Below are 57671 nucleotides of genomic sequence, written 5' to 3' on the forward strand. Positions count from 1 at the left end.
CTGAATAAGTATAAAATCTATCATCCCGATAAGCCTTCGAAGGAAAAATAATATTTATCTTTCCGGGTATTTACATCCTATGAATACCCTTTTTTGTTGATTAATAGATTTAGATTCACTATGAGCACTCAAACCCCTTCAATCGAAAATGTAGTTAAGGCTTACGAAATTGTAAAAAAGTATGCCAATCGTACACCAATTCATCAATCACATAGCGTTAATTCTATTCTTAATACAAACCTTTTCCTGAAATGCGAAAACTTTCAAAAGGTAGGTGCATTTAAGTTTCGTGGCGCATCAAATGCGGTTTTTAGTTTATCAGATGAGGAGGCAAAGTTTGGGGTAACAACTCATAGTTCGGGGAATCATGCGGCTGCATTAGCCTTGGCTGCTTCAATGCGTGGAATCCCATCATTTATTGTTATGCCCGAGAATGCACCATCCATTAAGAAAAAAGCAGTTGAAGGGTATGGCGCAAAAATTACCTTCTGTAAACCAACGCAGAAGGAGAGGGAGGATACCCAAGCTAGAATTCAAAAAGAGACAGGTGCAGCTTTCATTCATCCTTACAATAATTTTAATGTGATATGTGGGCAGGGAACTGCCTCGCTTGAGCTGCTCGAAGAATTTCCAAATTTAGATATAGTTATTGCTCCTGTCGGTGGTGGTGGATTATTAAGCGGAACGCTTACATATGTTAAAGGGTTTAACCCAAACATTAAAGTTTATGGTGCTGAACCTATCAATGCAGATGATGCATTTCGATCACTTCGCGATAAAACCATTTATCCATCTGTAAGCCCAAATACCATAGCCGATGGCCTATTAACCTCTCTTTGCGAATTAACCTATGAGATTATTTCTAAAAAATGTGATGGTATTTTAACAGTATCCGAAAGTGGAATCGTTGATGCCATGCGACTTGTTTGGGAAAGGATGAAGATAATTATTGAACCATCTTCGGCAGTGCCAATTGCAGCAATTATGGAGCATCCACAATATTTTACAGGGAAACGGGTTGGTGTTATTATATCTGGTGGAAATGTAGATTTGGATGGTTTGCCCTTTGGAAAAAGTGGCTCTTAATTAGCCACATTGTTTAGTTCAAAAGAACATAGAACCGGGTAGTGATCGGAGAAGTCGACCCTTGGGCTAGAGAAATTTATCGCTTTCAAATCTTTGCTATGTAAGATATAGTCGATTCTGTAAGGGAAAAATCGAACATAGGTGTTTGCAAATCCTTTTCCAACCTCTTTAAAAGCGTCAAGCATATTTTTGGTCATCTCGTGGTAGGTATAGGATATTGGGGAATCGTTAAAATCTCCACATATAATTACAAGATACGGACATTTCCTAACATCTTCCATTATCATATAAACCTGATCTGCTCGCTTTTTTAAGGCATCACGGAATTTAAAAGATATCTCTTTTATTTCAGCAATATTACTCTCGTTTTTATGGTTTTGATTAAGCAGAAAACTAAGATTCCTTTCCTTCAATTTTAGCGATTGCAAATGACAATTATAAACCCTTATAGTGTCCACACCTACACGAATATCGGTGTATATACAAGCGTTTGAAGTATTTTCGAAAGGGATTTCTCCTTTACCTACAATAGGAAATTTGCTATAGGTTGCTATACCATAGTTGGAGTTGCTCGATTTAATCACATACTCAATATGTGAGTTCATTTTAAGCTCTTTACTAATTGTTTCCTCGCTTAATTTTCCTTCCACCACAAAAAATTCTTGAAAACAGGCTATATCAACATTTTTCTCTTTAACAAACTCGGAGATGTCAGAAAACGATGGGGTTTGGTTTGACCATGAGTAAAGTCTAAACAGATTGATATTGTATGAAAGGATATTAAAACTTGGGTTTAGATTCTCAATTTTTTTTCCGAATGGTAATTGAATAAAGTTTAATAAATGACTAGTACCTAGAAGTATAGTAAAAATTGGAATTAGGAACAATCGTTTCCATCGAATAATCCAGTAAACTAAGAAAAACAGGTTAATTATTAATAGAAAAGGATATGCCAATCCTAATAATCCTGCTAGCCAGAATTTATCAGGGTTTATGTAAACTGAAAGGTAGGTGAAAAGAAGTCCAGTTGCAAATAGGATACAAATTGTTACTAATGTACGATGTAAAAACTTGCGCATTATCTAGTTTATCGAATTATCCTTAAACTTAAAAAGTATCTCTTTCTCCTCTTTGGAAAGACTATCATAGCCCGATTTGGCAATTTTATCCAATATTTTATCAAGGCCTACTTGATTTTCTACCTTGCGTCTATTGTATTCATAATCAATATCGGATTTTTGATAGCTCACTTTTAAATGCGAGCGTTGTTTTTTCTTTAAACTAAATAGATTTATCAACCAGCTGATTGGTTTAATAAGATCTACACCACTTTTACCCGCAACTATAAAAAGATATCCAAATAGCGCACCCCCTAAATGGGCAATATGACCCCCAGGATTTGAAACTGGAATGCTAATTATATCGAGCACAATCGAAAATAGGGCTAAATATTTAAGCTTAACAGGGCCAATAAACATTAGGTTGATGCTCATATTGGGCATCAATGTAGAAATTGCTATAACTACTGCAAGCACCGATGCTGATGCCCCTAAAGCAGCGGAAATTGGCAACATTTCTCTAAATACACCCAGAATATTATAAAGTAGAATGTAAAAAGCTGCTCCCGATAAACCACCCATTATATAAACCCCTACCAACTTCCTTTGTGACATGTACTCAAGGAAAATCATCCCAAACCAGTAAAACAATAGCATGTTGAATAAGATATGCAGGAACTCCTCGTGGAAGAACATGTAGGTAAAAATGGTCCAAGGTTTGGTTAAAAGTGCAGGAATATAGGCAGGAACGGCTAGGTATTGTGCTAGACTATCGCCTAAGGGTGAACCTCCAAGAAAGAAAATCACCCGAATTAAATTGTAAACAATAAAAACAGCAAGATTTACATAGATAATCTTTGTAAGGTTGCTCCCAAACTTGAATGAATCCTTTATTTCCTGTGCGATACTCATATTAAAGTTGATGATTTACTGTTATTCATTAACTTCCGATTATGTTGGTTAATTCTTTTTTTAAGGTGCTATCTTTTTAATTGATGACCCTTTTTATTCCATTCTTAAGTGTTGTGACATAAAAATTAAGTAATAAACCAAGTTTATAATTTCCTAATTTCAAATATGTTAACACTTGTGCTGTATGAACATCTGTAAAAGCCTCAACAGTTTTAATTTCTATAACAACCTTGTTATTAACTAGTAAATCTATTCTGTAGCCATGATCAAGTTTCACATCTTTATAAATAATTGGCATTGGTTTTTGGCTTCGCCGAACTCGTAAAGTGCACTCGGTTCTTTCTGAACATCTAATCCTGCCTTGGTTAGCTCGTAATATAAGCATTCTTGATATGCAGACTCTAATAGCCAGGGCCTAATTGTCTGTGAACTTCAATTGCACATCCGAGTATAATGTTTGAAAGTTCATTTTCACTTAATTGTTGCATATTACTTTGTGTGTTTTGTGACTACTTTGTGTTTTTTGTGGAATAGCTATTACACAAAGGTTCACAAAATATGACACAAAGTTACACAAAGATTTTTTTCAGCACCTCACAAAAAGAATTAACCATTATGTTCAGAATCATTCTTCTCTAATAAAATATATCCTTTCGCCTATTCCAGTACTTAATAAGAATAAAGCCGAAAAGCATTCCACCGAGATGTGCAAAGTGGGCAACATTATCGAATTTAAAATTACTTACACCCATAAACAGCTCTATTACACCATAACCAATAACAAAGTATTTTGCTTTAATTGGAATGGGTATAAACATTAGCATAAGCTCAGTATTTGGGAAAAGCATACCAAATGCCAATAAAACACCGAAAACTGCACCCGAAGCGCCAACTACTGGAATATCCATTTTAAGTTGGATAAGAGCCTTGGCCCATTCTCCTGCTTCTTCAATATAAGTTGGATTTCCTGGGCTATTAGACCAATGGCTAATAAATTTTTCATATATTTCGTTATAAGCACCGGGAAAATAATGAGTTACAAATGCCGAAAACGTTTCAGGTGATGGCGTATTAAGCATGGCAGTTGCAGCAGACTCTATGTTTGAAATTTGAATATAATTTACAAATGTATGTAGGGCAACCGCTCCAAAACCTGTAACGAAATAGTAAAGCAGAAAGCGTTTACTACCCCAAACCTGTTCAAGTACTCGGCCAAACATCCATAGGGCGAACATATTAAAGAATATGTGGGTTATTCCACCATGCATAAACATGTGAGTGATAATCTGGAATGGCCTAAAATGTTCAGATCCAAAGTAATATAAGCCTAAAATGCTATTTAAATCAATTCGAAGCACACTATCAACAACAAAAGTTGCTAAAAGCATAATAACATTGATAATAATCAGGTTTTTGACTATGGGTGGTGTGCTACCAAAATTGGGTCTTTCAAATGCGCTCATAAAAGAATTGTTAGTAGATATTCTAATTATTGATGTTTAAAACAAGTTTATTATTTCTTTTGTTTAAATACTCTATTCTAGTAACTATTCACCACGGAGACACGGAGATCACAGAGTTTCCTTTCAATAATTGTTTCACCAGTCACAGAAAAATAGCCTTGAAACAACTCGGCAAATTGTTTAATGGCATGCAACACCAATATATTTTTTTGAATAATCATCTCTGTGTCTCTCTATGTTCTCTATGTCTCCGTGGTTTTATTTTTATTTCGTCTAATGCTGAATAGTTATCTTTTCTATAAAAATTTAGACAAAAGTAGGAATAATATGAATTACTTAAATCTTTTTTCCAAATCATCAAGGCTAATAATGGTTAAGATACTCTTTCCTTCGGGTGAATAATTATGATTTTGACATGCAAAAAGTTTATCAACCAAATCCTGCATCTCAATTCTATTTAGAGATCGTACATACCCTATGGATGCCGCTTTAGCCATCGATACTGCAAGTTTTTGGTGAGCATCATCCTGCAGTTTACTTTGATTCTCCTTTAGCGATGCAAGAATATCCTCAATATATCTTATCGGATCACCAATCTTAATGCTAGCTGGCAGGCTATTAATTGCAACAGTATTTTGACCCAAACTACTTAGCTCAATACCAAGAAGTGCAAGATCCTCATGAGCATCCATTAGCAAATTATAATCCCCTGCATTTAGCTCCAGGGCTTGCGGAAAAAGCTCCTTTTGGGTTATATTTTGCCCGGTTGACAGGCTACCCAGATACTGCTCGTAAAGAATTCGCTCATGAGCATACTTTTGATCAATCACCATCAACCCCGATTTAACAGAAGTAAGAATATACCTATCCTTAAACTGAAAAAATCGAGGATTAGCGCTCTCTTCATTATCATCAAAACCTTTTGATTTAAATGTTTGAGTTACTGGACCTGTAGTATTAAAATCTTCTCCTTGATTATCTTGGTAAAGTTTTTCCCAACCTTTGGTCGACTGTTTATGATGTATCGCATTTTGCGATGGTATTCTTGGTACACCCTCATCAAACGGGTTAAAACTTGCGTTAGTCTCTATTTCAGGAGGGCTATAAGGTGAATTCTTCGGAAAAAATGGAATATCAATAACCTGCTGAGTATCAAAATCGATAGCAGGAACAACAGCAAACTTCCCAAGCGATTCCTTAACCGCAGCATGAACAATCTGCCAAAGAGTTCTTTCATCCTCAAACTTAATCTCCGTTTTTGTTGGATGAATATTAACATCAATCGTAGTAGGATCAACATCAAGGAAAATAAAGTAAGGAGGAATAGAATCGTTTGGTATAAGCCGATCGTACGAATTCATTACCGCTCTATGAAAATAGGGACTTTTAAAATACCTATTATTCACAAAAAAGAACTGCTCCCCTGCGCTCTTTCTGGCACTCTCAGGCCTTCCAATAAACCCTGATATATTAGCAACGGTAGTATTTGTTGAACAATCAAGTAATTGCTGATTAATTGTTCGCCCAAATAATCCTACAATTCGCTGCTTTATACCTGATGAAGAAAGGTTGTAAATATCTGCCCCATTGTTATTTAGCGACATTGCAATTTCGGGGTTTGCTAAAGCAACCCTTTGAAACTCTGCTATAATATGTTTAAGTTCTAAAGATGAACTTTTTAGGAATTTCCTACGAGCAGGAACATTAAAGAAAAGATTTTTAACGCTGAAATTACTTCCAGTTGGGCAAGCAATAGGCTTCTGTTCTTCAAGTTCAGAGCCACTTATACGAATACATGTGCCAACCTCATCCTCCAACCTACGTGTACGAAGTTCAACCTCCGCTATTGCGGCAATTGAGGCTAACGCCTCGCCTCTAAAACCCATAGTTCTGATTGAAAACAGATCCGCTGCCTCTCTAATTTTGGATGTTGCATGACGTTCAAAGCTTAGTCGTGCATCGGTTTCGGACATACCGCACCCATTATCAATCACTTGAATAAGGGCTTTCCCACCATCCTTAACGATAACTTGAATTTGATTACATCCAGCATCAACGGCGTTTTCCATTAACTCTTTAATAGCCGATGCAGGACGTTGAACAACCTCACCAGCTGCTATTTGATTTGCTACTGAATCGGGCAGTAATTGGATTATATCTGACATTCAAAGTTTTTTAATGAGAAGATATTGTATAAAATTTTCTTTCAAAAAACAAATTTGTTGAATTTTACTTTTACAGATTCGAAAATCACACGAAAAATCAACCTAATTTACCCCTATCCCTAAAGGGTGTAGGTTGATTTTTCTGTTTTCTCCCTTTAGGGCAAGGGGTAAAGAGCAGAAAAATCGTGCATAAACCTAATCTGTCAAAGTAAAATTAGGTACAAAATTAGGCAATTATGTTGAGCCAAACCAATTGCTTTTATCAATGTTGGCTAAATAGTGATAAACTTTAAAACTTTGATACAATAAATAAGGATATATAAATGTTTAATACTCAAATTACTGGTTTTAATCAATATTTTTAAGATTATTATAGAAATAGATTTTGAATCATATGTTTTATTTTTTAAAACTGGCTTATCTTTGAACTTGGGTATGGATACTAATTAACTATGCTAATTGTAAAAAATAACATTAAACCAACCATAGCCCTCCTTAAAAAAAGAGAGGAAATCACTGCGCTGCTCTGTTATAGCCCCTTCTTAAGGGGTTGGGGTTTATTTGTCATATTAAATTTAAAAAGTTAGAAACCTATGAGCATTAAAAGGGTAGTTTTTTACATATTTGTATTGGGTTCCTCCTTTTTAACATCCTGCTTTAGTGGAATAGAACCTCTACCAAATAAAATAAAGGATTTATCGATTTCATTATCAGTTCCCGTTGGAACTGGTGAATTTAGCATTAATAGTGCTTATTTTGTTGGCTTACCAAATATTAACTTACCCGAAAATGTTCCTGAATGGGCAAAGCACGACACAATCTTTTTTACCGATACTGTTCCTGTGGATCTTTCGAAAATTTACGAAAAATCCACAACAATTACTTATTTGGCTTTTAAAATTAATGTTTGGAATGAGTACCCCGCAGGTTGTGCTGTTCAAGTAAAATTCACTGATGCTGCTGGTGATATTCTTTACTCTTTTTGGGATAATAAACCATTAATGATTCCTAAGGGAGATATTTTTGCTTCTGGAAAAGTTTTTCGCCCCAGCTACAAAGGTAGTGTAGTAACGTTTGATCAATCTCAGATTGAAACACTCCGAACGGCTGAAAACCTAATATTCCTCATAAAAATTGGACTTAAGAATACACCTCTATGGAGTATTAGTTACTTTGATAATTACAAGTTTACCTGTCAGGTGGGTGCTAGAGTTGATTTTGTATTAAACAATCCATAATAATGAGGATTAAGAATTATAGATTTATATTAATTATTGTATTATTATCCATCTCATTTCGAGGGTTATCCCAACAGGATAACACCCTTTTTTTCCTACACAATATTCCCGAGGCGAATTTTGTTAACCCCGCTGTTCAAATTCGTTGCCAGCAGTATGTAGGACTTCCATTACTTACTACTTTACATTTTAATGTTAATTCAACGGGATTTTCATATAAATCATTCTCTCCCGGTGCTTCTGAGGTTGATATAGATAAAATTGTGGAAAAGATGCACTTTTGGGATTATCTATCGATGGAGTTTCATTATACACCCTTTGCCTTCGGATTCATGTACGATAACAAGAACTATTTTAATTTTGCATGGACTGAAAAGATTGAAGCAAAAGCATTTGTCTCAAAAAAGCTACTAATGCTACTTAAAGATGGTAACACTGAATATGTTGGCGAGAAATATTCTACTCGAAATCCTGGTCTAAACGCTATTTATTACCGAGAATTTTCATTTGGCTACTCAACTACTTATGGTCGATATTCAATAATTGGCGGTCATGCAAAAGTTTTGTTCGGTTTAGCTGGCGTTTTCACAAAACGCAAACCAATTAACTTATCTTCAAATATTTTAACCTATAATATTGATGCTAGCTGGAATCCTAAAATAAATACTTCAATACCTTTAAACATTACCTACGACTCCCAAGGGTATGTGAGTGGTGCTAGTCTTGGTTCTATTTCGCCTGTTGGTTTTTTGCTAAATTTTAAGAATCAAGGACTTGCTACCGATTTTGGTTTTATTTACAAAGAGGACAAGATAACATGGAGTGGGAGTGTCCTTGACCTTGGTTTGATATGGTGGCACGATCAAACTAATAAATTTGAGGATAAGGGACAATTCAATTTTAGAGGAGCGACCATTACTGATGGTATGACCTCGCAAGATTATGCCGCTAGCCTTCGCGATTCAATTCAAAATCAGTTTAGGTTCAAGAATACCAAAAAAGGGTTTATCACTTTCCTAAATCCACGAATTTACTTTGGTGGAACTTATCCAATACTAAAACAGGTTAAGGTTGGTGCTCTTATCCGTACTGAACTTTACCCCGGACGACCAATTGTTGGGTTAACCATATCGGCAACTGCTTTTAGCTTAAAAGGAACTACAATTAGTGCCAACTACTCAATAATGAATGGCTCTTTCAATAACCTTGGATTAGGTTTTGGTTTTGGAGGTGATAAGTCTCAATTTTTCCTATTAAGCGATAACATAATGGTATTTTTCTTCTCTCAATCGGCTAGGAATGCTAACCTAAGGTTTGGTTTTAATTTCTTTTTTGGTTGTAATGAGAAGAAAAAGGAGTATAAATTTCCTAAAGGTTCAGATTGTGGATGCAATTGGACTCCAAAATCTCCAAAGAATACAGAAAAAATGAAGGGTTTGAAGTAGAAGAGGACTAGGATTTTTGTAACTACTCAAATATATATTTTAACAAATATTTTTTTTGAAGATAAAGATAGCAATTTACTGTTGTCATTAGAACTTAATTTAGTTGAGCCTTGCTAGTTTCACGCAAAGGCGCAAAGTGCGGCAAGAAGAAAAAAACTATTAGTTTTTTCGCTTTGCGTACCAACTTTAGATTCAATTAGACACAATCTAATCGTAACATTACAGTCGATTGTAGTTGTGTTCCTTTTTATCTTCTTTGCGGCTTGGCGACTTTGCGTGAGATATTTTTATTACTGAATAGCTCAGATTTTTCCATTAAAATCAAATTTAACCTTCCTATCCAACTAATTTCGATCTACTTTTTCTAAGAATTGTAAAGTCATTGTTCGAAAATATATATCTTAGTTGTGATAATCTAAGCCCAAAATCGAACAATCTCTAAAAAATCAATCATGCTTGTTAAAACTTACGGTAGCGCGGTACATGGGATAAAAGCAACAACAATAACTATTGAGGTAAGTGTTGGTCAGGGTATTAATTTTTTTCTTGTGGGATTGCCCGATAGTGCTGTGAAGGAGAGCCAACAAAGGATTACAACTGCTTTGGAGACCCATCATCTCAAAATGCCCAAACGGAGAATTGTAATAAACATGGCACCTGCCGATATCCGAAAGGAGGGTTCTGCTTACGATTTACCCTTAGCAGTTGGGATCATGGCTGCATCGGAGCAGATAAAAAGCGATAAATTGGTTGATTTTATAATTATGGGAGAGCTATCGCTCGATGGTACTCTTCAACCCATTAAAGGAGTTCTTCCCATTGCAATTCAGGCTAGAGAAGAAGGATTTAAAGGATTTATTCTACCAAAGCAAAATGCACGCGAAGCGGCAGTGGTTAATAACCTTGAAGTTTATGGGGTTGATTCAATAAAGGATGTAATTGATTTTTTTAATGGAGATAAGGAATTAGAGCAAACCACTATTAATACCCGCGAAGAGTTTAATGTCAATGCCAATGCTTACGATGTTGATTTTAACGATGTAAAAGGGCAGGAGAATGTTAAGCGTGCCTTGGAAGTATCGGCTGCTGGCGGTCATAACATCATTATGATTGGCCCTCCTGGTGCCGGTAAAACAATGCTTGCCAAACGATTGCCAACCATTATTCCTCCTTTAACCCTTCGTGAAGCGTTAGAGACAACAAAGATTCACTCAGTTGCTGGCAAAATAGATAAGAATACATCCCTTATGACCCGCCGACCTTTCAGGTCACCTCACCATACAATATCCGATGTAGCCTTGGTAGGAGGGGGGCAATGGCCCCAACCCGGCGAAATATCATTATCGCATAATGGAGTTCTTTTCCTCGATGAATTGCCCGAATTTAAACGAACTGTACTTGAGGTAATGCGTCAACCATTAGAGGATAGAGTTATTACCATTTCACGTGCCAAATCAACGGTTGAGTATCCTGCTAGTTTTATGCTTGTTTCATCTATGAACCCTTGTCCTTGTGGATATTACAATCATCCTGAGAAGGAGTGCGTATGCTCACCGGGTGTAGTTCAAAAGTATTTGAATAAAATATCTGGACCACTGCTCGATAGGATTGATATTCATGTTGAGGTAGTTCCAGTTCCATTCGAGAAATTATCGGGTGCTCCACCAGCAGAATCGAGTGAGATAGTTCGGGCAAGAGTTGTAAAAGCCCGTCAGGTGCAGGAGGAAAGATTTATAGAATGGAAAGGTGTTCATTGCAACGCACAGATGAACTCTAAGTTAATCCGAAAATTCTGCCAGCTCGATGATGCCGGAACAGCCCTAGTAAAGAATGCAATGGAAAAATTAGGCCTTTCGGCACGTGCGTACGACAGAATTCTTAAGGTTTCCCGAACCATTGCCGATTTAGAGGCAAGCCCAAATATCAAAGCCGAACATATTGCCGAAGCCATCCAGTACCGTAGTTTGGATAGGGATAATTGGGCGGGGTAGATTTGCTTTTATTTTGATATTATTAATAAGACAAGACAGAGTGTCCTAAATTGCTATAGGACGGATTACACTTTGCTAACTGAACATTTTGCAAGTTCAACGAAATCAAATCTGCTGTACAAAGCACAGCTCACCTTTCGAATTATTATCGCAAATTGCGATTATTTTGCTTATAGTTTGCTTCATTGTGCTTAGGTAACCGCTTATCAGCGGGACAAGTTGTGCCTAATTCGGCTCTATCCTATTAGGCTGTAGCCTTTAAAGATATGTTCGACTAAAGTAGAACCTTAGCTGAACTTCTTCAAGTATTCTCGGCCTACCGGGGGGCTTTATTTTTTCACCAAACTTCTGTTAATAACAAATTATAAAAAGGACTTACCCATCTGTCAATCTATTTATTAATCTTGCGTAACCGTATATTAGTGTAAATAAAACCCATATCTCTATATTATTGTTGTTATTATCTCCTAAATATATATGTTAATATTAATTTTATTTGTTGCTAAAGAATCATTTTCAGAATCATTGTAATATATTTTCTATTAATGATTTAAAATTGGACTATTATTGTATTATATTGATATTTTATTTATTGATATGTATAAAATAAAAAATTAATTCAGAATCAGTACAATATATTTTTTGTTAATGATTAAAAAATTGATTTTTTTCGTATTAATTTGATATACAATTTATTACTATGTTCACAACTAAATTTTTATGTTAATATATCAACCCAAGTTTATAGCTTTAAAGTTTAGATTACAAAGTAAATTTGTATGGAAAAGAAAAAGGCTAGCTTTCGCTAACCGAGAGAAATAAAAAAATCTTTGTTTTATGGTGAATCAAAGATAGAATAAACCTCTTAGGTTTCGCAAATCAGAGCCTGACTTTTTCGAAAAAATTAAAATATGATGAAAGCAGATGAAAATCAATGAGTATGAATTAACAATTAAGAGGTTTAAAAGATTTATCAAAGAGAACCAAGAAATTTCAGGGGTGCTAATTGAATAACTGATTTTAGTGATAAGTTTTTTCTGAGAAAAAAGCTAGGATTATTTATAAAAATTAATAATAAGTATAGCAATATTAACAACAGATTAAATTTTTTATAATCAGTTAATTGTGATTATATATTCGAAAGTTAAAAAATAAATTTGCGAATATATTTATCCAAATTAACGTTAAAACAGACCCAAACAAATAAGTTGTTTATATTGAAAAATGGAGCAATGAGGGTTGAAATTATATTTTTAATTAAGAACACCAATTATGATACACATGTTGATAATTTATTTGTTTTTTATTAAAACAAGTACATTATTTGCTTATATTTGCATATAATTATATTAACATGCTTTACAATAAATGAAAATAGGGGAATAAAGAAAGCAGGATTCCATAAATTTGTAATTCTTTGGGAGGCGTAATAAAAAAGAGCCAACACTTGGCTAGCGTCGACTCTCGAAATGTGTTTTGGTTTGTTTTTTGGTAATACAAATTAAAACAATTTAGACAACCGACGCAAGTTTTTGGAGGGTTATTTTTGAATTATTGCTCCATTTAATGTTAAATAAAAAAAAACGATTTTCTAAAAATGAAGGAAATTATTGAAACCCTACAAACAGTGGGACTTTTTCCTGTGTTAATCGGCTTGTTTTCTTTGCTTGTGGTAGGTATATTCGTATACTTCGTATTCAGGCATCCAGCCGAAAAAGGAGTCAGACGCAGATTCAAATGGAGCGTTGAGTTTGAAGAAGAGTAACACCCCTCTTCAATATTTTGAAAAAAAGGAAGCCCTATTCTTAATAGGGCTTTTTCTTGCTCTTTAATTATGGTATGTGTTTTCTTGTTTGGAAGAGATTGCACCTCGTCCTTTTTATTCCTTAAGGTTTAATCTGCTAAAAATTAAACAACAGTAGTGCAACATCCAGATATTTATTTACTTACGACTTCGGCTTAACAAAGAGAATTTATTCTTTACTTTCTTTTTTCTGATTGTTTCTTATAATTAATCGAGCAATAAGTTTTCTATATTTATAAGTCTTTTACCCTGTTTTTTAAATCCATTTGTTCGTGGAGAATTCTTACTATTTCTATTTCGTTTTCTTCAATCTTGCGGTAAAAAATAATATGTCTACCTGCTTTAAACCCTAATAAACAGTCCATTATTCCAAAATAACTTTTGCCCAAATCAGGATTTGATGCAACCTCTTTGCAGTTCCCTAAAAGCATATGATAGTAAATATCTGCCCTATTCTCAGACCATTTATTTCGAGTGTAATTCCATATCTGAGTTAAATCATCAACTGCTTTATTTGTAAATCTATATCTAGCCATTCAAATTCTGTTTGGCTTTTAATTTTTCTAAATGTGCCTCAGGATTGAAATCACAAGCAATTCCACTGTCAATCCCTTCTTGAATGGCTTCTCTTAAAGCAATCATTTTATTTTCTTCCTCTTCTAAAAGCCTTAGACCTGCTCTAACTACCTCACTAGCATTTTTATATCTTCCAGCAGATATTTTGTTTTGAATAAAATTATCAAAATGGCTTCCCAATGATATTGAAGTGTTTCTATTCATAATCCATCAATTTTTCACAAAGTTACCAAAAATTGGTATAATTATCAAGATTGGCTCTTTTAATAATCCATGCTAGAACAAAGTTGCACCCCGTCCTTTTTATTCTTGTACTCTTAACCAGCTAAAAATAGGACGGCAGCGGTACATCGACAAACGAATATAATGATTTTCCCTTAAGCAATTCTAAATTCTTCGTCAAGGAGTTCAACGTTGAAATTTACTTTTGCTTTCAAAGCTTTGAACACACGTAAGATAGTCTCAATCGTTACGTTTTTTGCATTCCTCTCAATACGGGAGATTTGAGATTTTTGAACGCCAATCATTGCCCCAAGTTCCGATTGTGTCAAATGTCTCTCTTTGCGAGTACGTTTAATCATTTCACCCAATAGGTCAAGTCGAAGTTCGTATTCGTACTTGTCTCTTTTTGGGGTGCCAATTTTTCCAAGGTGTTTGTCTTTGGCTTGGTCTAATGTATATATTTTTAGTTTATTCGAATTATTCATGTTTACTATTATTTTTCTGTTCAAAATAAAGTTTCATAATTGCCCGCGCTTTTTCAATCTCTCCTTTAGGGACTTTATCCGTTTTCTTTATGATTCCATGTGTCGCAACTACCAATGTTTCTATTTGTTCTGTCTTATCCCAAAATGAAAAAATCCGATAATATGTTTTATTGTATTTAGTCCTGAACTCCCAAATATCATTGTCTAATTTTTTTAGCAACTCAGGATCATTGATATACTTTGATTTGTCAATATTATAAAAGATTTTTTCCTTTGCCTTATCATCAAGTGTGTCCAAAAATCCCCATACTTCTTCAAGTAGAATAACTTCAAATTTCTGCTTCATTAGTCAACTTTAAATCGTTACAAAAATATAAAAAAGTTCTAATATATGGAAACTTTTCTGTGTGAGTTTTTTCATTATGATTGCCAACTGCTCTTGTTAGAACAAGATTGCACCTCGTCCTTTTTATTCTTTCAAGCGTAACCTGCTAAAAATAGAACGGCAGCAGTTGTACTGCTACCGTCCGAGATAATCTTAATATTATTAATTTAGAAATGGCAATAACTTGGTTACTAAACTCAATCCCTAAAAAACCTTACGCTTAATCCTAATCCTTTATCACCTTTTTCAAGTTCCGCATGTCCGCTATATGCACTTATTTTGTAGTGCCATGCTTCCTTTTCTCCTTCGTCGGTACTGCTCCAGAAATGCCCACTTGCTCCAAGGCTGTTAAATGTACCACGGGTAAAGCGCCATCCACCATAAGTACCCTCAAAACCGCTGCTACCACCAACTTTTATCTGCTCAAAAACCGCTTTATCGTTTCCACCTAGGTCAGCGTGTAAAGTTTCCCATTCAGCTTTTGTAGGTAGATGCCAACCGCTGGGTGCTAATGCCTTGGCTGCCTCCCAATCGTATAGGTATCCATTTTTAACCACATTTTTCTCCTCGTTATCATAGGACCAACATTTTCCTATGTCGGCAATCTTAGCATAATTATCGGCCATGATAATCTGTTTGCCAATTTTTATTATTCTATAGGTAATTCCCTCTCTTTCATCGGTATATGTACCATGACCGCATATTTGGCAAATTCCATTTACAATTTGATGCTGATTTATTCGAGTCTCTTTGCAGTTTGAACATTTCTCGCAATCCTTCTTCCAAGAGTGTTCAACTGCACGAGTTTTACCACATTTATGACATTTTGTACAATCCTTCGACCAGTCGTGCTGGTTTTCGAATGTTGCACCACATTTTGAGCACTTTTCGCAATCGCTGGTTAGGATGTGTTGTTCGTCTCTGTTTTTACCACACTTGGAACATGTGCAATGATCCCATGTGTGTAACCCGATAATACATTTGAATGACATATTTTTATTTCTTTAAATGGTTGGCTATTTTAATCACAGTGAACTTCTAAAAATTCTACTCATAAATATATAAACACTATTTGTTTTAACAATACCTAACCTCGTTTTTAATGTTTTACACCTCTTTTATTAGATAATTTGCCAAGAAATGTTTTTAATATCTGGCTAAGATTTTTTCTATTGTAATACAAAATGAAATTGGCTAAAGGTACTAGTATATTATTTTTCTATATTTATAAATTTATGGTATTTATAATATTGTTTTAAAATGTATTAGTTGAGGTTGATTTCTTTAAGTTTTAGACTTAAAGACCTAACTTATTTAATGACTATAAAATATTTGTGGCATTTTCATATAATTATTAAGTGTATCGGAATCCATAATTATGTTGTTAATCATAAAATAGAATGTATTCCTAAAGTTATACCGTATATAAATTTTTTTATATTTAAAATGTGGGAAAAGTTGATTTTCTTAAATGTAATCCACTGATTTTTAACAAATAATAATAAAACAAATTATTAACTAAACTAAGAAAGGGAGAAAAATGATGCCATCAATATTTTGGTTGATTCCTGTCTGCTCTGCATTAGCATTAGGCTTTGCTTACTATTTCTTTAAAGAGATGATGAAGGCCGATGAAGGAACAGATACAATGAAAAAGATTGCACTTCACGTGCGTACAGGTGCAATGGCGTACCTAAGACAACAGTACAAAGTTGTGAGTATTGTGTTTGTTATTTTAACACTGATTTTTGTGCTTCTTGCCTATGTTCTTAAAATTCAGAATCCTTGGGTGCCTTTTGCGTTTATCACAGGAGGTTTCTTTAGCGGTTTATCTGGATATTTTGGGATGAAGACCGCTACATACGCTTCAGCTCGTGCGGCTAACGCAGCGCAAAAATCGCTGAACGATGGTCTTAAGATTGCCTTTCGTTCAGGTGCTGTAATGGGCTTGGTTGTAGTTGGTTTAGGTTTATTTGATATATCAATTTGGTTCTGGGCGTTAAATCATATAATAGGTGTTTTGGATAATACTACCAATGCAGCAATTGCAAGCGATCCTTCAATGAAACTAATTATCGTCACAACAACTACCCTTACTTTTGGAATGGGTGCTTCAACCCAGGCATTGTTTGCACGTGTTGGTGGTGGTATTTTTACAAAAGCTGCCGATGTTGGAGCTGACCTCGTAGGTAAAGTTGAGGCTGGTATTCCAGAAGATGATCCACGTAACCCAGCTACCATTGCCGATAACGTAGGCGATAACGTAGGTGACGTTGCTGGTATGGGTGCTGACCTTTACGAATCGTATTGTGGAGCTATTCTTTCAACCGCAGCTCTTGGTGCTTCTGGTTTTACCGCTGCCGCTCTTACGGGTGCTGGTTTTGCAAGCAGAGCAACAGATCCGAACATTCAGTTTAATGCTGTTATTGCTCCTATGCTTATTGCTGCAATTGGTATCATTTTATCAATTCTTGGAATCTTCATGGTTCGTACTAAAGAGGGTGCTTCGCAGAAACAACTTTTGGCTGCTTTGGGCCGTGGGGTAAATATTAGTTCTTTCTTTATTGCTGTTTTCTCTTTCTTGATTCTTTGGTATTTAGATCTTCCAAACTACACTGGGATTTGGGGTTCAATGGTAATAGGATTAGTTGCGGGTATAGGTATTGGAAAATCAACAGAATACTATACCTCATCAGCATACAAACCAACTCAAAGAATTGCTGCATCATCACAAACAGGACCTGCTACTGTTATTATTAATGGTATTGGTATTGGAATGATATCTGTAGCTATTCCCGTACTTATTGTAAGCGTTGCAATTATTTTTGCATTCCTTTTTGCAGCTGGTTTCCATTTTGAAAATATTAACATGGGTCTTTATGGTATTGCTATTGCTGCTGTTGGTATGCTTTCAACATTAGGTATCACTCTTGCTACCGATGCTTACGGTCCAATCGCCGATAACGCTGGTGGTAATGCTGAGATGAGTCACTTAGGCCCTGAGGTTCGTCAACGTACCGATGCTTTAGATGCACTGGGTAATACAACCGCTGCAACTGGTAAAGGATTTGCTATTGGTTCTGCTGCTTTAACAGCATTGGCTCTATTAGCTGCTTATATTGAGGAGATAAAAGTTGGAGTTGCTCGTATTCCCGAGAAAGCTCTTGCTTTTGCCGATACGGTTGGTCATAAAATTCAGGATGCATCTATTACAGAAATTATGCATTACTATAACATCGACCTAATGAATCCACGCGTACTTGTAGGTGCTTTTTTAGGTTCAATGGCTGCATTCCTTTTCTGCGGTTTAACTATGACTGCTGTTGGTCGTGCTGCACAAAAAATGGTTGAGGAAGTTCGTCGTCAGTTCAGAGAGATTAAAGGTATTCTTGAAGGTACTGCTGAACCTGATTATGCTCGTTGTGTTGAGATATCAACCAAAGGTGCACAAAAAGAAATGTTATTCCCTTCACTACTAGCAATTATTATACCTGTTGCAACTGGTATTTTATTTGGAGTTGCTGGCGTTATGGGACTACTACTTGGTAGTACTGCTACTGGATTTATCCTTGCTATTTTTATGGCAAATGCTGGCGGTGCATGGGATAATGCTAAGAAATATATCGAGGAAGGTAACTATGGTGGAAAAGGTTCTGACGCACATCATGCTGCAGTAACCGGCGATACCGTTGGTGATCCATTCAAAGATACATCTGGCCCAAGTTTAAACATCCTAATCAAACTTATGAGTATGGTATCAATCGTTGTGGTTGGTGTTACATTAGCTTATGCATTGATGTAGAGAAAAAATCTATATAAATAAAAAGAGCCGAATATTCTTCGGCTCTTTTTATTTATATCATATTGGAATTTAGAGTGGAACAACCTGTCCCTGAACAATTTTGAATACTTGCCATACATCACCAGTAATATTTGAAGGAATATAAAAAGTATTAAGCAACTTATTGTTCCCATTAATGTTTCCGAAAACCCATACAGTAGCTTTTGAGCTATTAATAGATTGTGCTGAAGGGTTTATCTCAGCAGAATAATTCTTAACGAAGAAAAGGTAATTTGCATTAGGATTTAGCTGGTCAACCGTAATTGTTTCGGGGCCGTAACCATCCATATCATCCCTATCGAGTTGACCGGTACCATCATTAAGTACTCGTGTGTTTCTATAGCTAATGTGGTAGGAGTTTTCCTTTACAAAATGTGCATCCAAATCCTCGGGCTGTTGATCCCATGAGAGTACAACCCTAAATTGATCGATATTCAACATAGGAGAAACATAGTATCTGTTTCTAAGAATAGTTTCGGCAGCAACATCTATCTCTGCAAGCGCGCTGATATATCCTTTTTTCTTAAAAATGGCTTTTAAAAGACCATCGGGTTGCCTAGGAAACATTGCTCTACCCGCAGAATCAGTTGTGAAGGTTCCTATATTTGCTATCATGATTTCAGCCCCTTCCACTGGATCACCAGTAACTGCATCAAAGAAACGGATAGTGAAGATATTGTTATCCCTTTCCTGAAATACATCCTCCATTATTTGATCCATCTTTTTGTGCTGGGCAAATATTGGGAGAATACTAATTATTAGTATTGCTACCAGAAAATGAAATTTGAAGTTTTTCATGAGAATAATTTTATATTATACGATTGATTTATAGTAAGATGAAAATGTCAAAGTAACCGTTTATAAATTATAATCATGGAACACCCATATTTTATTTATCACCTTTAGTTTTAGTCTACAACATGAGTGTTTCATTCGAATAATATTTGGTTAAACTGCTGTTATATTGAATATTATTAATAATAGTAACATAATTTATGTGTTACCATTGTGTGCGCCTATAGTATGTTTATCGCATTTTGCGATAATATGCTGTATTGGAATTTCACAAACTGTTGTATAATAAAATGATAATAACCTTTGGTGTTGCTTTATGGTAATTATCTCAAATGTGCATAATTAGCTTAAAAAATCTCAAAAAGTGTAAACCTTACTATTTACCATCAACACAAAAGGAAACTAATCTTATAAAGTCTTGCTCTTTTGAGATATCTATTTTGTTATCACTTATATAAGCCTTTATTGAATCCTTTTTAGTAGGAAATATCTTCATAAGATCTCGCACTTTATAAATTCCGGTAAGTTTATCGTTATAAAGAATATAGTAATACTTATTAAGAGTGATATCAACGTTTATTTTATCCTGCTTATTATAGTTATCGCCTAGGGTAGTACCTTTTCCATAAGACTCTGATACTGAGGAGTATGATGAGGTTGACGAAGTTTCTAGCGATATTCCATAAGGACCTTTTGCTTCATCGTTATTTTTTATTACCGATTTTCGCTTTAGTAGTAAAAAGTAATTCTGTGAAGTATACAGCCTTTCGTAGAATTCATTATTAATGACGTGGAAAAATCGCTTTGAATAGCTGATGCTTTTTATCTTATCTAGCCCCACCATCTTTAGCAATTTCTTCTCTTTATCAAGAAAATAGATGCCATTGTCCAATAGGCTATAGTTCATCTGAGCAACACTGGATTTTCCATCGGTAAAGTATACACGACCAGAATAAAATAACGTATCGAGAAATTGAGATTTTAATGATAAGGTTTCAATTAAATTGATTTTGGTTTTATCGGAAACAACAGTATTAATTTTTTCTTGCCCTAAGCAGGCAATAGTAAATTGAATTAATAGTAGTAAAACGGTTATTTTTTTCATAAAAAATCTTTTTGATAGGAATTCTCTTAAATATTTGATTTCAGCAGATTATTAAGGTTGACTATGTTTACTTTTCTCGAAAAAACGCCAATACTTTTTGGATTTTTATCAAGTACGTCTCTTGATCTCATCACGAATTTTTGATGCTTTTTCGTAATCCTCATTATTAACAGCCTCGTCAAGTATTGATTTTAGTTCAGATAAAGACATCTTACTAAACAGCGTTGAATCTATGTTCTCCTTCTTTTCAATAGGAGTTGCTGTTTTTTCAGGTTCATCATCGGTACCATCAAATTCAAGAATTATGCCAGCTTTCTCGATAATATCCTCCGTAGTATATATAGGGCATTTAAAACGAAGGGCAAGTGCAATGGCATCAGATGTTCGAGCATCAATATAAACTTCCTTTTTACCATTATCGCAGTGAAGTTTGGAAAAGAACACGCCCTCTTCGAGTTTGTAAATTTGAACTTCGAGTATTTCGATGCTGAAGGATTTTGAAAAGTTTAGGAAAAGATCGTGTGTGAGCGGTCGGGGAGGGGTAAGCCCTTCAATTTGAATTGCAATGGATTGTGCTTCAAAGCCACCAATAATAATAGGGATACGTCTTTTTCCCTCTTCTTCGCTGAGAACCAGTGCGTAAGCTCCAGATTGTGTTTGGCTGTATGATATACCCAGCACATTCAGCTTAACTTTACCCATAACTAATATTCTTTAATCTGTATTTCAATAATACAAACCTAATCGAATTTAGTTTAAAATACAAGGGTATTTTCTTCAAAATAGATATTTCATGAGATTGATATTTTAATAGTTTATCATTCAAGATAGTTTCTATGTTCTCTATTTTATTACCTTTGTGCCTCCATAAATAGGGCATTCCATTAAAAGATAAAAAATTGCTTGATAATTCTTTGTGAATTATCATAACTTTTATACTTTTGCAAGCCCAAAAGTGTTGAACAAACATAACGAATTAAGATGTACGCAATTGTAGATATAGCTGGTCAACAATTCAAAGTTGAAAAAGACCAGAAGGTTTTTGTTCACCGTCAAGAAGGTGAAGCCGGAGCTGAATTAAGTTTCGAGAAAGTACTGCTTGTTGATAAAGATGGTAAAGTAACTATAGGTGCGCCCGAAGTTAAAAATGCAAAGGTAACTGCAAAGATACTTGCGCATGTAAAAGGCGATAAAGTTATCATTTTTAAGAAAAACAGGCGCAAAGGGTATAAACTGAAAAAAGGACATCGTCAACAGTTTACCCAAATTCAGATTGAAGAAATCGTTGCATAATCATTCAAAAATATTGAGCAATGGCACACAAAAAAGGAGCCGGTAGTACAAGAAACGGTAGAGAGTCGCATAGTAAACGACTTGGCGTGAAACTCTTTGGTGGTCAAACTGCCAAAGCTGGTAGCATACTTGTTCGTCAGCGCGGAACAGTTCACAATCCAGGTGTAAATGTTGGTATTGGTAAAGACCATACTCTTTATGCACTTGTAGATGGTGTTGTTTCTTTCCGTAAAAAAGCTGATTCTAAATCATTTGTATCAGTTCTTCCAGTGGAAGAATAGGGATATAATTTTTTTACCTAATTTTAGTCTCCTGTTCAAGTCGATAAATCGGCGATGTTCAGGAGATTATTTTTTGTTAAAAATAATTTAAGAACAAGGATTGCCTTCGGCGAACTCATAAACTCGGTTAACGATTTATAATTTTTGATGTTCATGCAATGAATAAATCTGAATTAGAAGAGCGTTTAGTTACCTTTTCAGTTTTAATTATTGATCTGGTAAATGAAATGCCGAATACTAAAGCAGGTAATCTCCGGTCAAATAGTTCGATCAGGAACTTCGGTTTCTCTTAACTATGGAGAGGCTCAAAGTGGGGAATCGAGAAGAGACTTTGTTCATAAAATTAAGGTTGTACTTAAAGAATTAAGAGAAACCTATATCTGTTTGAAAATTTTTAATAGAACTAAACTTTACAAAACAGAAGAAATTATTCAAACCGCATTGAAAGAAAACAATGAACTTATTTCGATATTTGTAAAAAGTGTAGAAACGGCTCAGAAGAATATGGAGAACTAGAATAGTATTGTTTGGTGAATAATCGAAAATCACAATTCGTTAATCCTTGTTCTTAAATCAAATTAAAAATAAATATCAATTAACGATAATAATTATATGCTTACCCTAAAAGTAATTCGCGAAAATAAAGAAGAAGTAATTAAACGATTGGCGGTTAAGAACTTCGATGGAAAAGAGATAATTGAAAATGTAATTACACTTGACGACGAGCGTAAGGCAATTCAACTCCAGCTTGATGGGAATCTTGCTGAGCAGAATAATATTGCAAAGCAGATTGGTAAATTATTTTCGGAAGGAAAAGTTGATGAGGCGAACTCTGCAAAGCAAAGAACGGCTGATCTTAAGGAGCAGTCAAAACTTTTATCACAGAAATTATCTGATGCTGAGAAAGAGTTAAACCAAACACTTGTAAAAATTCCTAACCTTCCTCATGCATCTGTACCTCTGGGACATGGTGCAAAAGATAATGTTGAAGTTCGTTCTGGCGGAACAATTCCTAAACTGCACGAGGGTGCTCAACCTCATTGGGAGCTTACTAAAAAGTACGATATTATTGATTTTGAACTTGGTGTTAAGTTAACTGGGGCAGGATTTCCTGTTTATAAGGGTAAAGGTGCAAAGTTACAGCGTGCTCTTATTAACTTTTTTCTTGATGAGAACACATCCGCAGGGTATCAGGAGATACAGCCGCCGTTAATGGTTAATGAGGATTCAGGATATGGTACAGGTCAGCTGCCCGATAAGGATAGCCAGATGTATCATGTTGGGTTAGATAATTTTTATCTGATTCCAACAGCAGAGGTTCCGGTAACGAATATTTATCGTGATGTTGTTCTAAATGCAACACAATTTCCAATAAAGATGACAGCATATACGCCTTGTTTCCGTCGTGAAGCAGGTTCTTACGGAAAAGATGTTCGTGGATTAAACCGATTACATCAATTCGATAAAGTTGAAATTGTTCAACTCCAACATCCCGAAAAGTCTTATGATACGCTTGAGGAAATGGTATTGCACGTTGAGAATATTCTGAAGAAATTAGAGTTACCATACAGAATATTGAGACTTTGCGGTGGCGATATGAGTTTCACCTCAGCTCTCACCTACGATTTCGAAGTTTTTTCTGCTGGGCAGGATAAATGGCTTGAGGTTAGTTCAACATCTAACTTTGAATCTTTCCAAGCAAACCGAATGATGCTAAGATTTAAAGAGGAGGGTGATAAGAAAACCCAAATTGCACATACATTAAATGGTAGTTCACTTGCATTACCACGTATAGTTGCTTCAATCCTAGAGAATAACCAAACACCAGAGGGAATTAGAATTCCAAAGGCTCTTCAAAAGTTCTGTGGGTTTGAAATGATTGACTAATTATTGGTATGAATAGTTGTTAACCCTGTTAGAGCCTTAAACTCTAACAGGGTTTTCTCATTTTAGTTTCTCAATATGTTTACTTGTCCAACATCTCGCTTAGCTCAACCATTTTAATAAAATCCGCTCTATAACCAAACTCATCTAACCCTGCAGAATTTTTTGCTCGTTTTAGAACAGTAGCATACGATGAGGTTCCTTTAAATTCAGATTCACGAAGAAGCATTCCAAATTCTGCAACTGCCGATGCGAATTTGATGTTATTGGAATTCTTTGTTTTACCTGTTTCTACCTTTTCAACAATCAGTTTGCTAATATCCTCATCGGGTTTTTTGTAACGAACCTTAACGGTCATCATATTCTTGCTGTCTGAAACTACCGATTGTTTTTGGTATTCAAGGGGATCTACATTTGAAATGGTTTCTTCGGAATCAGATGGGATAATTTCGTAGAGGGCAGTAACGGTGTGACCACACCCTATTTCTCCTGCATCCTTTTTATCGTCATTGAAATCTTCCTTATTAAGTAATCTGTTTTCGTAACCTATCAGCCTGTATGCCTTAACCTTACTTGGATTGAATTCGATTTGTATTTTAACATCCTTTGCAATAGTGTAAAGGGTTCCCCAAAGTTCAGTTCCAAATACTTTCTTGGCTTCCAGTAGATTGTCAATGTAGGAGTAGTTGCCGTTGCCAGCATCGGCTATTTTTTCCATCTTCGAATCTTTATAGTTGCCCATTCCAACTCCAAGTATCGAGAGGAAAATACCATCTTTTCTCTTCTCCTCAATTAATCTTACCATCTCAGCATCGCTGCTGGCTCCAATATTGAAATCGCCATCGGTTGCAAGAATAACACGGTTATTTCCTCCTTTAATGAAGTTTTGTTTTGCAATTGCATAAGCAAGATTAATGCCCTCGCCACCTGCCGTTGAGCCACCTGCTTGGAGTTTATCTATAGATGCGATAATAGTTTCTTTCATGTTCCCTGAGGTTGATTCGAGCACAACACCTGCTGCACCTGCGTATACAACAATTGCAACTTTATCGACCGAGCGAAGATTCTCAACCAAATATTTGAAAGATCTTTTTATTAACGGTAGTTTATTGGGTTGATCCATGGAACCTGAAACATCGAGTAGGAAAACAAGATTGCTTGGAGGAATCTGCTTATCATTAAGATTTTCCCCTTTTAAGCCAACTAAAACAAGGTTGTGTTTCTCGTTCCAAGGGCATTTTTCGCCTTCAATGGTAATAGAGAATGGATGTCCATTGGTGGGTTGTGGGTATTCATAATCGAAATAGTTAATCATCTCCTCAATTCTTACAGCGTCTTTTACTGGTTTTTGATTCTGGGTCAGAAATCTACGGATATTTGAGTAGGAAGCTTTATCAACATCAATAGAAAATGTGGAAAGGGGATTATTGATCACATCCTTGAAACCATTCTCGCTGATTACATCGTACGATTCGGTGTTGAATTCCTGTGGTTGATAACATACAACACTCGGAGATGCATAGTTGGCATAACCCTCACTTTTTGCTCTGGAAGACATTGCCATGCCTGTTGTGAACATCTCCTTTTTTGTTTCAACAACAATCTCATCACTAGCCGTTAAACTATCTACAATAGTTGATGACTTTAGACTTATTTTTAGATTTGTGGTTGTTCCCGAAGTAATGTTCACCTTTTTGTTTACATAGATATCGTAACCTTGAGCGGTTACTTTAACTGAGTATGTTCCTTGACTAAGACTAAACGAAAATACACCGTTATTTCCAGTTGAATTACTAGAGATATTTTTTCCGTTTTGGAATACCTCTACAAGTGCGTTTGGAATAGCCGTTCCCGTACTCCTATCTGTAACTATTCCTGAAAGAATCCCTGTTTGTAGATTTAGAGTCATTGATGTGCATAGCACCATCATTCCGATTAAAGAAATTAAAGCTTTCATAATTTTAGTATTTAAGTTTAACATTTGCTTGTTTTACTAAATGGATACAAAGAGGAAGGGAATTCCATAAAATGATGATGGATTTTTTTAATTTTACCAAAAGTGAGTTTAAAATATTTGTGTCAAAATATTAATAACACAGAGGACACAGAGGATTTCACAGAGTTACACGGAGAATGCAAATTAAAACTAACATATCTGCTTTAAATGATGTTGAACTTATCGACCTTTATAAAGAAAAGGGAGATAAAGGGATTGTTGGTGAGTTATATAAAAGGTATACCCGTTTTGCATTTTCAATCTGCATGAAATATATTAAGGATGAGGAGGGTAGCAAAGATGCTGTGATGCAGGTTTTTGAAAAGTTATTTGTTGATTTAAAGAGGCATCAGGTAACAAACTTTAAATCGTGGTTACACTCGGTACTCAAAAATCATTGTTTGCATATCATCAGGGATAACCAGTATAAATTGACCAAGGAGAAGGAAGCGATAAATTCTTATGAAAATCTTGTGGAAAATCAGTTCCATTTGTATCAAGATAATGACGATGGTTTTGAGGAGAAGGTTGATAATTTGGAGATGGAACTATGCAACCTCTCGCATGAGCAAAGGGTTTGCGTTGAACTTTTCTACCTGAAAGATAAGTGCTACCAAGAGGTTGCAGAAATAACAGGCTATACAATGAATCAGGTGAAAAGCCATATACAGAACGGGAAGCGAAACCTGAAAATCAGTTTGCAACAAAATGAAGACAAAAGATAATATATCGAATGGTAATGAGGCGTGTGTAGGCTCTGATATGCTTTTAAAGTATGTTAAGGGAGAACTTTCGGGGCAGGAGAGAAATATGGTAGAAAAGCACCTTTCAATATGCGAGATGTGTAGCGATGAGCTGGAGGGGCTGTTGTTATTAGATGATCATAATAAGGTGGATAGTATTGTCAACGAGCTTAATATTAGAGTTGATAAGTTAGTTGACGGGAAGAGTAAAGTAATTCCTGCATGGAGTTTTTATCTTAGGATTGCAGCCTCCATTACTTTAATACTTGGAATATCAACAATAGTGTATTTTACTGCTATTAGGAAAGCCCCAACAACCATTATATCTGATAATGTGGTGAGTGAAAAACCGAAACCTGCTACATCTCAAAATGCCGAAAAGATTGAAGCACCGAAGGAAATTGAGAAGATCAAGAGGATGGAGAAGCAGGAATTTACCCAAAGTGAAGCATCGAAAAGAAGTGAAAAAACTATTGAATTTGAAGGTAAACCGAAAGAGGCTGAATTTAAGTATGTTGCTCCAGTTGTGGTGGATAGTTTAAACGAGATTATTGCAGATGAAAAGGTAATGGATGATGTGAAATTGGCGACAACCGATTCATTATTACCAACTAGCGAATCAATTGTAACTGGTCAGGTAACAGCAGAAGCATATATACCTGCTAAATCAGAAAGTGTTGAAAGAAAAAAATTATCCTCGAATAAGGAGGTTTCAATGATGGATGCGGCATCGGGAGTGGCTGCATCTAGAGAATTTGGTGCGATGGAGACATATAATTTCAAGAAGGAATCGGCTATTAATCTGTACCTTAAAGGAAAATATCAAGATGCACTTCCTATTTTTAGTGGGTTGAATGATGATTTTCCTGCCAGTGACACTATTCAATTTTACATGTTGATGAGTTACTATCATCTAAATCGAATAGAGAGGGCAATTTCTATATTCGAAAAATTAATAATTCAACGACAAAGTATTTTCTATAATGAAGCAAAATGGTATTATGCGTTGTCGCTAATTAAATATAATAGGAAAGAGAAGGCAATTGGCGTGCTTAATGAAATATTATCAGAGGAATCGTCCTTTAAAGATCTGGCAAAAGAGGAACTGAAAAAGTTAAATGGAAATAAATAAGACCTACACAATAGATTCCTTTTTGTATATTTCACCATTCTTTATAAAACATGAAAAACCAAAAAATTGCCTATACTTTTGCAGGGTTTGTTATCCTTTTCTGGGGGACTTCAGCCACTGCATTTAAAATAGGACTTCAGTATTTTAACTTTATTCAACTACTTTTTTGGGCATCGCTTTTTGCCACTATTATTTTATTTTTTGTATTAATCTTTCAGGGAAAATTCTTACAAGTTTTTAAGATGGGTAAGACCCAGCTTAAGTGGTCAATCTTTCTTGGTTTCCTGAATCCTTTCCTATACTATTTTGTACTCTTTAAGGCATATGATCTACTTCCGGCACAGGTAGCCCAACCACTCAACTATATTTGGCCAATTATCCTTGTACTACTATCAATTCCAATTCTTGGACAGAAGTTGACGGCAAAGAATATTATAGCATTGATTATAAGTTTTGTAGGTGTAGTCTTTATTTCATCGCAGGGGAATATCGATATCTTCTCTAAAAGTAATCCTCTAGGCGTTTTTCTTGCCCTATTTAGTTCAACTATATGGGCACTGTTTTGGCTTTATAATGTTCGCGATAAGAATAGGGATGAGGCTGTGAAGCTTTTCCTTAATTTTTTCTTTGCTTCAATATTCACACTATTTGTTGGAGTTTTTACAAAAGATTTTTGGATTATCTCCGCTAATGGATTATTTGCTTCAGCCTATATTGGTGCTTTTGAAATGGGAATTACCTTTGTACTTTGGTTAAAGGCTTTGAACTATGCCGATAATACAGCACGGTTAAGTAACATTATATATTTAGTGCCATTTGTGGCTCTGCTATTCATTAAACTAATACTTGGAGAAACTATTTACTGGACTACTATTGTTGGTCTAGTGCTTATTATTAGCGGGATTATATATCAGCAATTACGCTCTAAAGCGATTCAAAACATTTAAAAATATAAAAATGAATACAAGTATTTTAAAAAAGATTTTATCCATTATGTTTTTTGGAATTGCTATTTATGCACTCCAGAATTGTAAAAAAGAAGAAACTAATTGGGATAAACTGGCAAACAAAGAGTTGCTTAGCGTAATGAAAGATTACTACTATTGGTATGATAAGTTACCAACAGTAGATCCTAATAGCTATAAAGATCCCAGTACGCTGATTGAGACATTACGAGTTAATCCTCCCGATAGGTGGAGTTATGTTACAACAAAGCAAGAACTTGAAGCTTACTACAATTCGGGAGCATATTATGGATTTGGGTTTGGTAGTTCTTTCGATCAGAATGGAAAATTATGGATTATTTATGTTTATAAAAGTTCCCCATTTACTGAAAAAGGAATTAATAGAGGGTGGCAGATTAGTTCAATTGATGGGGTAACCCCAACGCCCGAAAACTATAATCAAATTATTGGGGAAAGTGCTGCGGGTGTTTCCAAAACCATAGTATTTATTTCACCTGATGGAAACAGTTTTACTTACACATTTACCAAATTTGAAGTAGCGGTTAATTCTGTGTTGTTTGATTCGGTATATACCATTAGTTCTAAAAAAATAGCCTATATGGTTCTTAACACCTTTATTACGCCAACCATTAGGGAAGTAAATACTTGTTTTGCGAAATTTAAGAGCGAAAATGTTGATGAACTAATTGTTGATTTAAGATACAATGGTGGTGGTTCTATCAGCGTTTCCGATACCGTTGCAAGTTTAATTGGAGGTAATGCTGCAAATGGAGGAGTTTATACAAACTATGTTTATAATGACAAACATTCAGACTCAAATAAATCAATCTTTTTCAGGTCACTTTCAAACACTCTTACGCTTAACCGTGTAGTATTTATAACTGACAGGGGAACAGCCTCGGCAAGTGAGTTAGTAATTAATGGGTTGAAACCTTTTATGCCTGTGTGTTTAATTGGTTCGAAAACTCATGGAAAACCAGTAGGTATGCGTTCTTTCACTTATAATGAGGTTGACTGGGCTTTTTTACCCGTTTGCTTTTCATTGAAAAACGCGAATAATGAAGGTGATTATTTTGATGGTTTAGCGGTAAATGTTGATGCAGCCGATGATGTTTCAAAACCATTTGGGGATTTCCGAGAGGCAAGTTTTGCTGCTGCGCTTACATATCTGGGTGTTTCAACAGGAAAGGGTGAAATGATTAAAACATCATTGCGAGCAAAGAGGATGACTGGTAAAGGGCTGTACGAAGAGATAGGAGCGTGGTAATTAATTTTTTGTAGTTGTAAAGTGAATGACTATTGTTAGCGAAAGAATAATTCTAGGTATTGATCCTGGCACAAATGTGCTTGGCTATGCAATTATTAAGTGCGAAGGAAAGAATAAAATTGAACTTATAGTTCTTGGGGTAATTGAGCTTAAAAAGTATAGCGATCACTACCTAAAACTTAAAGCTATTTACGAACGAATTCAACAGCTGGTTGATGAGTACCATCCCGATGAGGTTGCCATAGAGGCTCCATTCTTTGGTAAAAACGTGCAGAGTATGCTTAAACTTGGTAGAGCGCAAGGGGTTGCAATGGCAGCAGCGCTTTCGCGCTCAGTTCCAATATTTGAGTATGCGCCAAGAAAAATCAAACAGTCCATTACAGGGCAAGGTGCTGCCTCAAAAGAGCAGGTTGCTGCAATGCTATGCTCAATACTTAAAGTGAAGGACTTTCCTGGCGCAAAACTCGATGCTACTGATGCACTTGGAGCAGCCGTTTGTCACTTCTATCAAGGCTCGGCAGTATCAGGTGGAAAAGGAAAGGCTTCCAGCTGGGAGTCATTTGTTAAAAATAATCCGGATAGGGTGAAGGGGAATAGTTGATAACCGTATAAGGTTAAATGAAAAATCCCTTCCAGTTAAGAGGGGATGATTAAATCTGATGCATAGCATTTTATATCTTAGATCAATACCCCTATTAAACAAATTCTTTCGAAATCTTTTCTGCAATCTCCTTTAGCCTTTCAGGGGTAAGTTTGAGTTTTGGTTTAAAGAAATTAATATCCGATTCATTAACTAGGGGTACAAGATGAATATGGGCGTGAGGAACTTCTAACCCAAGAACCGCTAAACCAATACGCTTGCAAGCGATTGTTTTCTCAATTGCTTTTGCAACCCTTTTAGAGAATAGGGTTAGGCCAGCAAGAGTTTCATCATCTACGTCAAATAAGTAGTCTACTTCTTGCTTAGGGATAACGAGGGTATGACCTTCTACCAAGGGGTTAATGTCGAGAAATGCGAAATACCTTTCATCCTCGGCAATCTTATAAGAGGGAATTTCGCCCTTAGCGATTCTTGAGAAGATGGTAGCCATAGTTTATATTATTTATGGTTTAACGTGATATTTCAACGATTTGGAACTGAACTGTTCCCGAGGGTATTTGAACATCAACAATATCCCCAACTTTTTTGCCCATAAGGGCTTTGGCAATTGGAGTCCCAACCGAAAGTTTACCAATTTTTAGATTAGCTTCGGATTCGGCAACCAGAACATACTCCACCATTGCCTTGGTTTTCAGATTTTTAAGTTTAATTTTATTGAGAATCTGAACCTTTGAAATATCAATACGCGATTCATCAATTATTCTTGAGTTGGCAACCGTATCCTCCAACTTTGATATTTTAAGTTCAAGCATACCTTGGGCTTCTTTAGCGGCATCATACTCTGCATTTTCAGATAGATCGCCTTTGTCGCGTGCTTCCGCAATCATTTTCGAAATTGCGGGTCTCTCAACGCTTTTAAGATGATTAAGCTCCGCCTGAAGTTTATGTAAACCTTCTTCGGTTAAATAAACAACTTTTGACATTTTAACCTCCTGATTCATTATAAATAGGGTAAATAAAAAAGAATTCCGACTCCTCGGAACTCTTCAATTATTGCAAATATATCGATTTTTTTTAATTTACATCAAATTCAAAATTTGGTATTTTTCATTATAGTTTTTTTTCTTTATTTATATTTTTTCTCCAGAACATTATTTTCCCCCAGAATGTCTTATGCCTCCTCAATTTCTTTGACTCTTCGAGTGATTTTTTCATTCTTTCTTGGATTTCGGGGCTTTGCTTTTTAATATGTTCTTGTCTTCCAATTTCTTGCGCCTTTAGAGCTTTGCGCTTATTTCTTTCTGATTTTCTATTTCTTTTTTTTTCGATTCTATTAAGGGTTCTCTTTTTTGTGTTCTCAGTTTTTTTTACATCATAAGGATGGAATTGCTTTGAAGGAGAGTACTGTTCTAATCTTTTACGGTGAAATAATGGAAAATTTTTTTTATGGCATCCTTCATTTGTGACCATAAAAGATGTAATGAGCAAAAACAATAAAACCTTTTTGTAAATTTGCATTTCTAAATAGTTAAAACAATCAACCTTGAAGACAAAAATAAAACTTCTTTTTCAGCTATTTATTTTATCAGGGCTAATGTTCGGATGTATTAATGATCAGCAACAGATTGTACCCAACGTTAATGTTGATGTTTATATTAACCTAGATTTACCACAGTTTAGTTTTCTTGGTTCAATAAATAATGCAATAATTTATCCGAATGCAGGGTACAATCGTAATGGAGTTATCATTTATCGTAATTCAACTGATGAATTTTCAGCTTACGATGCCACTTGCCCTCAGCATATTGAAACAAAAACTGCAGTTAAACTTGATGATAACGGAGCTGGAGGTCAGGCAACCTGTCCTCACTGTAAAACAATTTACTATTTTTACGATTATGGTCGAGCATCTAAAGGTTATCCGTTAAAAAGATATAACGTTAACAAATCGGGAAATACAGTATATGTCTATAATTAAATTGGACAATCTGTTACTTTTCAACAGTTAGCTTATCACCAATCATCCTATTATTGTATTGCTGGATTATGGCTTTAAGTTTAGCCTCCATCTTTGTTTCAATATCAGGGAATTGCCCAATTTTATTATCTACCAATAGAGGGTCGCTTTTAAAGCTGAATAGCCCTATCTCATTAGTTCCATTATGTAGATAAAGATAATCGCCCATAAGCAATTGATAAGTTGATGAGGTGTATGTGATTACAAATGGCTCGTTGTTTGACTCAAAGATATTCCGACCAAATGCAACGTAGGGTTTATCGTAGTTAAGGTAACCCAATATAGAGGGCATAATATCTATTTGCTCAACAAGATCATTTGAGCTACCCTTTAAACTGCCATCGGGTTTGTACATGATGAACGGCCCAGTAAAAACACCTAGGTTTGTTTTGAACTCAGGATAATAGGCTTGATTAGCATGATCATTTGTAATAACAAAAAGAGTACTATCGTACCAAGGCATTTTGGAAGCCGTTTCAAAGAATCTTTTTAAAGAGTAATCGGTGTAGCCTATACATTGATGTATTGGTAATGTACCCTTTTTAAATTTGCCATCATACCTCTCTGGAACCTTAAATGGGTGATGTGATGATACCGAAAATATGGCGACACAGAATGGTTGTTTAAATTCGTTTAGTTTGCTTGCAAAGTATTGGAAAAACTCTTCGTCCCAAACACCCCACATTCCATCAAAATCATTGCTATTTGGGTATTCACTCATGCCATAATATTCCTTAAAACCGGCAACATTAGCAAAGGCCTGAAAACCCATTGAGCCATTGGGGGCTCCATGGAAAAATGCTGTTCGGTAGCCTTCTTTTCGAAGAACAGATGCAATGCTGTTGATTTTATTACCAGAGTATCCTGTTAGAAAATACGGTTCAACCATCATAGGGATACTTGCTAGCACGGACGGCATAGCATCAATCGATTTTCGACCATTACAGAATGAGTATTTGTACATCAAACTATGCTGAATTAATGAATCGAGGAAAGGGGTGTACCCTTCGTATGTTCCATTTTCAAGTTCGGGATTGTAACTTTTAAGATATTCGCGACCAAAACTTTCTAGTATGAAAATTACTACATTCTGTTTTTTAAACTTCGATTCTGTTGATGGGGTATGAACGAGGGTGTAGATTTTATCTAATTCCTCGTCACTTTTGTAATATGTTGCTTTTATTAGTGCTTTCTTTTGAAGGGTTCGATATATTGCAAATGGGGTATTTAGTACAATTGTTGCTTCTAGGGGTTCATTAATATACTGACCAGCATTACTCAATGTAATGGGACGAGTGCTATGCCTAAATCCGCCTCGGATACCGCCAATCATAAGAGTTGCCAATAGGAGTAATAATATTGTTCCATTGATAAAGTACACTAGATGACCTTTCCAACTTTTAACCACTATAGTTTTTTTGATTTTACCATAGGCAAGAACAAGGATAGCAATCATAGCAATCCATATAATAACAACATACCAGTAGTCGACAATAAATTTAGGAATTAACGAGCCAAAATTGGTTTCATGTTTGAATTCACTGAATATCGTTGCAGTTGTTCTTCGAAGCGTAAATTGAAAATAAACAAAATCGCAGCAGTTCGCCAAAAGTGCTATGCCATTGGTAATGTAAAACAAATATTTTAAAAATGTCTGGTAGATGTTATTGTATCTGAAAGTAAAGGGAAGCAGGTATAGGACGAAATAAAGCATGTTAGTGTATAGAATTGCTGTTGTATCAAAGGCAAGCCCACCCTTCATTATCTTCATCATGCCTACAAATGTCATATTTGGGAAGTAGCTTGAATTGATAAGGTAAAATACAATTCGGCAAACCGAAAAAAGGAGCATTACAAGTATGAAACGCCAAATTAAAGTAAGATAAAGGTTGTTTTTAACCCTTATATCAAGGAAATACTGTTTCCAGGTTTGTAGCATAGCGATATGAATTTGAAAGGGTAAAATTATCTAAAAAAGTGAACGAAAATAAATATCGATTTTATTATAGTGCCTGTATAATTATTTACACGGCAATAAATATGTTCAAGTGGATTAATGTGGTATTAATCAGGCGTTTAATTGCGATATGACTATTTTTTTATTATAGGTGTGATATCTGTTAAATCTCTTTCACCAAAACATTCTCTTTTATACCCTCTACATTCGATGAAATTGCCTTAGAAATACCTATAATCGTTTGCATTTCTGGAGAATCTGGTTCAAAAGAAGCACCTAAATTATCGAGCGCATAAATTACAGAAGCCACCGAGAAATTGTCGATATGCTGTGCTGGTTGGTATGCAATATTCTTTGATTCGCTTATGGTTTCAACAATAATTCTGCACTGGATTAGGTTATTTAGCATAGCTTTCATTAATCTGACAGGAATTTTCAGATCTTGAGAGAGTTCAAGGACAGTTTGAGCTTTCTCTCCATTAACGAATCGTTTAACAATGTGATTTAGAATTAATAGTGATAAATTACGCTTCGAATTCGGACAGATATGCTCTGTTTCGCTTTCGAATTCATACATATCAATATTTTGGTTTGCAAACGATATTTCAGCTCCAAAAAGTACAATCATCCAGCTAACTTGCAACCAGATTAGTAATAGGGGTAACGCAGCGAAGCTACCATAAATGGCATTATACTGTGATACTCCTATTTGAAAATCAATATAAATCCATTGGGTTACAACGAATGCTGAACCAGCAATTATACCAGCAATAATTCCTGATTGAGGGGAAACTTTAGTATTTGGCATTACGATGTATACCACACTAAATAGTATCCAAATTAAGAAAAGTGGTATGAAATTTAAGGTAAACATCAAATACTTGCTAACATATCCAATTAGTTCAATTTGTTTTCCAATTGTATTAAGTTGTGTGGCGAGGAAAACAGATATACTACTCGAAGCTATTAGAAGTATTGGAGCAATAAGCATCATCGATAGGTAGTCGGTGAACTTACGAACTATGGATCGAGGTTTGTCAATCTTCCATATATCGTTAAAAGATGTTTCGATGCTACTAAATATTTTAGAAACAGAGTAGAATAGAAAAATAACACCAATTCCAGCAATTAATCCTCCTCCAGTATTCTCAAGGAGTGAGTTTGAGAAGGTTACCAGTTTGTCTGCTATTTCTCCTTGTCCTTTGAGGCCTTCTTTTAGTTCTTGTTCTAAATATTTGTCAGCTCCAAACCCTTTGGCAATTCCAAAAGCCATTGCAAGGACTGGTACAATGGACATTAGCGTGTAGTAGGTTAAAGCAGATGCTCTTACTGTTACCTTATTTTCAATCAACCCACGGAGCGAAAGAACTATAATCCTTAAATATTTGAATAGGAATTTCATTTTTGGTGGGTACTCCTCCAACCGTACACTCCAGAGATCCCTGAGTAAGAATTGCTGAACCTTCATAAAATAATTAAGAGTCCTTTTGAATAAACCTTCTTTCTTTGCCATGGCGTTGAGGTTTTAAACAGAATACTAATGTAAGTAAAAATGTGATTAAATTGTCATACAAAAAACAAACTCATTCTCTCATTTCTGTGAAATGGTGAATCCATATGTGTTTAATAAATGAATACCCGCAAAAGCGGGTATCTACTTATTAATGCTAAAAAAGCTGCCGAAGCAGCTTTTTCTATTAGTATCTGTAATGTTCAGGCTTGTATGGACCATCGGGGCTAACCCCAATATAATCGGCTTGTTTCTTTGTTAACTTGGTTAGTTTAACACCAATTTGCTCAAGATGTAAACGAGCAACCTCTTCATCAAGATGCTTTGGTAGACGGTAAACATCAATTGCAAGGTTCTTTGTCCAAAGTTCTATTTGTGCAAGAGTTTGATTGGTAAAACTATTGCTCATTACAAAACTTGGATGACCTGTTGCACAACCAAGGTTAACTAAACGACCTTCGGCTAAAACAAAAATAGAACGACCATCTGGGAAGAAATATTGATCAACCTGTGGTTTAACGTTGACCTTTTTAACATTTGGTGCAACATTTAACCTATCGATGTGAATCTCATTATCAAAGTGACCAATGTTACATACAATGGTTTGATCCTTCATTGCAAGCATATGTTCAAGGGTAATGATATCACAGTTACCAGTTGTGGTTACATAGATATTGCCTTCAGTAAGAGTTTCTTCAATAGGTTTTACCTCGAATCCTTCCATTGCAGCTTGTAATGCACAGATTGGATCAATTTCGGTTATTATTACCCTTGCACCGTATGAACGCATGCTATGAGCACAACCTTTACCAACATCGCCGTATCCGCAAACAACAACTACTTTGCCTGCAATCATAACATCAGTTGCACGTTTGATACCATCGGCAAGTGATTCGCGACATCCATAAAGATTGTCAAATTTACTTTTTGTGACTGAATCATTTACATTGATAGCAGGAATAAGAAGTTCGCCCTTCTCCTTCATCTGATATAGACGGTGAACACCTGTGGTAGTTTCTTCTGAAACACCTTTTAAATCTTTAACTAGAGTATGCCATTTCTGGTTATCCTCTGATAATACTTTCTTTAAAAGATTAAGAATGACTTGCTCTTCATGATTTTCAGCCTTTTTGTTAAGAACGCTTGCATCTTTTTCTGCCTTATAGCCAAGATGAACGAAAAGGGTAGCGTCACCACCATCATCTACAATAAGGGTTGGCCCCTTACCATTCGGAAATGATAGTGCCTGAGCAGTACACCACCAGTATTCTTCAAGGGTTTCACCTTTCCATGCAAAAACTGGGATTCCTGCTTTTGCAATTGCTGCGGCAGCATGATCTTGGGTCGAAAATATATTACAACTAGCCCATCTAACATCAGCACCCAATGCTTTAAGTGTTTCAATTAACACGGCTGTTTGAATAGTCATGTGTAAAGAGCCAGTAATTCTTGAACCTTTTAATGGTTTAGAAGTTGAATATCTAGCACGAATTGCCATTAATCCTGGCATTTCTTTTTCGGCAATGCTAATTTCTTTACGTCCCCATTCTGCAAGTGAAATATCATTCACTTTGTAGGGTAGCGATTCTACAAGTACTTGTTCCATTTATTTAATCTGATTAGTTATAACTCTTTTATAAGTTACAAAGTTATAAAATAATTTTTATAATAATTTTGATTATAGGAGTCAAGAATATTTGATACATTTTTTCTATCAAATTCGAGTTGAATTTTGAGTTGTTCAATATTTGAAAATTTCTTTTCATTTCTGATACGTTCAATAATAGCGACATCAATTTTTTGATTGTAAATATCTTCATTGAAGTTGAGAATATGTACTTCAATGGTAATATTTCGATTATTATCGATTGTTGGTCGAGTCCCGATATTCATCATTCCCTTTTCGAACCTACCATTTAGATTTAATAGAACGGCATAAACTCCTTCGGCAGGTATTAGTTTAAGGGGATCAATTGGTCTAATGTTAGCTGTTGGAAATCCAATTTTACGACCTACTTGGGAGCCTGTTTCAATTGTACCAGTGAGAAGATATGGATAACCAAGCATTTCGTTTGCTTTTTTGAGTTCCCCATTACTTAGAGCTTCCCTTATTTTAGTTGAGCTAATATTTGTATCGTATTCTTCAATTATTTCAACTTTCTCAAAGGTGTAGTGAAGTTTAGTTGAAAAATTCTTTATTGTAGCAATATTTCCTTCAGCTTTTTTACCAAATCGATGATCTTTCCCGATTATAATATGTTTAACATTGTAAGATTCAACAAGAAATTGTATAAAATCATCGGCGGACATACTAGCTATCGATGGAGTGAATTCTTGAATAATAAAGAAATCAAAGCCAAGTTTTGAGAAGATTTTTGATTTTTCGTTAAGCGTGGTCAAAAATCTTAACTTATGAGGATCCTTGTTTAGAACCAAACGAGGATGCGGCCAAAAAGTAAGTACAGCTGAGTTAAGATTTAATTCTTTAGAGCGTTGAAGAACCAAATTTGTAAGTGCTTTATGACCTCGATGAACACCGTCAAAAAAGCCCATGGTAAGCACAATGTTTTTGCCCTCAAGCTGATCTGGTTTCTGAACAATTATCATCTTTTGTATTAAGAAAGTAAACAAAGATGCAAATTTTGATTCTTTAATAAAAGAAAAAATTGCACAAAGTGCTTAATTGTTGATAATTGACTCAGAATAGATGATAGTTGGGGCTTGATTGGTGTTAAGCTTTGGAAATTTATATAGGAGAAGAATAAAGAATTTGATAAATAATGCATACAGTGATTTGTAACAATTAGAAAACTATGAAAGTATATTTCGATGTCTTCGACTTGAGATTATTTAAATGGTTAACCAATTTGACAAACCTTTTAAATTCGTGAGAATCGAAAAAATTAACGGTAAAGCCCCTAAATCAAAGACATCGAATTATTCATAGTTTACACCCACCTGACCAAGCAAAAATCCATTCTATGGGGTAATTCAGCGTGTTTAGCGTATATCCGAATTCCGCAATCAAAAGCTCCTGGATCAACAGGTACAATGCTTAACTTAAAAGTAGCCCTTGCACCCTCGATAGATTCCATAATGAATTCGTGTACCCTTTTTATTTGAACTTCGTTGCTTTCAATAAGATCTGCTACAACAAGCTCTACACCAATATCCTCAATGCCAAGTTCTCCTAAATCGAGAACTAATTCTGATGTATATTCTTTCCCTAAGATAATAGCCTCAGAAGCAGTATTGAACTGCTTAACTTGGATTACTTCAAGGGTGTCCCAGCTTCTCGTCATTCTTTTTTTCCAGTTAGAGATTTTCTTGGCAAGATCAAAATCATTTGCTTTAATCCTTCTTGACCGATCGTAAAGTTTATTATAGAATCGATTCTCGTAATCCCTCATCATCCTTGTTGTGGTGAAGTTAGATGCAATCTGGGAAATGGATTTTTTAATGTATGACACCCATTTTTCGGGGATATCATCAGAGTCCCTATTGTAATACATTGGAACTATTTCATTTTCGAGGAGAGAATAAATTAGTTCGGCATCCAGCTCGTCCTGATAATCCTGCTCTTGATATAAATTTTCTTGAGGGATTGCCCAACCAGCTCCTTGTCGATAACCTTCAACCCACCAGCCATCTAGTACGCTGAAATGAAGTACCCCATTCATTGCCGCTTTTTCGCCACTTGTTCCCGAAGCCTCAAGTGGTCGGGTAGGTGTATTTAACCAAATATCAACTCCTTGCACCATTTTGCGTGCAAGTTCCATATCATAATTTTGAAGGAAAAGTATTTTACCCACAAATTCTGGCATCTTTGATATTTCGACTATTCGTTTAATTAGGTCTTGCCCCATTTTATCGTTTGGGTGGGCTTTACCTGCGAATAGTAATTGTACGGGCATCTCTTGATTGTTGATAATGCCATTTAACCGTTTAAGATCTTTAAATAGTAAATGAGCTCGCTTGTAAGTGGCAAATCGGCGTGCAAAACCAATTGTTAATGCTCTATTATTAAGACCTTCCTGAATATCAACAACATGCCGAGGGCTTTCAAATCTAATAATATCAGGATTGTTTAATCGAGTTCTTATATAGTCGATTAGTTTTTTTCGTTGATTATTTCGAATGCTCCATATTTTTGAGTCAGAAATATTAAATATCTGCTCCCATGCTGGCTTTGGATAATCGCTATCTTTTTCAGTGGAACCAGATTCAAAAAGATTACGCCATTCTTTAGCAGTCCATGTTGGGTAGTGAACACCATTTGTAACGTAGCTAACATGAAGTTCATCGTAATAGTATCCTGGCCATAAGCCAGCAAGCATTTTTTTACTAACCTCTCCATGCAACCAGCTTACACCATTGACTTCCTGAGAGAGATTTGCTGCTAAATGACTCATGGAGAACTTCTCTGTTATGTTGCCAAGATTCATTCGTCCTAGATCCAAAAACTGCTCCCATGATATTTTAAGCCTATCAGGATAGTGAGACATATACGCACGGAGTAAATCTTCAGTGAATGAGTCATGTCCTGCAGGAACTGGGGTATGTGTTGTGAATAAACTTGTTGAGCGAACAACCTCAAGGGCATCGGAGAATGAAAGTTTTTCGTCATGAATATAGTTACGCAATTGTTCGAGACCTATAAAGGCAGCATGGCCCTCGTTTATGTGGAATATATTCGGCTCAATTCCAAGTGCTTTTAAGGTGCGAATTCCTCCAATTCCTAGAAGCATTTCCTGCTTGAATCTATTTTCGATATCACCTCCGTATAGGTGATGTGTTATTGTACGATCTTGAACGATATTTTCTTCAAAATCGGTATCCATAAGATACAAATCAGTTCTTCCAACTTCTACTTTCCAAATTCTAGCGTAAAGATTACGACCCGGCATGGCAATGCTGATAGTCTTCCATTTCCCATTCTCATCACGTACAGGGGTGGCTAAGGTTTGGGTAAAATTCTGTTGATCATAGGTAACAATTTGTTGACCAGTAGAGGAGAGTTGCTGTGTGAAATAACCGTAACGATAAAGTAGCCCAATACCAACAATATCTGTATTACGATCTGATGCCTCTTTTAGATAATCACCGGCAAGTACACCTAAGCCCCCTGAGTATATTTTAAGCGATGTGTGCAAGCCGAACTCCATGCTGAAATATGCAATTTTAGGTTCTTTTCGCTTGTACTTGTTCATCATGTAGCTGGTGAACTTAAGGTAGAGCGAGTGAAGTTTCTCTACGAAATTCGAATCATTTTCAAGCTCCTGATAACGTGTAAATGATATTTTTTCGAGGAAGAGAATTGGATTTTGCTCACACTTAACCCATAGTTCAGGATCTATTGATTCAAAAAGGTCAACAGATTCGGGATTCCATGACCACCATAGGTTACGGGAAAGTTCATCTAGAGCACTAAGTTTTTCGGGGATATTTTTCTGTACAAGCAATCGAACCCAATTAGGCTTATTCAACCTATATTTTCTCTCAATGGTTGGGAGCTTCTCTTTCCTGTCTCGATCCATGAATTGTTGCGTCCGATCTTCAACCCTTTTAAGTGCAATATTATAAGCTTTGTAATAGTAGTTGATTAGGTTATTCCAAAGGGCTGTTTTTGATACCTCATAGGCATTCTTTTTGGCAAAACTTCTTGCTTGATTATCAAATACTACAAACTGTTTTAGCATTTCAGCAATTTGCCTAACAACCTCTTGATCATTATCATCGGTTCTAGGTATTACCGTTATTCCAGGATGTGATTCTTCAAAATGGCTATTTACCCAGTTTCCAAAACCTGCAAGAGTTGTAGTTATTGTTGGAACATGAAATGCAAGACTTTCGAGAGGTGTATAACCCCATGGTTCATAGTATGAAGGAAACACTGTGATATCTAATCCGATGAGTAAATCGTAATAGTGCTTGTCGAAAATACCATCATCACCATTGAGGTAACAGGGTACAAAGAAAATTTTCACCCTATCATTAACGGAGTTATTTAAACCTACCTCTTTGATCTTTTTGAGAGTTGGATCGAACTCGGGATCGATAAGATAATGCGTTAAATATGAGTTGCTTAATACGAGAGTATTATCAGAATCTTTATCTTGAAGATTTCGAAATACATCTTTTCTGGGGCCATGATGATTTGCGGGGATAAGAATAAATGCTAATACCTCTTTCCCCAAACCTTCTATCTTATTTAGTTTTCCAAGCGCATCAATAAAAACATCTATACCTTTATTCTTAAATTCATATCTGCCACTGATTCCAACAAGAAAAGCATCTTTTGAAACATCATGTGCAAGTAAAGCCTCTGCTACCTCATAAAATTTGATTTTAGCCTCTATTCTTCTTAACTTAAACTCTTCACTAACTGGAACAATTGTATCATCGAATCCGTTTGGAGTAACAAGGTCAACAGGTTTACCATGGAATTGAATACACTCTTTTGCAGTAATATCACTCACAGTAGTATAGCAATCAGCCTGAGCGGCAGATATTTTTTCTAACGATTGTTTTGAGGCAACATTAAATTCTAGTGCTTTACTTTCGGGGTTGTATTTTTCAAGTTTGCTGTAAAGAGGGATATTATTTCCAGCGATACAACGACCAAGAACAGTTGCATGAGTTGTGAAAATTGTGCCTACTTGAGGCATCTTGCTCTTGAGGTAGAGGAGACCCGTACCAGTCATCCATTCATGGAATTGTGCTACTATTCGATGTCTAGAGCTTAAATGGAATAGGGTGAAACTTTCGATGACCTTGCCTGCTGCATAACCGAATAGTGCAGGTTCAATATAATCCCATTGTCCAGTAATAGAGTCGAGTTTAAATTCCTCCCAAAAAACTTTAAAAATTTCGTCTTTTTGGGGAATTAACTTTGTAAAGTCGACTATGATTGCAATAGGTTTACATGGAATATTCCAATGCCCTATTCGTACATTTAGACCTTCCTCAAAAGCTTTATTTTTCCAAGAAGAGAACAGTTGACAGTCCTCAATGAATTCCGGGTTATGCTCGGTATCCCGCCAAACATCAGGACCAATGAGTATATAGTTGTTTTTTAATTCGTTTACTAACGATAATGCTTTTGTAGCTATGACCGTATGGATACCTCCAACTTTATTACAAACCTCCCAGCTGGTTTCGAATAGATAGTCTGGTTTTAATGGTTTTTCCTTCATTTTTGGATTATGTTTTTATACCAAATTATTACTTTTTCTTTGGACTTGTAGTTTTCGTTTTTTTATTGCTAACAGTTTCTTTTTTAGTACTAACAGATTTTGCTTTTGCAATCTCTTTAATTTTCTTGGTTTTAGAAACAGTTACATTTTTACTCTTCCCTGAACTAACCTTTTTTTCAACCTGTTTGTTCACTACCTTATCTTTATTGAGATTTTTTTGTTGCAATTTTTTTAATTCTTCTACCCTATCTAAAAGAATTTTAAGCATACTATCGATCTCTTCAGGTTTAACATTCGAAATTGGGGCTAGCTCCTTAATTTTATTGTCAATCCTGAGAGTAAAATCACTTAGTATATTCATAAAATTGATGAACGCTTCGTAGGGTGTATCGTAAGGGTTGAAATACTTATGAACATCACCATCGCTAAACCACTTGGTGCACATGTAATAGAAATGATCGCTGGTTTGGAGGTATTTCCAATCACGATGAATATTTTCATCGTTTATTAGATTTATTTTTTTAGCAAGGGAATATAGGTTGTTGAATGCTTCATCCTGAAGATCGTTTCCAAGCCATGCTGTTAAATCTCTCTCTTCATCAGCCCATGAGATGGGATGGGGAACATGAAGTGCTGAAACGGGTTGATGCTTTTCGGCTGCCTCCGTTGGAGTTAAAAACTCAAAGTTACTCTGACTAAACACCATACGTGGCAGAGAGCGCATAAAATCGAAAATACCTGTTTCTGCCCATTGGTGTTCCCCAAAGGTTTCATAATCCATGAAAAGGTTTACAATCTCTTCACGAGGCTCAATGTTTTTTAGCCACGAAACATATTTCTCGGCGGTTAATGGCCATTCACTCCAACCTTGGTTTGAGAATCGGAAAGCAATATCATCACTTAATCTAAAGTTTTTAAGTAGAAGTTTTAATTTAGGGTTAATTGCATTTGTATATAAATAGTTTGAACTTTTCCAGCCAAGTATATGTTTTGCCCCTTCGGTGAGCATAGCTTTGTAACCCATATCTGCTACAATGGAACCAATCTCATCGGAGTAGATAAGCTCAGTGTTTCGGAATGATTTTGGTTTTTGTCCGAACAGCTCCTCAATCCTTTTACTTTGAGCTGAAACCTGTTTTTCAAACTCGTTGCGATTTTTAAGTGAAGATAGCGAGTGTGAGTATGTCTCTGCCAGAAACTCAACACAACCTGTTTCTGCCAATCTTTGGAAACTTTTTAGAATTTCTGGTGCATACATTTCGAACTGATCTAATGCTGTACCTGAAATAGAGTAAGAAATTTTAAATCGCGATCCAAATTCATTAATTAGATCGAGCATTAGATTGTTTGTAGGCAGATAGCATTTTTCTGCAACCTTTTTCATAATTGAACGATTTGAAAAATCGTCGAAATAGTTATGATCTTCCCCAATATCGAAGAAGCGATATCTGCGGAGTCTAAATGGTTGATGAACCTGAAAGTAGAAACAGATTGTCTTCATTATGTTTTAAATTATTGAATTACAAATTTTATAAAATAGAATCGTAGACTTCTTTAACCCCTTCGGCGGCATTTTCCCATTTTAGGTTATTTACCTCTTCTTGACCGTACTTAATAAAGAAATCGGATAAGGCTTTATAGTTGAGAAGGCCATAAATACTATCGGCCATGGCATCGATATCCCAGAAATCGATTTTTAAAGCATACTTGAGGATTTCAGAAACCCCTGATTGTTTTGAAATTATAACAGGTACGTTCGATCTCATTGCTTCAAGAGGACTAATCCCAAATGGCTCAGATACTGATGGCATTACGTAAACATCACTCATTTGAAACATCCTGTTTACATCTGGACCCTTGAGAAATCCAGTAAAATGGAATTTGTGAGATATTCCAAGTTCAGCCACACGTCGAATCATGCGATTAAGCATATCGCCGCTACCAGCCATAACGAAACGTACATTATCATTTTTCTTGAGAACTTTATTTGCAGCTTCAACAAAATAGTCGGGTCCTTTTTGGAATGTTACCCTACCTAAAAAAGTAACAATTTTTTCTGGCAGCACTTTGTTACTATTAACGATGTTATAATCAGCAATGAAATCTACAGCATTATGAATGGTAACAACTTTTTCTTCTGGGATCCCATACCTAGTAATTACGATGTTTCGAGTGAGGTTACTAACAGTGATAACTTTGTCAGCTACCTCCATTCCACGTCGTTCAATCTCATAAACGTTTTGGTTCACATTTTCTCCACTTCTGTCGAATTCAGTGGCATGAACATGCACTATGAGCGGCTTACCCGAGACCATTTTTGCTACAATTCCAGCAGGGTAAGTTAGCCAGTCGTGAGCGTGAATGACATCAAAATTTTTTAATAGAGCAAGATTAGAGGCTATTAGCGCATATCGTGTTACCTCTTCCATGAGGTTAATACTATATTTTCCTGAGAACCTGAATTTTCTGGTTGTTGTAGATTCTTTAGTTAGCGTTTTTTCACGTTCAGATTGCTCCAAAAGTTTTTGGAATTCCTCTGGATCAATATAAGGAACAATGTTAGAGCTTATTTCGAGGTATTGAACCTTTTTCCAAAACTCCTCCATCTCAATATTTGTATGGCTAACATCAATATCTTCAGCAGCAACTAAACGGATGGATGATTTATCCTCATCTCCGAATGCTTTTGGTACAACAAAAATCACTTCAACATTCTTCTTTGCCAAACCTCGTGTTAGTCCGAAGCAGGCCGTACCTAATCCACCCGTAATATGTGGTGGAAACTCCCACCCAAACATCAAAACTTTCATGCAATAATTTTATTTGCTATACTTTTCTATCATTCTTATAATTCTAATAATCTCAGCAACGCTCCATGCTTGCGATATCGCACCGTTAGGACGTTGTGGAGGATCACCATCGTAAACCTCTGCTATGGAGCATATTCCGTAATGGGAAATTTCCTCTTTCATGGATTCTACAAGTTTCTTGGCTAATGGTAATGCCGATTTTTCATCTATTTTGAAATATGCTTCCATGAAATGACCGAGTAGCCATGGCCATGCAGTTCCTTGATGGTATGCCAAATCCCTATTTACATGATTTCCTTCATACCTACCTTTGTAAGCGGGATTTTTGGGTGCTAGAGTACGTAAACCTTTCGGCGTTAAAAGCTCACGTTCAATAACTTTTATAACAGCCCGTTTCATTTCTTCGGTGATTGGGCTATATGGGAGTGATGCAGCAAAGACTTGATTTGGTCTAACAAATAGGTTTTGACCTCCCTCATCTACATAATCTGCCAAATAGTTCTTTTGTTCATTCCAAAACACTTCGCAGAATGATTTTTTCGATAGTTCAGCAATAGGCAACCATTCCTTAACAAATTTGTTATCCTTATTGGCGATTGCAAGTTCAATAGTAAACATAATTGCATTATACCAAAGAGCATTAATATCAACTGCATAGCCTGTGCGTGGAGTTACCGGTTTCCCATCTACAATTGCATCCATCCATGTTAGGGCAAAACCTTTATCTCCAAGCCAAATTAGCCCATTATCATGCATCTTAATATTAAAGGGAAGTCCATTTTTATAGCCTAAAAGGATGGCCTTCATTTTCTTCCCATAGTCCTTCCAAATTTCGCTTGTTTTACCAGTGTATTCTGAATACTTCTGCAGCGACCAAAAAAACCATAATGGTGCATCAACTGAATTAAAAGCTGCCGCTTTTGCTCTTCCAACATTGGGAAATAGTCCATTCTTCATTTCTGATGACATAGAATCGAGTACTGCTTTACACGATTTTGGATCATCTATACCAAGAGTTAATCCAGGAAGTGATATGAAAGTATCGCGTCCCCAACGTCCAAACCAAGGATAACCAGCAATAATATGAGTACTTTTTTCTTGTTGAACGGTAAACTGCTCTGCTGCATTCTTCAAACAGTTCTCGAAGCTATTTTTGGGTGGTCTTTTTGATAGTTCGGTGTTGAATTTTTTAGTGAGCGAACTAGGAACTACTTCTGATGTAGACGCAGAGAAGATAATGCTCTCGCCCTTCTTTATGGTCACTTCAAAATAGCCGGGAACAAAGAGATCTTCATGACCTTCATATCCTCTCTTTAACTCTTCTAGGTATTCAATATTATAATACCAATCAGGGGAAGGGACATAATCGCTTTTTTTGTTTATCTGCATATGAAGGTACGGAAATCCTGCATATAATCGGCATCGGATTCCGTTTGGAATCTCCTTGTATTTTGTATCAGCCCCCATGTTTGCCTTGCTTAGACTATGGGCATTTCTAAAAGCAAGGAAAGGTTTAATCCTTATTTTAGTGGGACTATGAGCATCAACAAGTGTGTAACGAATAATAAACTGTTCTTCGTTGTGAACAAAAAGAAGTTCCTTTTTAAGTATTACGCCACCAACCCTATAAGTAAGCGTGGGGGTTGGTTCATAATCGAAATCGATTATGTATTTATGCCCTCTTGGTTCGTATATTCCTGGGTAACGATGAATACCTAAATTAAAGGATTGTCCTCTTTGAATTATCGTATCATCAACACATGAGAGGAGAACATGTGGTTCTCTGTCGAATTGTTCTAATGGGAGAACCATTAAACCATGATACTTTCGAGTATTACATAGCACAATGGTTGTACTAAAAAATCCCCCAGCACGATTTGTACTAAGAATTTCACGATTTAGTGAATATTCAAGATTTACTAATTCGTTTTTATCGAATAATAAATACTTCATATCTTTTAATCTTTAGAGTAAATATTATATAATAACCTATATGTTATGAAGAAGTTCAGTTCCCAATTAACAGTAATCAGAAGAATAAAGGAGAAAAATTAATTATTTGAATCACAAATTATTAAAATGCCTCCCATGAATCTTATAAAAAACGACAAAATAAGATGCCCACTTCGACCTCGTAAAAGGGATTTTTTAACAAAACAAGTTAGGCTTTTTTATGATTATGATTATCGAAATTCCTTTTAAATTTTGGTTAACTTTGCGTTAAACGTTGTTAATATTTTTGCGTTTTTAAGAATGCTATACTATGTAATTGTAAATAAGATTGATGTGTGTTAAACATTATATATGATCTCATATGAAATGGAGTTCAAAAAAAGATAAAATCTTATTTTTTCTCATCCTAATCTCTCAATTTATTTTTCAAAGCTGCATTGATCGAATTGATAGGGTTAGCGTGGATGGATTTCTTACTGGTAATCCCAAAACCTATATTTATGTAAATAGATTTGAAGGTGATAGCCTATCTCTAATCGATTCAATTAAAACAAACTCAAAAGGTCATTTCAAAATTAAACTTAAAGTTGAAAACCCTTATTTTGTTACAATAGGAAAGGACAGACTATTGCAACCAATTATGCTTTTAGTTCAACCAGGCGATGAGGTCAAAATTAAAGCGAGTGAGGCCGATTTATCCGATTACAGTGTTCTTGGTTCGAATGGATCTGTACAGATATGGGAACTTAACCTAAGGCTTAATTCTACAAAATTGAAGATTGATTCCTTGAAAAGCATTTATAATTCCAACACAAACAATCCCAAAATTGATTCTGTAAAACATTTATTGGATAGTTTGTATAACTTGAGTATTGATAGACATTGCGATTACACACACGATTTTATAAAGAATAATCCATTCTCACCAGTATCAATTTTGGCTCTTTTCCAAACTTACGACAATTCTCATCCAGTGCTTGACTATGCTAAGGACAGGAAACTCTTTAGGATGGTTGATTCATCTCTCATGTCAGTATATTCATCAAACAGTATTGTTAAGGCATACCATTCAAAGATTCAAAAACTTGATTCACTTTACGAATTAAGGCATAAAAGGGCACTTATGTTTAAGGATGGTGAAACTTTGCCAGATGTTGGTTATCCACTTATAAATGGAGATTATTTATTTATCAGTAATATTTGGTTTAGATATATTTTAGTAGATTTTTGGGGTGATTGGTGTAGCGTGTGTGCAAGTAATAATGAAATTTTACGTCAGATTTACAAGGAGTATGCTCCAAAAGGACTTGTTGTTATTCAAGTTTCGCTTGGAACAAATCCGGATACTTTAATATTAAGGGCTGTAAGGGATAGTTTACCTTGGTATCATTCATATGTTGATGATTTTTATAACTCAAGATTGTTAGATACACTTAAAATATCCAGCCTACCATCGAACTATATAACAGATAGGAGGGGAGTGATAAAAGGTGTTAATCTTAACGGGGAGAAGTTAAAATCGAAACTTACAGAGCTTTTGCCTTAGTGGAAGTTGAAAAAAGATTTTTATTTCGATTTGAATGATTAATTTTGTTTAGTATTGAAGAGTAAGAATTAACGGGTAATATGTTTTTGTTGAATTAAAATTTTTTAGATGATGATAAATTTTTTAAGATCAAAATATCATGCAATTTGGATGCTGTTAGTATTAGTTCTTTTGAACTCGTGCAATGATAAGAATTCAGTATTGATACATGTTAAAATTACAAGTTCAAAAGATTCTAAAGTTTTTTTAGATAAATTAGACTTCTCCAAATCAACCTATATAGATTCAGTTGATATTTCAAAGGGCGAAAATAGTTTTAGTTTTAGGGCTAAATCCATAATGGAACCAACATTCTTTGTGCTTCGAGTTAAGGACAAAGGCGCAATTACACTACTTTCAGATCCAGGAGAAAAGATGGATCTTATTATTAATGCTGATAAACTCAATGATTATTCTGTTTTGGGTTCAAAAGGATCCTTAAAGACGAAGCAACTTACAAATAAGTTGAGCGAAACCAAAAGCAAACTCTACTCACTAAGATTAAAGTATAATTTGGCTCAAGAACCAGTGGTAAAGTCAATGATTGAACAGGAATACAATGCGGCAATTGACTCTCAACGTGCTTATAACTCCCGATTCATTTGGGCAAATGCAATGTCACGGGCAAGTGTAATGGCTGTATACCAAAAGTACGATGATAATACATATGTTCTTGATCGTGCTGAAGATCTTGTGCTATTCAAGACCGTTGCTTCAACATTAAAAGCACTTTACCCTAATTCGGATTATACAAAAGGAATGATTGCAGAAATCCATAAAATAGAGGGAATTATTCGAGGTAGTAGTATTAATAGCATAATAAACCAAGCGGTTACAACCATTCCGGATATAGCATTACCTAACCCTCAAGGAGATATAGTTAAACTTTCGACGCTTAAAGGGAAAGTAATTCTTCTTGGCTTTTGGGGATCGTGGGATCAAACAAGTCTTTTAGATAACAGGGAATTACTTAATATATATGCTCAATTTAAAAACAAGGGTTTTGAAATTTATCAAGTTTCTCTTGATACTAATCGCAGCGAATGGCTAAATGCAATTGAATCAGCAAGTTTGCCTTGGGCGAATGTATGTGAGTTAAATCCCAAAGGTTCATCGTATGCCTTAACCTATAATATTACACAAATACCTGCTAATTACCTTATTGATAGAAATCATACTATTATAGGGAAAAATCTTTTTGGGGATAATTTAATAAAAGAACTTCGCAAAGTACTATAAATACTATGCAGGGCAAGAAAATATATTTTGCTTCAGATTTGCATCTTGGTTTACCTACCCACGAGGAAAGTCTTCCTCGTGAAAAATTATTCATACAATGGCTAGATCGTATTAAACCTGATACTGCTGAACTTTACTTGCTTGGAGATATTTTTGATTTTTGGTTTGAATATAGTCGCGTAGTACCAAGGGGTTACAATCGTTTTATTGGAAAAATCGCTGAATTCACTGATTCTGGTATCCCTGTCTATTTTTTCAGTGGAAACCATGATGTTTGGATGTTCGACTACTTTCAGAAGGAACTCGGGGTTGAGGTACATCATAAACCGCTTATTAAGGAAATACTCAATAAACGATTTTTTCTTGCCCATGGAGATGGACTTGGCGCAGGAGACAGAGGTTACAAACTATTAAAATCAATTTTTACAAATCCCGCTCTCCAATGGCTGTTCGCTAGGTTGCATCCGAATTTTTCGTTATGGTTTGGCAACCAATGGTCGGTTAGCAGTAGATATTCAAAAGAAATTACACATACCTTCAAGGGAGAAGATGAATTAATAACAAAATTCACCCGCTCAGTTCTGGAAAAAGAACATTTCGATTATTTTATTTTTGGTCATTGGCATTCACCCATAATTTTCCCCTTAAATAGTTCATCAAATCTAATAATTCTGGGTGATTGGTTGGTTAGTAATACCTATTCAGTTTGGGATGGTGAGCAATTTAAACTCATGAAATTCAACAATACGGGTGAAGATGTTGTTTTAAGTGTAGCCAGATAGTTGGTAATTACACATTAAAAAACAAGATCCCATAAATGAACTTCTTAGCACACCTATACCTTTCTGGATCGGATGTTGAAGTTCGGTTAGGTAATTTTATTGGTGATTACGTTAAAGGGAAGAGTTACAGTCAATACCCTGAAGGCGTTCAAAAGGGAATAACCTTGCATCGTGATATTGATTCCTTTACTGATAAACATCTCTCAACCCAAGAATGTATACATTTACTTCGCCCCGGGTATGGTAAGTATGCTGGGGTTGTTGTAGATGTTCTGTTCGATTATGTGTTAGCGAATGAGTGGTATCGATACTCTGAGTCTAATCTTAAATCGTATACTCGGAGGTTTTACTTACAAATGGTTCTAAAATATACCCTTCTCCCTGTTCGAGTTAGAGAATTCCTTCCATTTATGATTCAAAGTAATAGACTATACAGTTATCGAACCAAAGAGGGTTTGGGTAAAGCAATTGAGATAATGAGTTCTGTAACCTCATTGCCCAGCAAACCGGGATATGCAATTGAAACTCTGAATTTAAACTACGAAAAGATATTCTTTAATTTCAATACACTTTTCCCCGAAATGATTGCATTTGTTGGTGACAAATATGATATCAAATTCTAATTCGTTTTGGTTTATCCTAATCGTGAGGAATCCAATTTAATAAAAATAAAGAGTAGAATAGTAAAAGCCCAAAGCGAGGAGCCTCCGTAGCTAAAAAATGGAAGCGGAATCCCAATCACAGGAAACAAACCAATGGTCATACCAATATTTACAAAAACGTGGAAGAAAATTATCGATACCACTCCATACCCATAAATTCTTGAAAATGCTTCTCGTTGCCTTTCAGCAATCATTATTAACCTTAGTAGTAGAATCATAAAAAGCGATATTACTACCAATGAACCTATAAAGCCCCACTCTTCACCTACAGTACAAAATATAAAATCGGTACTTTGTTCGGGAACGAAATTATACTTGGTTTGTGTTCCTTGTAGATAACCCTTTCCCAAGAATCCGCCAGAACCAATTGCAATTTTAGATTGATTAACATTATACCCCCAGCCTTGCGTATCATCTTCGATTCCTAATAAATCGTTAATTCGTTTTTGTTGATGGGTGGCAAGTACATTATGGTAAATATGATCAACAGAAAGAGTAAAGGCTGTATTTATTATAAGGAATAGTGAGAGGTAGTAGATTAAACGAACACGACGAAAAAATGCATAAATCAATGCTACTGGAATGCCAATAGTTATTGCAATTAAGACGATATAGGTTGAAGATAAACTGTATCCAGTGTATCTGATTGAATAGTATAATATTACCCCAATAATAGTTGATGCTATTGTGTAAATAAGCATCTCCTTTATTCTGTTTCCAATAATTGCAAAAAGGATCATTGTTAATCCAAATACTAAAATTAGAACAGTAGTGTTGCTAAAAATAATAACTAGGATGAATAACACTACTATTAAAACAAAATACAACATAATCCAATTAGGAAGACCTTCTCGATAAAGTACAAGGATCAGTGCGGCATATACCATTGCAGAACCTGTATCGTTTTGGAGAAGAATTATTACAGCAGGCAGAAATAGGATAAAGCCAATTTGTAGTAGAGATTTTGGTTGTAGAATTTTAAAGTTATAAACATTTGTAAGCTTTGCTATAGCTAATGCAGTGGCAATTTTTGCAAATTCAGCTGGTTGTATTCCAACGGATCCAATTTGAATCCAAGAATGTGCACCATTTATAACCTTTCCAAAAAGCAATGCGACTATGAGAAGAACGATTGCTAAGGCATAGAAGAGATAAGCGAATACAAAATAAACTCTACGGTCGATAAGCAAAACAAATAAAGCTAATACGAGCGCAAAAATTATCCAAATCAGCTGCATTCCATATCTCTGAGTAAAATCTAGTATGCTGCTATGTGCATCACTATATACGGCTGCATATATATTTAGCCAGCCCATAAATACTAATGCGAGATAAATGAATATGGTAGTCCAATCGAAACCTCTCCAGGAACTATTTCTTGTTTGCATGGCGGTCAAGGAGTTTACTTTCGAACATTAATTTTTCCAAATCGGGTCGAGCAATTGAATCAGTTAAATACTTCTCAATCATTAAACTTGCAATAGGGGCAGCCCATGTTCCCCCAAAACCAGCATTTTCAACATATACAGCAATAGCAATTTTAGGATCATCCTTAGGTGCAAAAGCAATAAAAACGGAATGATCTGCCCCATGGGGATTTTGTGCAGTACCAGTTTTACCACAAACCCTAATTTTGGGCAGTGCGGCAATTAAACCAGTACCCCCCGCCCCTCCATTAACGGACATGTCCATTCCTTCAACAACATAGTTAAACCAAGTAGAATCAATAGTAGTATAATGTTTTTCAGTAAATTTTGGATCAATACCATTAGTCCCTTTTACCTCCTTAACAACATGCGGTGAATAATAGTAACCCCTATTAGCAATTACAGTAGCAAGATTTGACATTTGTAGAGGAGTTGTGCCAAGTTCCCCCTGACCTATTGCTAACGAAATAATAGTTAATGAATTCCATCCACCTTTCCTAAAGTATCGGTCATAAAAACTAACGGATGGAACAATTCCTCTAAGTTCATTTGGTAGATCAATTCCTAATTTTTTGCCAAAGCCAAATGATTCAACATGCTTTTTCCAATCCGAAAAACCATTCTCAACAGAACCAAATATAGATTTGTCGATAATACTCCTAAAGACATAGCAAAAATAAGTATTACATGACATCTGGATTGCCTGCGTAAACGATAGTGGGGATGGGTGGATGTGGCAACCAACACCTCTTCCTATTGGGAACCCACCTGCACAACCATAACGTGTTGTCGGGTAAACTACTTCTTCTTGCATTCCAATTAACCCATTAACTATCTTAAAAGTAGAACCCGGAGGATAAAGTGCCATTAAAGCCCTGTTGAATATTGGCTTTAGTGTATCATTTTGTAGAAATCTGTAATTTGTTGTTCTATCTCTACCAACAAGGAGTTCTGGATCATAGGAAGGGCTCGATACCATAGCAAGAACTTCTCCTGTTTTTGGTTCAATTGCAACGATGCTTCCTATCTTATTGGTCATTAACTTCTCGCCATATTCTTGCAGATTAGCATCAATTGTGCATATAATATCGTTTCCAACAACTGCCGCGGAATCATACAAGCCGTTTTCATAGGATCCTTTAATCCGGTTATGCACATCTACCATATAAATGCTAACCCCCTTACTGCCCCTTAATTCTTTCTCGTAAGATTTCTCTAAACCATTGATTCCAATATAATCACCAAGTTGATAGTACGGGTTTTTGTTAATTACATCATCATCAACTTCACCCACATAACCTAGCAGATGACCAGCCATTTTGTGGGGATAACTTCTAAGCGTACGTGGGTGTACCTCAAAACCCGGGAATTGGTAAAGCTTTTCTTGAAGTACGGCGTAGGTTTTAGCCGAGATTTGTTTGAGAAATACTGATGGTTTATAAGGGGAATATCCTTTAACTCTTTTAATTTGGGTAAATCCATCTTTTACTTGCTCATAGGAGATCTCAAGGATTTTTGCTAACTCTGTTGTATCAAATGCTTTAACCTGATTTTTCACAACCATTAAGTCGTAAGCCGCTTGGTTGTAAACAATTAGACTCCCTTTGCGATCGTAAATAAGTCCCCTTGCAGGATATTGTGGGATATATCTTAATACATTATTACTTGCAGAAAGTTTATAGGATTGTTCAACTATTTGCAACATGAATAGTTTTATTATTAGCACTATACAAAATATTAGGATAATACCTGATATTATGTACTTTTTGTCGGTCGTTATATTTAATTGCACCTAGCTTTGTTTGAATAAAATTACTTATTGAAAAAAAATAATTGGCTAAGAAGAATGAATATTGAAGTTATTATTGTGCTAAGAATAATTCTGAAAAGGGTGAAGAAGAAGTGTACAAATGTGAAAGTTTCGAGGTAAAAAAGTATAAAATGATGGATTAACACTATTATTAGAGTGTATTTTATAAACCATCCTATATCGTTAATTACCAAGGAAGGACTTCCTTTTCTGTCCACAGAATCGTGAGTTGATATATTTGATAATATGGTAGGCCTAATGAATGCAATAAATAAAGTTGCTGATGAGTGCAAACCTAGTGTTCCTGAAAAAGCATCAATTATTAGGCCAGTCAAGAAACCAAAAATAAGAAGAATCCAACCCGGGATCTCGAAGGGTAGGAGCATAATGAATAAAATGTAAATATATGGGTTGATATAGCCCCCAAGGTTGATATTATTTAATACCAAAAGTTGAAGTGCCATTAACACAGCAAACATTATCGCATATCGAGATAGTAGTTTACTCATTTTTCTTGATTTTCGAGAAGATTCCTTTCGATTGCTTGGTGCGATTTAATCACATAAACATAATCGAGTCTTTTAAAATCGGAAAGCAACTTAACGTTAACGATGTAAAAATTACCACCCTTAAACTCAAAATCCTCAATGGTTCCTAGTGGAATGTCGGGTGGAAAAATAGTAGAATAACCACTAGTTACGATAGTATCTCCTTCAGCAAGGTTCACATGTTGGGGTATTTCTGAAAGAATTACTTTGCGATAATTTAATCCATCCCAGTATAATGAACCGTAAACTCCAGAGCGTTTATGCTTTGCCGATAATTTCCAGTTGGTATTAAGCAAAGATATTACTGTGGAGAAATTACTTGATACCGATGCCACAACCCCAACAACACCATCTTTTGTTATAACCCCCATTTCCCGCTGAATACCATCATTCGTTCCAACATTGAGCGTTATATAGTTATTCTGTTTATTGATTGAATTATTGACTATTCTAGCAGGCGAATATGTATACTTAACTCCTCCAATAGAATCAGTTAGAGAATTCTTATTTGCTTCAAGTTTATTTTTAAGACGGGCTAATTCATTTCGAAGGGCTACATTATCAACAACCAATTCAATATTGTTTTGCCTAAGCCTAAAATATTGTTCGATATTATGCTTCTGATTATCTACAACGCTTAAAATGCTGCGGCTAAGATTTCCGAAACTTGCTTTTTGGTAATAGTTATGATCTGCAAGTAACCAAATTGAGAAGCCTTCAAGTACGATGAATAGAATAAGGAAGTAATACTTTTCTAGAAATCGAAGAAGGCTATTCATTTTTGGTTAGTTGGTTAATGTTCAACAGGATGTTACAATTATCGCATTAGGAATGGAAATCTATCAACATTCTTTAAAGCAATACCAGTTCCTCTAGCAACAGCATGTAAAGGATCATCGGCAACGCTAAACTTGATATTAATCTTATCGGTTAATCTCTTGTCCAAACCCTTAAGTAATGCACCACCACCAGCAAGGTAGATACCCTTTTTAACAATATCTGCATAAAGTTCCGGGGGAGTTTGTTCAAGTACTCCCAGAATTGCTGCTTCAACTTTAGATATCGATTTATCAAGGCAATGCGCGATTTCTTGATACGAAATAGGTACTTCAATGGGCAATGCCGTCATCAAGTTTGGTCCACGAACAATAAAATCGGCGGGTGGATTCTCTAAATCAGGTAAAGCTGATCCCACAGCAATTTTAATATCCTCAGCGGTACGTTCTCCAATTTTAATATTATGCTGATGGCGCATATATGCTTGAATATCGGCAGTAAACCCATCACCAGCTATTCTTATAGATTTATTACAAACAATGCCACCAAGTGCAATAACAGCAATCTCGGTAGTTCCACCTCCTATATCAACAACCATATTGCCTTCAGGCGCTTCAACGTCCAAGCCAATTCCTAAGGCAGCTGCCATCGGTTCATAAATCATA

Annotated in this window: 48 protein-coding genes and 2 pseudogenes (2 of these 50 only partly in view); 20 read left to right on the plus strand and 30 right to left on the minus strand. The window is 35.5% G+C overall.

Translation table 11 applies throughout. The features are described from left to right. Window positions 1–51: the end of a hypothetical protein gene (locus tag HOO91_03060; GenBank protein NOU16523.1), read on the plus strand. 723 nt of this gene lie to the left of the window's left edge; 51 of the gene's 774 nt are visible here — the last part of the coding sequence; its start codon lies off the left edge, out of view; it ends in the stop codon at window positions 49–51. A gap of 69 nt (window positions 52–120) precedes the next feature. Next, window positions 121–1086 carry a pyridoxal-phosphate dependent enzyme gene (locus HOO91_03065; GenBank protein ID NOU16524.1) on the plus strand — a complete coding sequence of 322 codons (966 nt, stop codon included), beginning with the start codon at window positions 121–123 and terminating at the stop codon, window positions 1084–1086. Here the strand turns inward: HOO91_03065 and HOO91_03070 are convergent. From HOO91_03070 to mutL, 5 genes and pseudogenes are all read right to left on the minus strand, one after another. Continuing rightward, a complete protein-coding gene (locus tag HOO91_03070) occupies window positions 1083–2165 on the minus strand; it encodes an endonuclease/exonuclease/phosphatase family protein (GenBank protein ID NOU16525.1) in 1083 nt (360 codons plus the stop codon). The two genes, HOO91_03065 and HOO91_03070, sit on opposite strands and share 4 nt — an antisense overlap. Before the next feature lie 3 nt (window positions 2166–2168). After that, a complete protein-coding gene (locus HOO91_03075; GenBank protein ID NOU16526.1) occupies window positions 2169–3056 on the minus strand; it encodes a rhomboid family intramembrane serine protease in 888 nt (295 codons plus the stop codon). A 76-nt stretch (window positions 3057–3132) separates the two neighbouring features. Further along, window positions 3133–3544 (minus strand): annotated as a pseudogene (locus tag HOO91_03080) (GxxExxY protein). A gap of 147 nt (window positions 3545–3691) precedes the next feature. Beyond that, complete coding sequence (locus HOO91_03085; protein ID NOU16527.1) at window positions 3692–4519, minus strand: rhomboid family intramembrane serine protease; 828 nt, start codon at window positions 4517–4519, stop codon at window positions 3692–3694. Between the two features lie 332 nt (window positions 4520–4851). Beyond that, on the minus strand, window positions 4852–6684 hold the full coding sequence (gene mutL / locus HOO91_03090; protein ID NOU16528.1) for a DNA mismatch repair endonuclease MutL: 1833 nt from the start codon (window positions 6682–6684) through the stop codon (window positions 4852–4854). A gap of 593 nt (window positions 6685–7277) precedes the next feature. Here mutL and HOO91_03095 point away from each other — a divergent pair. The 3 genes from HOO91_03095 to HOO91_03105 all read left to right on the plus strand — a co-directional run bounded on the left by HOO91_03095 (window position 7278) and on the right by HOO91_03105 (window position 11358). Then, the gene (locus HOO91_03095; GenBank protein ID NOU16529.1) at window positions 7278–7922 is read left to right on the plus strand and encodes a hypothetical protein; all 645 of its coding nucleotides are present in this window, start codon (window positions 7278–7280) and stop codon (window positions 7920–7922) included. Between the two features lie 2 nt (window positions 7923–7924). Continuing rightward, a complete protein-coding gene (locus tag HOO91_03100) occupies window positions 7925–9367 on the plus strand; it encodes a hypothetical protein (protein ID NOU16530.1) in 1443 nt (480 codons plus the stop codon). Between the two features lie 452 nt (window positions 9368–9819). Next, a complete protein-coding gene (locus HOO91_03105) occupies window positions 9820–11358 on the plus strand; it encodes a YifB family Mg chelatase-like AAA ATPase (protein NOU16531.1) in 1539 nt (512 codons plus the stop codon). 2037 nt (window positions 11359–13395) lie between these two features. On the opposite strand, the gene HOO91_03110 is transcribed toward HOO91_03105, so the two are convergent. The 5 genes from HOO91_03110 to HOO91_03130 all read right to left on the minus strand — a co-directional run bounded on the left by HOO91_03110 (window position 13396) and on the right by HOO91_03130 (window position 15822). Continuing rightward, window positions 13396–13698: a type II toxin-antitoxin system RelE/ParE family toxin gene (locus HOO91_03110; GenBank protein NOU16532.1), complete on the minus strand. Its 303-nt coding sequence runs from the start codon at window positions 13696–13698 to the stop codon at window positions 13396–13398. Continuing rightward, complete coding sequence (locus tag HOO91_03115; protein ID NOU16533.1) at window positions 13691–13942, minus strand: type II toxin-antitoxin system ParD family antitoxin; 252 nt, start codon at window positions 13940–13942, stop codon at window positions 13691–13693. Before HOO91_03115 ends, HOO91_03110 begins: the two co-directional genes overlap by 8 nt. Before the next feature lie 173 nt (window positions 13943–14115). Beyond that, complete coding sequence (locus tag HOO91_03120; protein NOU16534.1) at window positions 14116–14445, minus strand: helix-turn-helix transcriptional regulator; 330 nt, start codon at window positions 14443–14445, stop codon at window positions 14116–14118. Further along, window positions 14438–14791, minus strand: a complete 354-nt coding sequence (locus tag HOO91_03125; GenBank protein NOU16535.1) for a type II toxin-antitoxin system RelE/ParE family toxin — start codon at window positions 14789–14791, stop codon at window positions 14438–14440. Before HOO91_03125 ends, HOO91_03120 begins: the two co-directional genes overlap by 8 nt. Window positions 14792–15027: 236 nt before the next feature. Beyond that, window positions 15028–15822 carry a hypothetical protein gene (locus HOO91_03130; protein ID NOU16536.1) on the minus strand — a complete coding sequence of 265 codons (795 nt, stop codon included), beginning with the start codon at window positions 15820–15822 and terminating at the stop codon, window positions 15028–15030. Between the two features lie 548 nt (window positions 15823–16370). Between HOO91_03130 and HOO91_03135 the strand changes: the two genes are divergently transcribed. Continuing rightward, complete coding sequence (locus tag HOO91_03135) at window positions 16371–18632, plus strand: sodium-translocating pyrophosphatase (GenBank protein NOU16537.1); 2262 nt, start codon at window positions 16371–16373, stop codon at window positions 18630–18632. A gap of 69 nt (window positions 18633–18701) precedes the next feature. On the opposite strand, the gene HOO91_03140 is transcribed toward HOO91_03135, so the two are convergent. From HOO91_03140 to HOO91_03150, 3 genes are all read right to left on the minus strand, one after another. Beyond that, window positions 18702–19469 (minus strand): hypothetical protein, encoded by a 768-nt coding sequence (locus tag HOO91_03140; protein NOU16538.1) that lies wholly within the window; start codon window positions 19467–19469, stop codon window positions 18702–18704. Between the two features lie 373 nt (window positions 19470–19842). Next, window positions 19843–20571: a hypothetical protein gene (locus HOO91_03145; protein NOU16539.1), complete on the minus strand. Its 729-nt coding sequence runs from the start codon at window positions 20569–20571 to the stop codon at window positions 19843–19845. Window positions 20572–20679: 108 nt separating this feature from the next. Next, window positions 20680–21273: a bifunctional nuclease family protein gene (locus HOO91_03150; protein NOU16540.1), complete on the minus strand. Its 594-nt coding sequence runs from the start codon at window positions 21271–21273 to the stop codon at window positions 20680–20682. A gap of 279 nt (window positions 21274–21552) precedes the next feature. Here HOO91_03150 and rplU point away from each other — a divergent pair, with 279 nt between their 5' ends. The 4 genes and pseudogenes from rplU (at window position 21553) to serS (ending at window position 24032) form a co-directional block, all read left to right on the plus strand. Beyond that, window positions 21553–21864 carry a 50S ribosomal protein L21 gene (gene rplU, locus HOO91_03155; protein ID NOU16541.1) on the plus strand — a complete coding sequence of 104 codons (312 nt, stop codon included), beginning with the start codon at window positions 21553–21555 and terminating at the stop codon, window positions 21862–21864. A gap of 20 nt (window positions 21865–21884) precedes the next feature. Continuing rightward, the gene (rpmA, locus tag HOO91_03160) at window positions 21885–22145 is read left to right on the plus strand and encodes a 50S ribosomal protein L27 (protein ID NOU16542.1); all 261 of its coding nucleotides are present in this window, start codon (window positions 21885–21887) and stop codon (window positions 22143–22145) included. A gap of 158 nt (window positions 22146–22303) precedes the next feature. After that, window positions 22304–22661 (plus strand): annotated as a pseudogene (locus HOO91_03165) (four helix bundle protein). Window positions 22662–22757: 96 nt separating this feature from the next. After that, window positions 22758–24032, plus strand: a complete 1275-nt coding sequence (gene serS, locus HOO91_03170; protein NOU16543.1) for a serine--tRNA ligase — start codon at window positions 22758–22760, stop codon at window positions 24030–24032. Between the two features lie 79 nt (window positions 24033–24111). Here serS and HOO91_03175 read toward each other — a convergent pair whose 3' ends face one another. Continuing rightward, window positions 24112–25986 (minus strand): DUF3520 domain-containing protein, encoded by a 1875-nt coding sequence (locus HOO91_03175; GenBank protein NOU16544.1) that lies wholly within the window; start codon window positions 25984–25986, stop codon window positions 24112–24114. Window positions 25987–26162: 176 nt separating this feature from the next. Between HOO91_03175 and HOO91_03180 the strand changes: the two genes are divergently transcribed. Genes HOO91_03180 through ruvC form a run of 5 tightly spaced genes read left to right on the plus strand, consistent with a single transcriptional unit; the run spans window position 26163 to window position 30733 of the window. Further along, on the plus strand, window positions 26163–26750 hold the full coding sequence (locus HOO91_03180) for a sigma-70 family RNA polymerase sigma factor (GenBank protein ID NOU16545.1): 588 nt from the start codon (window positions 26163–26165) through the stop codon (window positions 26748–26750). After that, the gene (locus HOO91_03185; protein NOU16546.1) at window positions 26734–27900 is read left to right on the plus strand and encodes a hypothetical protein; all 1167 of its coding nucleotides are present in this window, start codon (window positions 26734–26736) and stop codon (window positions 27898–27900) included. Before HOO91_03180 ends, HOO91_03185 begins: the two co-directional genes overlap by 17 nt. A gap of 50 nt (window positions 27901–27950) precedes the next feature. Next, complete coding sequence (locus HOO91_03190) at window positions 27951–28847, plus strand: DMT family transporter (GenBank protein NOU16547.1); 897 nt, start codon at window positions 27951–27953, stop codon at window positions 28845–28847. A 10-nt stretch (window positions 28848–28857) separates the two neighbouring features. Then, window positions 28858–30132, plus strand: coding sequence for a hypothetical protein (locus HOO91_03195; protein NOU16548.1), 1275 nt, complete (start codon window positions 28858–28860; stop codon window positions 30130–30132). A gap of 25 nt (window positions 30133–30157) precedes the next feature. Beyond that, the gene (gene ruvC / locus HOO91_03200) at window positions 30158–30733 is read left to right on the plus strand and encodes a crossover junction endodeoxyribonuclease RuvC (GenBank protein NOU16549.1); all 576 of its coding nucleotides are present in this window, start codon (window positions 30158–30160) and stop codon (window positions 30731–30733) included. Between the two features lie 94 nt (window positions 30734–30827). Here the strand turns inward: ruvC and HOO91_03205 are convergent, their stop codons facing one another. The 3 genes from HOO91_03205 to HOO91_03215 form a co-directional block, all read right to left on the minus strand. Continuing rightward, window positions 30828–31223 (minus strand): HIT family protein, encoded by a 396-nt coding sequence (locus HOO91_03205; protein ID NOU16550.1) that lies wholly within the window; start codon window positions 31221–31223, stop codon window positions 30828–30830. 19 nt (window positions 31224–31242) lie between these two features. Next, window positions 31243–31716, minus strand: coding sequence for a transcription elongation factor GreA (gene greA / locus HOO91_03210; protein NOU16551.1), 474 nt, complete (start codon window positions 31714–31716; stop codon window positions 31243–31245). Between the two features lie 127 nt (window positions 31717–31843). Further along, window positions 31844–32251, minus strand: a complete 408-nt coding sequence (locus HOO91_03215) for a hypothetical protein (GenBank protein NOU16552.1) — start codon at window positions 32249–32251, stop codon at window positions 31844–31846. A 25-nt stretch (window positions 32252–32276) separates the two neighbouring features. On the opposite strand from HOO91_03215, the gene HOO91_03220 reads away from it, so the two are divergent. Beyond that, window positions 32277–32711 (plus strand): hypothetical protein, encoded by a 435-nt coding sequence (locus HOO91_03220; GenBank protein NOU16553.1) that lies wholly within the window; start codon window positions 32277–32279, stop codon window positions 32709–32711. Window positions 32712–32724: 13 nt separating this feature from the next. Here HOO91_03220 and HOO91_03225 read toward each other — a convergent pair whose 3' ends face one another. The 8 genes from HOO91_03225 to HOO91_03260 all read right to left on the minus strand — a co-directional run bounded on the left by HOO91_03225 (window position 32725) and on the right by HOO91_03260 (window position 48176). Further along, window positions 32725–34689: an LTA synthase family protein gene (locus HOO91_03225; GenBank protein ID NOU16554.1), complete on the minus strand. Its 1965-nt coding sequence runs from the start codon at window positions 34687–34689 to the stop codon at window positions 32725–32727. Window positions 34690–34870: 181 nt separating this feature from the next. Next, window positions 34871–36220, minus strand: a complete 1350-nt coding sequence (locus HOO91_03230) for a YihY/virulence factor BrkB family protein (protein ID NOU16555.1) — start codon at window positions 36218–36220, stop codon at window positions 34871–34873. A gap of 184 nt (window positions 36221–36404) precedes the next feature. After that, on the minus strand, window positions 36405–37823 hold the full coding sequence (locus HOO91_03235) for an adenosylhomocysteinase (protein NOU16556.1): 1419 nt from the start codon (window positions 37821–37823) through the stop codon (window positions 36405–36407). Between the two features lie 35 nt (window positions 37824–37858). Continuing rightward, complete coding sequence (ribF, locus tag HOO91_03240; protein ID NOU16557.1) at window positions 37859–38848, minus strand: riboflavin biosynthesis protein RibF; 990 nt, start codon at window positions 38846–38848, stop codon at window positions 37859–37861. 317 nt (window positions 38849–39165) lie between these two features. Continuing rightward, a complete protein-coding gene (glgP, locus tag HOO91_03245) occupies window positions 39166–43413 on the minus strand; it encodes an alpha-glucan family phosphorylase (protein NOU16558.1) in 4248 nt (1415 codons plus the stop codon). A gap of 28 nt (window positions 43414–43441) precedes the next feature. Continuing rightward, on the minus strand, window positions 43442–44914 hold the full coding sequence (locus tag HOO91_03250; GenBank protein ID NOU16559.1) for a polysaccharide deacetylase family protein: 1473 nt from the start codon (window positions 44912–44914) through the stop codon (window positions 43442–43444). A 28-nt stretch (window positions 44915–44942) separates the two neighbouring features. After that, window positions 44943–46223, minus strand: a complete 1281-nt coding sequence (locus tag HOO91_03255) for a glycosyltransferase family 4 protein (GenBank protein NOU16560.1) — start codon at window positions 46221–46223, stop codon at window positions 44943–44945. A 9-nt stretch (window positions 46224–46232) separates the two neighbouring features. Then, window positions 46233–48176: an amylo-alpha-1,6-glucosidase gene (locus HOO91_03260; protein ID NOU16561.1), complete on the minus strand. Its 1944-nt coding sequence runs from the start codon at window positions 48174–48176 to the stop codon at window positions 46233–46235. A gap of 361 nt (window positions 48177–48537) precedes the next feature. Between HOO91_03260 and HOO91_03265 the strand changes: the two genes are divergently transcribed. From HOO91_03265 to HOO91_03280, 4 genes are all read left to right on the plus strand, one after another. Next, window positions 48538–49722, plus strand: coding sequence for an AhpC/TSA family protein (locus tag HOO91_03265; protein ID NOU16562.1), 1185 nt, complete (start codon window positions 48538–48540; stop codon window positions 49720–49722). Between the two features lie 108 nt (window positions 49723–49830). Continuing rightward, entirely contained in the window at window positions 49831–51000 is a 1170-nt protein-coding gene (locus HOO91_03270) for a redoxin domain-containing protein (GenBank protein ID NOU16563.1), read from the plus strand. A 5-nt stretch (window positions 51001–51005) separates the two neighbouring features. Continuing rightward, entirely contained in the window at window positions 51006–51782 is a 777-nt protein-coding gene (locus tag HOO91_03275) for a UDP-2,3-diacylglucosamine diphosphatase (GenBank protein ID NOU16564.1), read from the plus strand. A gap of 35 nt (window positions 51783–51817) precedes the next feature. Then, the gene (locus tag HOO91_03280) at window positions 51818–52405 is read left to right on the plus strand and encodes a DUF479 domain-containing protein (protein ID NOU16565.1); all 588 of its coding nucleotides are present in this window, start codon (window positions 51818–51820) and stop codon (window positions 52403–52405) included. Between the two features lie 11 nt (window positions 52406–52416). Here HOO91_03280 and HOO91_03285 read toward each other — a convergent pair whose 3' ends face one another. The 5 genes in view from HOO91_03285 to HOO91_03305 are tightly spaced (at most 38 nt apart) and all read right to left on the minus strand, a layout consistent with a single transcriptional unit that may run on beyond the window. Next, window positions 52417–53832 (minus strand): rod shape-determining protein RodA, encoded by a 1416-nt coding sequence (locus HOO91_03285; GenBank protein NOU16566.1) that lies wholly within the window; start codon window positions 53830–53832, stop codon window positions 52417–52419. Beyond that, window positions 53816–55651 (minus strand): penicillin-binding protein 2, encoded by a 1836-nt coding sequence (gene mrdA, locus HOO91_03290; protein NOU16567.1) that lies wholly within the window; start codon window positions 55649–55651, stop codon window positions 53816–53818. The genes HOO91_03285 and mrdA overlap by 17 nt, the downstream gene beginning before the upstream one ends. 32 nt (window positions 55652–55683) lie before the next feature. Beyond that, window positions 55684–56190, minus strand: a complete 507-nt coding sequence (locus HOO91_03295; GenBank protein NOU16568.1) for a rod shape-determining protein MreD — start codon at window positions 56188–56190, stop codon at window positions 55684–55686. Further along, on the minus strand, window positions 56187–57008 hold the full coding sequence (gene mreC, locus HOO91_03300) for a rod shape-determining protein MreC (protein ID NOU16569.1): 822 nt from the start codon (window positions 57006–57008) through the stop codon (window positions 56187–56189). The genes HOO91_03295 and mreC overlap by 4 nt, the downstream gene beginning before the upstream one ends. A 38-nt stretch (window positions 57009–57046) precedes the next feature. Continuing rightward, window positions 57047–57671, minus strand: the 3' portion of a protein-coding gene (locus HOO91_03305) for a rod shape-determining protein (GenBank protein ID NOU16570.1). Its footprint extends 398 nt past the window's final position; 625 of the gene's 1023 nt are visible here — the last part of the coding sequence; its start codon lies off the right edge, out of view; its stop codon occupies window positions 57047–57049.

It is taken from the genome of Bacteroidales bacterium, assembly GCA_013141385.1.
Classification (GTDB): domain Bacteria; phylum Bacteroidota; class Bacteroidia; order Bacteroidales; family Tenuifilaceae; genus UBA8529.

What these genes read in the sequence shown, in the direction of transcription:
- HOO91_03065 (NOU16524.1), top strand. Translation starts at nt 121, where the DNA reads ATGAGCACTCAAACCCCTTCAATCGAAAATGTAGTTAAGGCTTACGAA.
- HOO91_03070 (NOU16525.1), bottom strand. Translation starts at nt 2,165, where the DNA reads ATGCGCAAGTTTTTACATCGTACATTAGTAACAATTTGTATCCTATTT.
- HOO91_03075 (NOU16526.1), bottom strand. Translation starts at nt 3,056, where the DNA reads ATGAGTATCGCACAGGAAATAAAGGATTCATTCAAGTTTGGGAGCAAC.
- HOO91_03085 (NOU16527.1), bottom strand. Translation starts at nt 4,519, where the DNA reads ATGAGCGCATTTGAAAGACCCAATTTTGGTAGCACACCACCCATAGTC.
- mutL (NOU16528.1), bottom strand. Translation starts at nt 6,684, where the DNA reads ATGTCAGATATAATCCAATTACTGCCCGATTCAGTAGCAAATCAAATA.
- HOO91_03095 (NOU16529.1), top strand. Translation starts at nt 7,278, where the DNA reads ATGAGCATTAAAAGGGTAGTTTTTTACATATTTGTATTGGGTTCCTCC.
- HOO91_03100 (NOU16530.1), top strand. Translation starts at nt 7,925, where the DNA reads ATGAGGATTAAGAATTATAGATTTATATTAATTATTGTATTATTATCC.
- HOO91_03105 (NOU16531.1), top strand. Translation starts at nt 9,820, where the DNA reads ATGCTTGTTAAAACTTACGGTAGCGCGGTACATGGGATAAAAGCAACA.
- HOO91_03110 (NOU16532.1), bottom strand. Translation starts at nt 13,698, where the DNA reads ATGGCTAGATATAGATTTACAAATAAAGCAGTTGATGATTTAACTCAG.
- HOO91_03115 (NOU16533.1), bottom strand. Translation starts at nt 13,942, where the DNA reads ATGAATAGAAACACTTCAATATCATTGGGAAGCCATTTTGATAATTTT.
- HOO91_03120 (NOU16534.1), bottom strand. Translation starts at nt 14,445, where the DNA reads ATGAATAATTCGAATAAACTAAAAATATATACATTAGACCAAGCCAAA.
- HOO91_03125 (NOU16535.1), bottom strand. Translation starts at nt 14,791, where the DNA reads ATGAAGCAGAAATTTGAAGTTATTCTACTTGAAGAAGTATGGGGATTT.
- HOO91_03130 (NOU16536.1), bottom strand. Translation starts at nt 15,822, where the DNA reads ATGTCATTCAAATGTATTATCGGGTTACACACATGGGATCATTGCACA.
- HOO91_03135 (NOU16537.1), top strand. Translation starts at nt 16,371, where the DNA reads ATGATGCCATCAATATTTTGGTTGATTCCTGTCTGCTCTGCATTAGCA.
- HOO91_03140 (NOU16538.1), bottom strand. Translation starts at nt 19,469, where the DNA reads ATGAAAAACTTCAAATTTCATTTTCTGGTAGCAATACTAATAATTAGT.
- HOO91_03145 (NOU16539.1), bottom strand. Translation starts at nt 20,571, where the DNA reads ATGAAAAAAATAACCGTTTTACTACTATTAATTCAATTTACTATTGCC.
- HOO91_03150 (NOU16540.1), bottom strand. Translation starts at nt 21,273, where the DNA reads ATGGGTAAAGTTAAGCTGAATGTGCTGGGTATATCATACAGCCAAACA.
- rplU (NOU16541.1), top strand. Translation starts at nt 21,553, where the DNA reads ATGTACGCAATTGTAGATATAGCTGGTCAACAATTCAAAGTTGAAAAA.
- rpmA (NOU16542.1), top strand. Translation starts at nt 21,885, where the DNA reads ATGGCACACAAAAAAGGAGCCGGTAGTACAAGAAACGGTAGAGAGTCG.
- serS (NOU16543.1), top strand. Translation starts at nt 22,758, where the DNA reads ATGCTTACCCTAAAAGTAATTCGCGAAAATAAAGAAGAAGTAATTAAA.
- HOO91_03175 (NOU16544.1), bottom strand. Translation starts at nt 25,986, where the DNA reads ATGAAAGCTTTAATTTCTTTAATCGGAATGATGGTGCTATGCACATCA.
- HOO91_03180 (NOU16545.1), top strand. Translation starts at nt 26,163, where the DNA reads ATGCAAATTAAAACTAACATATCTGCTTTAAATGATGTTGAACTTATC.
- HOO91_03185 (NOU16546.1), top strand. Translation starts at nt 26,734, where the DNA reads ATGAAGACAAAAGATAATATATCGAATGGTAATGAGGCGTGTGTAGGC.
- HOO91_03190 (NOU16547.1), top strand. Translation starts at nt 27,951, where the DNA reads ATGAAAAACCAAAAAATTGCCTATACTTTTGCAGGGTTTGTTATCCTT.
- HOO91_03195 (NOU16548.1), top strand. Translation starts at nt 28,858, where the DNA reads ATGAATACAAGTATTTTAAAAAAGATTTTATCCATTATGTTTTTTGGA.
- ruvC (NOU16549.1), top strand. Translation starts at nt 30,158, where the DNA reads ATGACTATTGTTAGCGAAAGAATAATTCTAGGTATTGATCCTGGCACA.
- HOO91_03205 (NOU16550.1), bottom strand. Translation starts at nt 31,223, where the DNA reads ATGGCTACCATCTTCTCAAGAATCGCTAAGGGCGAAATTCCCTCTTAT.
- greA (NOU16551.1), bottom strand. Translation starts at nt 31,716, where the DNA reads ATGTCAAAAGTTGTTTATTTAACCGAAGAAGGTTTACATAAACTTCAG.
- HOO91_03215 (NOU16552.1), bottom strand. Translation starts at nt 32,251, where the DNA reads ATGCAAATTTACAAAAAGGTTTTATTGTTTTTGCTCATTACATCTTTT.
- HOO91_03225 (NOU16554.1), bottom strand. Translation starts at nt 34,689, where the DNA reads ATGCTACAAACCTGGAAACAGTATTTCCTTGATATAAGGGTTAAAAAC.
- HOO91_03230 (NOU16555.1), bottom strand. Translation starts at nt 36,220, where the DNA reads ATGGCAAAGAAAGAAGGTTTATTCAAAAGGACTCTTAATTATTTTATG.
- HOO91_03235 (NOU16556.1), bottom strand. Translation starts at nt 37,823, where the DNA reads ATGGAACAAGTACTTGTAGAATCGCTACCCTACAAAGTGAATGATATT.
- glgP (NOU16558.1), bottom strand. Translation starts at nt 43,413, where the DNA reads ATGAAGGAAAAACCATTAAAACCAGACTATCTATTCGAAACCAGCTGG.
- HOO91_03250 (NOU16559.1), bottom strand. Translation starts at nt 44,914, where the DNA reads ATGAAGACAATCTGTTTCTACTTTCAGGTTCATCAACCATTTAGACTC.
- HOO91_03255 (NOU16560.1), bottom strand. Translation starts at nt 46,223, where the DNA reads ATGAAAGTTTTGATGTTTGGGTGGGAGTTTCCACCACATATTACGGGT.
- HOO91_03260 (NOU16561.1), bottom strand. Translation starts at nt 48,176, where the DNA reads ATGAAGTATTTATTATTCGATAAAAACGAATTAGTAAATCTTGAATAT.
- HOO91_03265 (NOU16562.1), top strand. Translation starts at nt 48,538, where the DNA reads ATGAAATGGAGTTCAAAAAAAGATAAAATCTTATTTTTTCTCATCCTA.
- HOO91_03270 (NOU16563.1), top strand. Translation starts at nt 49,831, where the DNA reads ATGATGATAAATTTTTTAAGATCAAAATATCATGCAATTTGGATGCTG.
- HOO91_03275 (NOU16564.1), top strand. Translation starts at nt 51,006, where the DNA reads ATGCAGGGCAAGAAAATATATTTTGCTTCAGATTTGCATCTTGGTTTA.
- HOO91_03280 (NOU16565.1), top strand. Translation starts at nt 51,818, where the DNA reads ATGAACTTCTTAGCACACCTATACCTTTCTGGATCGGATGTTGAAGTT.
- HOO91_03285 (NOU16566.1), bottom strand. Translation starts at nt 53,832, where the DNA reads ATGCAAACAAGAAATAGTTCCTGGAGAGGTTTCGATTGGACTACCATA.
- HOO91_03295 (NOU16568.1), bottom strand. Translation starts at nt 56,190, where the DNA reads ATGAGTAAACTACTATCTCGATATGCGATAATGTTTGCTGTGTTAATG.
- mreC (NOU16569.1), bottom strand. Translation starts at nt 57,008, where the DNA reads ATGAATAGCCTTCTTCGATTTCTAGAAAAGTATTACTTCCTTATTCTA.